The organism is Haloferula rosea, from assembly GCF_016595525.1.
GTDB lineage: Bacteria > Verrucomicrobiota > Verrucomicrobiia > Verrucomicrobiales > Akkermansiaceae > Haloferula > Haloferula rosea.
The window spans coordinates 457,128-514,798 of sequence record NZ_JAENII010000002.1; the positions used below are offsets into that span (position 1 = coordinate 457,128).

Annotated in this window: 45 protein-coding genes (1 of these 45 only partly in view); 26 read left to right on the plus strand and 19 right to left on the minus strand. The window is 59.9% G+C overall.

Translation table 11 applies throughout. The annotated features are described in order from the left end of the window. Both JIN81_RS19405 and JIN81_RS04020 read left to right on the plus strand, forming a co-directional pair. Nucleotides 1–888, plus strand: the 3' portion of a protein-coding gene (locus JIN81_RS19405) for a ShlB/FhaC/HecB family hemolysin secretion/activation protein (protein WP_325100842.1). Its footprint begins 519 nt before the window's first position; 888 of the gene's 1,407 nt are visible here — the last part of the coding sequence; its start codon lies off the left edge, out of view; it ends in the stop codon at nucleotides 886–888. A 55-nt stretch (nucleotides 889–943) separates the two neighbouring features. Beyond that, nucleotides 944–1,867, plus strand: a complete 924-nt coding sequence (locus JIN81_RS04020; RefSeq protein WP_200276628.1) for a DMT family transporter — start codon at nucleotides 944–946, stop codon at nucleotides 1,865–1,867. Here JIN81_RS04020 and ligA read toward each other — a convergent pair. From ligA to JIN81_RS04050, 6 genes are all read right to left on the minus strand, one after another. Continuing rightward, nucleotides 1,856–4,102 carry an NAD-dependent DNA ligase LigA gene (gene ligA, locus JIN81_RS04025; protein WP_200276631.1) on the minus strand — a complete coding sequence of 749 codons (2,247 nt, stop codon included), beginning with the start codon at nucleotides 4,100–4,102 and terminating at the stop codon, nucleotides 1,856–1,858. The genes JIN81_RS04020 and ligA overlap by 12 nt on opposite strands. 99 nt (nucleotides 4,103–4,201) lie before the next feature. Next, nucleotides 4,202–4,588: a VanZ family protein gene (locus JIN81_RS04030; protein ID WP_200276633.1), complete on the minus strand. Its 387-nt coding sequence runs from the start codon at nucleotides 4,586–4,588 to the stop codon at nucleotides 4,202–4,204. 11 nt (nucleotides 4,589–4,599) lie between these two features. Continuing rightward, nucleotides 4,600–4,884 carry a CopG family antitoxin gene (locus tag JIN81_RS04035; protein ID WP_234044446.1) on the minus strand — a complete coding sequence of 95 codons (285 nt, stop codon included), beginning with the start codon at nucleotides 4,882–4,884 and terminating at the stop codon, nucleotides 4,600–4,602. Next, complete coding sequence (locus JIN81_RS04040; RefSeq protein ID WP_200276636.1) at nucleotides 4,881–5,159, minus strand: BrnT family toxin; 279 nt, start codon at nucleotides 5,157–5,159, stop codon at nucleotides 4,881–4,883. The genes JIN81_RS04035 and JIN81_RS04040 overlap by 4 nt, the downstream gene beginning before the upstream one ends. Before the next feature lie 58 nt (nucleotides 5,160–5,217). Continuing rightward, nucleotides 5,218–6,051, minus strand: a complete 834-nt coding sequence (locus JIN81_RS04045; protein WP_200276638.1) for a FecR domain-containing protein — start codon at nucleotides 6,049–6,051, stop codon at nucleotides 5,218–5,220. Nucleotides 6,052–6,055: 4 nt separating this feature from the next. Next, nucleotides 6,056–6,991, minus strand: a complete 936-nt coding sequence (locus tag JIN81_RS04050) for a hypothetical protein (RefSeq protein ID WP_200276643.1) — start codon at nucleotides 6,989–6,991, stop codon at nucleotides 6,056–6,058. A gap of 50 nt (nucleotides 6,992–7,041) precedes the next feature. On the opposite strand from JIN81_RS04050, the gene JIN81_RS04055 reads away from it, so the two are divergent. Together JIN81_RS04055 and JIN81_RS04060 are read left to right on the plus strand one after the other, a co-directional pair. Continuing rightward, nucleotides 7,042–8,982, plus strand: coding sequence for an adenylate/guanylate cyclase domain-containing protein (locus tag JIN81_RS04055; protein ID WP_234044448.1), 1,941 nt, complete (start codon nucleotides 7,042–7,044; stop codon nucleotides 8,980–8,982). 73 nt (nucleotides 8,983–9,055) lie between these two features. Next, nucleotides 9,056–10,177, plus strand: a complete 1,122-nt coding sequence (locus tag JIN81_RS04060) for a lactonase family protein (protein ID WP_200276648.1) — start codon at nucleotides 9,056–9,058, stop codon at nucleotides 10,175–10,177. Between the two features lie 17 nt (nucleotides 10,178–10,194). On the opposite strand, the gene JIN81_RS04065 is transcribed toward JIN81_RS04060, so the two are convergent. Then, nucleotides 10,195–10,689, minus strand: coding sequence for a hypothetical protein (locus JIN81_RS04065; RefSeq protein ID WP_200276650.1), 495 nt, complete (start codon nucleotides 10,687–10,689; stop codon nucleotides 10,195–10,197). 51 nt (nucleotides 10,690–10,740) lie between these two features. On the opposite strand from JIN81_RS04065, the gene JIN81_RS04070 reads away from it, so the two are divergent. Further along, nucleotides 10,741–12,045 (plus strand): FtsW/RodA/SpoVE family cell cycle protein, encoded by a 1,305-nt coding sequence (locus JIN81_RS04070; protein ID WP_200276653.1) that lies wholly within the window; start codon nucleotides 10,741–10,743, stop codon nucleotides 12,043–12,045. Here JIN81_RS04070 and JIN81_RS04075 read toward each other — a convergent pair. Both JIN81_RS04075 and JIN81_RS04080 read right to left on the minus strand, forming a co-directional pair. Continuing rightward, nucleotides 12,006–12,275 carry a hypothetical protein gene (locus JIN81_RS04075; RefSeq protein ID WP_200276656.1) on the minus strand — a complete coding sequence of 90 codons (270 nt, stop codon included), beginning with the start codon at nucleotides 12,273–12,275 and terminating at the stop codon, nucleotides 12,006–12,008. The two genes, JIN81_RS04070 and JIN81_RS04075, sit on opposite strands and share 40 nt — an antisense overlap. Beyond that, nucleotides 12,272–13,201: an RluA family pseudouridine synthase gene (locus JIN81_RS04080; RefSeq protein ID WP_200276659.1), complete on the minus strand. Its 930-nt coding sequence runs from the start codon at nucleotides 13,199–13,201 to the stop codon at nucleotides 12,272–12,274. The genes JIN81_RS04075 and JIN81_RS04080 overlap by 4 nt, the downstream gene beginning before the upstream one ends. A gap of 172 nt (nucleotides 13,202–13,373) precedes the next feature. On the opposite strand from JIN81_RS04080, the gene JIN81_RS04085 reads away from it, so the two are divergent. Further along, nucleotides 13,374–15,743, plus strand: a complete 2,370-nt coding sequence (locus tag JIN81_RS04085; protein ID WP_200276662.1) for a serine/threonine-protein kinase — start codon at nucleotides 13,374–13,376, stop codon at nucleotides 15,741–15,743. A 76-nt stretch (nucleotides 15,744–15,819) separates the two neighbouring features. Then, nucleotides 15,820–17,676: a DNA topoisomerase IV subunit B gene (locus JIN81_RS04090; RefSeq protein ID WP_200276665.1), complete on the plus strand. Its 1,857-nt coding sequence runs from the start codon at nucleotides 15,820–15,822 to the stop codon at nucleotides 17,674–17,676. A 15-nt stretch (nucleotides 17,677–17,691) separates the two neighbouring features. Here the strand turns inward: JIN81_RS04090 and JIN81_RS04095 are convergent, their stop codons facing one another. Then, on the minus strand, nucleotides 17,692–18,486 hold the full coding sequence (locus JIN81_RS04095; protein WP_200276668.1) for a class I SAM-dependent methyltransferase: 795 nt from the start codon (nucleotides 18,484–18,486) through the stop codon (nucleotides 17,692–17,694). Between the two features lie 95 nt (nucleotides 18,487–18,581). Here JIN81_RS04095 and JIN81_RS04100 point away from each other — a divergent pair, with 95 nt between their 5' ends. After that, entirely contained in the window at nucleotides 18,582–19,196 is a 615-nt protein-coding gene (locus JIN81_RS04100; protein WP_200276671.1) for a hypothetical protein, read from the plus strand. A gap of 6 nt (nucleotides 19,197–19,202) precedes the next feature. Here the strand turns inward: JIN81_RS04100 and JIN81_RS04105 are convergent, their stop codons facing one another. From JIN81_RS04105 to JIN81_RS04115, 3 genes are read right to left on the minus strand one after another with little or no spacing between them, the layout of a single operon-like run. After that, nucleotides 19,203–19,865, minus strand: coding sequence for a hypothetical protein (locus JIN81_RS04105; RefSeq protein WP_200276674.1), 663 nt, complete (start codon nucleotides 19,863–19,865; stop codon nucleotides 19,203–19,205). A 16-nt stretch (nucleotides 19,866–19,881) separates the two neighbouring features. Further along, the gene (locus JIN81_RS04110; RefSeq protein ID WP_200276677.1) at nucleotides 19,882–21,894 is read right to left on the minus strand and encodes a BamA/OMP85 family outer membrane protein; all 2,013 of its coding nucleotides are present in this window, start codon (nucleotides 21,892–21,894) and stop codon (nucleotides 19,882–19,884) included. Further along, a complete protein-coding gene (locus tag JIN81_RS04115) occupies nucleotides 21,894–25,352 on the minus strand; it encodes a translocation/assembly module TamB domain-containing protein (RefSeq protein ID WP_200276697.1) in 3,459 nt (1,152 codons plus the stop codon). Before JIN81_RS04115 ends, JIN81_RS04110 begins: the two co-directional genes overlap by 1 nt. 109 nt (nucleotides 25,353–25,461) lie before the next feature. On the opposite strand from JIN81_RS04115, the gene JIN81_RS04120 reads away from it, so the two are divergent. From JIN81_RS04120 to JIN81_RS04145, 6 genes are all read left to right on the plus strand, one after another. Beyond that, the gene (locus JIN81_RS04120; RefSeq protein ID WP_200276700.1) at nucleotides 25,462–26,271 is read left to right on the plus strand and encodes an ion transporter; all 810 of its coding nucleotides are present in this window, start codon (nucleotides 25,462–25,464) and stop codon (nucleotides 26,269–26,271) included. 171 nt (nucleotides 26,272–26,442) lie between these two features. Next, nucleotides 26,443–28,101, plus strand: a complete 1,659-nt coding sequence (locus tag JIN81_RS04125) for a GspE/PulE family protein (RefSeq protein WP_200276703.1) — start codon at nucleotides 26,443–26,445, stop codon at nucleotides 28,099–28,101. A 32-nt stretch (nucleotides 28,102–28,133) separates the two neighbouring features. Then, nucleotides 28,134–29,807: a GspE/PulE family protein gene (locus tag JIN81_RS04130; protein WP_200276706.1), complete on the plus strand. Its 1,674-nt coding sequence runs from the start codon at nucleotides 28,134–28,136 to the stop codon at nucleotides 29,805–29,807. A gap of 85 nt (nucleotides 29,808–29,892) precedes the next feature. Continuing rightward, nucleotides 29,893–31,191: a type II secretion system F family protein gene (locus tag JIN81_RS04135; protein WP_200276709.1), complete on the plus strand. Its 1,299-nt coding sequence runs from the start codon at nucleotides 29,893–29,895 to the stop codon at nucleotides 31,189–31,191. A 28-nt stretch (nucleotides 31,192–31,219) separates the two neighbouring features. Next, a complete protein-coding gene (locus JIN81_RS04140) occupies nucleotides 31,220–31,777 on the plus strand; it encodes a prepilin-type N-terminal cleavage/methylation domain-containing protein (RefSeq protein WP_200276712.1) in 558 nt (185 codons plus the stop codon). A gap of 124 nt (nucleotides 31,778–31,901) precedes the next feature. Continuing rightward, the gene (locus JIN81_RS04145; RefSeq protein ID WP_200276715.1) at nucleotides 31,902–32,606 is read left to right on the plus strand and encodes a hypothetical protein; all 705 of its coding nucleotides are present in this window, start codon (nucleotides 31,902–31,904) and stop codon (nucleotides 32,604–32,606) included. Here the strand turns inward: JIN81_RS04145 and JIN81_RS04150 are convergent. Next, nucleotides 32,590–33,132, minus strand: a complete 543-nt coding sequence (locus tag JIN81_RS04150; RefSeq protein WP_200276717.1) for a hypothetical protein — start codon at nucleotides 33,130–33,132, stop codon at nucleotides 32,590–32,592. The genes JIN81_RS04145 and JIN81_RS04150 overlap by 17 nt on opposite strands. Nucleotides 33,133–33,229: 97 nt before the next feature. Between JIN81_RS04150 and JIN81_RS04155 the strand changes: the two genes are divergently transcribed. From JIN81_RS04155 to hemB, 3 genes are read left to right on the plus strand one after another with little or no spacing between them, the layout of a single operon-like run. Next, the gene (locus tag JIN81_RS04155) at nucleotides 33,230–33,412 is read left to right on the plus strand and encodes a hypothetical protein (RefSeq protein ID WP_200276720.1); all 183 of its coding nucleotides are present in this window, start codon (nucleotides 33,230–33,232) and stop codon (nucleotides 33,410–33,412) included. A 58-nt stretch (nucleotides 33,413–33,470) separates the two neighbouring features. Then, the gene (gene cysS, locus JIN81_RS04160) at nucleotides 33,471–34,859 is read left to right on the plus strand and encodes a cysteine--tRNA ligase (protein WP_200276723.1); all 1,389 of its coding nucleotides are present in this window, start codon (nucleotides 33,471–33,473) and stop codon (nucleotides 34,857–34,859) included. A gap of 4 nt (nucleotides 34,860–34,863) precedes the next feature. Beyond that, nucleotides 34,864–35,847: a porphobilinogen synthase gene (gene hemB / locus JIN81_RS04165; RefSeq protein ID WP_200276726.1), complete on the plus strand. Its 984-nt coding sequence runs from the start codon at nucleotides 34,864–34,866 to the stop codon at nucleotides 35,845–35,847. 22 nt (nucleotides 35,848–35,869) lie between these two features. Here the strand turns inward: hemB and JIN81_RS04170 are convergent, their stop codons facing one another. Together JIN81_RS04170 and tatC are read right to left on the minus strand one after the other, a co-directional pair. Then, a complete protein-coding gene (locus JIN81_RS04170; protein ID WP_200276729.1) occupies nucleotides 35,870–36,745 on the minus strand; it encodes a YicC/YloC family endoribonuclease in 876 nt (291 codons plus the stop codon). A gap of 60 nt (nucleotides 36,746–36,805) precedes the next feature. Continuing rightward, nucleotides 36,806–38,164 carry a twin-arginine translocase subunit TatC gene (gene tatC, locus JIN81_RS04175; RefSeq protein WP_200276732.1) on the minus strand — a complete coding sequence of 453 codons (1,359 nt, stop codon included), beginning with the start codon at nucleotides 38,162–38,164 and terminating at the stop codon, nucleotides 36,806–36,808. Between the two features lie 246 nt (nucleotides 38,165–38,410). Here tatC and JIN81_RS04180 point away from each other — a divergent pair, with 246 nt between their 5' ends. The 3 genes from JIN81_RS04180 to JIN81_RS04190 all read left to right on the plus strand — a co-directional run bounded on the left by JIN81_RS04180 (nucleotide 38,411) and on the right by JIN81_RS04190 (nucleotide 50,136). Then, nucleotides 38,411–38,971: an RNA polymerase sigma factor gene (locus JIN81_RS04180; RefSeq protein WP_200276734.1), complete on the plus strand. Its 561-nt coding sequence runs from the start codon at nucleotides 38,411–38,413 to the stop codon at nucleotides 38,969–38,971. A gap of 22 nt (nucleotides 38,972–38,993) precedes the next feature. Further along, nucleotides 38,994–43,121, plus strand: coding sequence for a YfbK domain-containing protein (locus tag JIN81_RS04185; protein WP_200276737.1), 4,128 nt, complete (start codon nucleotides 38,994–38,996; stop codon nucleotides 43,119–43,121). 166 nt (nucleotides 43,122–43,287) lie between these two features. After that, nucleotides 43,288–50,136 (plus strand): hypothetical protein, encoded by a 6,849-nt coding sequence (locus JIN81_RS04190; protein ID WP_234044449.1) that lies wholly within the window; start codon nucleotides 43,288–43,290, stop codon nucleotides 50,134–50,136. Between the two features lie 65 nt (nucleotides 50,137–50,201). Here the strand turns inward: JIN81_RS04190 and argH are convergent, their stop codons facing one another. The 3 genes from argH to JIN81_RS04205 are packed head-to-tail and all read right to left on the minus strand — an operon-like array spanning nucleotide 50,202 to nucleotide 52,413. Beyond that, the gene (argH, locus tag JIN81_RS04195; protein WP_200276742.1) at nucleotides 50,202–51,554 is read right to left on the minus strand and encodes an argininosuccinate lyase; all 1,353 of its coding nucleotides are present in this window, start codon (nucleotides 51,552–51,554) and stop codon (nucleotides 50,202–50,204) included. A gap of 59 nt (nucleotides 51,555–51,613) precedes the next feature. Next, nucleotides 51,614–51,877: a hypothetical protein gene (locus JIN81_RS04200; protein ID WP_200276745.1), complete on the minus strand. Its 264-nt coding sequence runs from the start codon at nucleotides 51,875–51,877 to the stop codon at nucleotides 51,614–51,616. 35 nt (nucleotides 51,878–51,912) lie between these two features. Continuing rightward, nucleotides 51,913–52,413, minus strand: coding sequence for a Fur family transcriptional regulator (locus tag JIN81_RS04205; RefSeq protein WP_200276748.1), 501 nt, complete (start codon nucleotides 52,411–52,413; stop codon nucleotides 51,913–51,915). A 184-nt stretch (nucleotides 52,414–52,597) separates the two neighbouring features. Here JIN81_RS04205 and JIN81_RS04210 point away from each other — a divergent pair, with 184 nt between their 5' ends. From JIN81_RS04210 to JIN81_RS04235, 6 genes are all read left to right on the plus strand, one after another. Then, on the plus strand, nucleotides 52,598–52,969 hold the full coding sequence (locus JIN81_RS04210; protein WP_234044450.1) for a hypothetical protein: 372 nt from the start codon (nucleotides 52,598–52,600) through the stop codon (nucleotides 52,967–52,969). Nucleotides 52,970–53,078: 109 nt separating this feature from the next. After that, nucleotides 53,079–53,603, plus strand: coding sequence for an STAS domain-containing protein (locus tag JIN81_RS04215; RefSeq protein ID WP_325100846.1), 525 nt, complete (start codon nucleotides 53,079–53,081; stop codon nucleotides 53,601–53,603). After that, a complete protein-coding gene (locus tag JIN81_RS04220; protein WP_200276757.1) occupies nucleotides 53,603–55,045 on the plus strand; it encodes a PP2C family protein-serine/threonine phosphatase in 1,443 nt (480 codons plus the stop codon). Before JIN81_RS04215 ends, JIN81_RS04220 begins: the two co-directional genes overlap by 1 nt. 78 nt (nucleotides 55,046–55,123) lie before the next feature. Next, nucleotides 55,124–55,750 (plus strand): nucleotide exchange factor GrpE, encoded by a 627-nt coding sequence (gene grpE, locus JIN81_RS04225; RefSeq protein ID WP_200276760.1) that lies wholly within the window; start codon nucleotides 55,124–55,126, stop codon nucleotides 55,748–55,750. A gap of 5 nt (nucleotides 55,751–55,755) precedes the next feature. Next, nucleotides 55,756–56,901 (plus strand): molecular chaperone DnaJ, encoded by a 1,146-nt coding sequence (gene dnaJ / locus JIN81_RS04230; protein ID WP_200276763.1) that lies wholly within the window; start codon nucleotides 55,756–55,758, stop codon nucleotides 56,899–56,901. A gap of 7 nt (nucleotides 56,902–56,908) precedes the next feature. Continuing rightward, nucleotides 56,909–57,619: an RsmE family RNA methyltransferase gene (locus JIN81_RS04235; protein ID WP_200276766.1), complete on the plus strand. Its 711-nt coding sequence runs from the start codon at nucleotides 56,909–56,911 to the stop codon at nucleotides 57,617–57,619. Nucleotides 57,620–57,671: the final 52 nt, after the last annotated feature.

Below are 57,671 nucleotides of genomic sequence, written 5' to 3' on the forward strand. Positions count from 1 at the left end.
TGGCAGACCGTCGTTGGGATGCCGGTGTCCTCACTGAGTGCCCACGCGTTGAGTTGGGAGATTCCGCTGCATCGCTATCACCAGACGATTCGCTTCGATGCGGCCTACGCGAGGGTGGATGATCGCTATTTGTCGAACGGACTTCCGCTCGACAACCAGGGAGCTTCCTGGGCGGTTTCGGGACTCCATCGATTCCAGTTGCCGTCATATCGCGGGTGGAGGCACAACGTGTTGTCAGGGTTCGAGGTGAAGGGGACAGATCAGTTCGTCCTGTTCGGATCGGGGAGGTTCGCACCCGGGGAAGTGCGGTTCGTGCATGCGAAGGTGGGCTACGACCTTCATCGTAGTTGGGAGAATGCCGGGGTCGGTCTGGATGCCTCGGTAGTGGCTTCTCCGGGAAACTTGATTTCCGGGAATGATGATATCGACTTCAAGGCATATGATTTTTCAGCTGACTCAAGCTATGTGATTGCCAGGGCAGCTGGACAGGGTTGGTGGTCACCGGGAGGAGATTGGCGGATCGGTCTACGGGGAGCCATCCAGTTGGCCGACTCAAGACTCCTTCCTTCGGAGCAATTCGCGGCTGGAGGGTATCAGACGGTAAGAGGTGTATCCGAGCGTGAGTACATTGCCGACCAAGGATGGCATTCGAGTCTTGAGGTGTTCACCCCGGCCTGGAGGCCGATCAACCGATGTCAGGTTCGTTTTCTCGGCTTCCTTGATCATGCGTCTTTGGGAAATCGCGGGGGTGCTTCGACTTCACTCACCGGCACCGGAGTCGGGTTGAGGTTGATGTTCGGCCGTTGGGTGGACCTTCGACTTGACCACGGTTGGCGGCTGGACGAGCCCGGCGGTCAAACGCACCTTGGGCTCCGTTTCACCTACTGAGATCCCGTTGCCGGTTCGGAGTTCCCGATTTGGAAATCTCGACTAGGCTTGCCTGGTGGAAGGTGATCATCGTTGGTTCAAGGTGTTCCCGCCGGTTTTGCTGTGCGCCGTGCTCTGGGGAAGTGCCTTTCCCGGGATCAAGACGGTATACCGCTTGTGGGACGAGGGTGGCGTGGACATCGGTTTACCGGAGATGTGGTGGTTCGCGGGAGTAAGATTCGTGATCGCAGGTTCGGCGTTGCTTCTCGTGGCTCGAGCTCCGCTGCAGGAATTGCGATCGGCCTCGAAGGCCGGGATCCTGCGGTTCTCGCTTTATCAAACCGCCGGCCAGTACCTATTCTTTTACTGGGGCGTCGCATTGGCCAGCGGGAGTTTGGCAGGCTTGCTGGTCTCGAGTGGTAGCTTCTGGTGGATGCTCCTTGCTCCGTTGTTGGCAGGGTCTCCGTGGCCAACACTGCGTCAGTGGGGTGCGGTGGGGATCGGTGCGATTGGACTGCTGGTGGCGACTGCGGACCCCGGCATGGGCGCGGGTCGTCCATGGTTGGGGGCGGCATTGCTCATCGCGGCCACGGGGTTGGGCGCTCTTGGGCTCATCGAGTTCGGCAAACTGCGCCCCGCAATCGGGGCTCGTGCCGCGACGGGCTACTCCCTCCTGTTTGGAGGGCTGATCCTCTTGGCTTTCGGGGGTCGCGCCTTTCTCGCTGCAGATGTCCTGATGAGTCCAGCGGTGATCGGTCTGACCCTGTGGCTGGCCTTTGTCTCGGCAGCCGCGTTCAGTCTGTGGAATCACCTGTCGACCCGCCATCCGATGCCACTGCTCGCAGGCTACCGGTTTCTGATCCCTCTGGCCGGCATGCTGGAGTCCCTCGCGTTCCTACCTGGAGAGTCGGCCGGGGTTGGACTTTGGGTCGGGGCGATCCTGATCGTTTCAGCGCTGATCCTTTCCCAACGCTGGAAAGCTGGACGACTACCGAAGTGAATCGAGGTCTTCCTCAGCGATGATCTTCACGCCCAGTTTCTCGGCTTTGTCACGCTTGGAACCTCCACCATCGCCCGCGAGCAGGTAGTCGGTGTTGCTTGAGATGGATCCGCTTACCTTTGCTCCAAGAGCTTCGAGTCGCTTCTTCATTTCGCCCCGACTTACGCTCAGCGTTCCAGTCAATACGATGGTCAGACCGGTAAACGGGAGGTTGCTTGAGTCGATCTCTGCGGGTTTCGGAAGATACGCCTCGGGTGTCGGATTGATGCCGATTTCCTGAAGCCGCTCAATCACGTGGAGACCTGCCTTCGACTCGAAGAAGGTCAGCACGCTTTCGGCAACCACAACGCCCACATCCGGGCTGACCTCAAACGGCTGAAGCTGAGCCCGGATCTCGGCTATGTGCGCCTTGAGTTGTTCGTGGAGGGTGCTTCGTCGTTCCTTTTCCCCAGCGTCGGCAGGTGGGTTGTCCTTGTTCCGCGGGGAGATTCGCTTGCGTTCCGTTTCGAGGGCTGCAGCATCGATGATCTGCCGGAGCACGGGACTGTTCGCAAGAGTAAGCAAGTCAGCGTGGAGTCGGGCGAGCTCACGGGCTGCAGACTCTCCGACCTGACGAATTCCCATGGCGAACAACCAGCGGTCGAGGGGGCGGCTCTTTGCTTCCTCGAGTGCCGAAAGAACCTTGTTTCCATTTTTTTCGCCAAATCTCCTCGGATCGTCCTCCGTGCCCAGGTTGAGGTCGGCCAGTTGTTCCAGCGTGAGATTGAAGAGATCGAGGGGAGTGCTGCACAGGCCAGACCGGACCAAAGCTTCTGCCACGGTTTCGCCTACGCCATCGATATCGAGGGCCTTGCGTGAGGTGAACTGCTTGATCTTCGAGACGGCCTGCGCGGGGCATTCGAAATTGCTGCATCGCCATGCAACAAATCCTTCCTCCCTGGCGATGGGGCCTCCGCAGGAAGGACATGCATTTCCGACATGCTCAGGAAGCGAGAAAGCGGTGGTGTTGGCGGGGCGCTTGTCGGTGATGACCTTGGCAATGGCCGGGATGATCTCTCCAGCCTTTTCGATGAGGACCCTGTCGCCAATGCGGATGTCCTTCCTATGGATCTCCTCTTCATTGTGAAGGGTTGCCCGTGAAACGGTCGTGCCTGACACGAAGACCGGTTCAAGCTCGGCGACGGGGGTGAGCACGCCGGTCCTCCCCACCTGGATGGTGATCGACTTGAGGATCGTTTCCTTCTGCTCCGGCCTGAACTTGTATGCCGCAGCCCACCTCGGTGCACGGGACCTGAAGCCCAGTGTACGACGTTCCCCGTAGTCGCGGACCTTGATGACGGCTCCATCGGTCGCATAGGGTAGCGAGTGGCGTTCATTGTCAATGCGCCCGACCGCTTCCAGCAGCTCCTCGAGGGTTGATGCCTCGAACAGGGGTTGGTTTCGAGGGAGTCCCAGCTTTCCGATGAGCCCCGTGAAGTCATCTTCATTGGAAAGTGCAGGGCCATCGTATTCTCCAAGGCCATGGGCGAGAAACTCGAGAGGGCGGCTGGCAGCGATTCGGGGATCGAGTTGTTTGAGCGTCCCTGCGGTGGCATTGCGTGGGTTGACGAAGGTGGCCTCACCCTGCTCATCCCGCTCTTCGTTCATCTTGGCGAAGGCTTCGTTCGGCATGAAGATCTCGCCGCGGACCTCGATGAGCTGGGGCGCTGGTGACGGAAGGTTCAGCGGAATGCTGCGGATCGTGCGTGCATTGTGCGTGATGTCATCGCCCGTCCTGCCATCGCCGCGGGTTGCGGCGTAACTCAAGCTTCCATTGCGATAGACGAGGGTGACGGCAACGCCATCGATCTTCGGTTCCACTGTGACCTTGACTTCGTTTCTCTGGAGGTTTTTCTGCAACCTCTCGTAGAATGCGATGAGTTCTGCCTCCGGGACATCATGGGTCTCGGCATCGAGTTCGAACACGTCATCGATCGAGAGCATCGGGACGAGGTGTTGGACCTGCTTGAATCCTTCGATGGGTTCACCTCCAACACGCTGAGTCGGTGAATTCGAATCAGCGAATTCCGGATGTTTCTTCTCCAAATCCTCGAGTTCTCGGAAGAGCGCATCGTAGTCGGCATCGCTGATTTCCGGGGAGGCGTCGGTGTAGTAGAGTCGGTTGTGGTGTTCGAGTTGAGCGCGAAGCTCTGAAACTCGTTGGGCCGGGTCCTCTTGCTCGAAAAGATCGTCCATCTCGAAGCCATTCTGGTCCGGATTGCGCAGGGGTGAATCCCAAAGTCGTGGTGAACCGGATGAAGTGCCCGATTCGGTGGAATCGTTTGGGCGGTCGGATCAATCCGCAAGCATCCTCCGGAAGGGGAGGAAGAGAATTGCCCCGGTCAATGCGCCGAGGAAATCGGCTGTCAGATCATAGATGTCGTTGCCGTGGCGCCCGGGTACGAGTGATTGGTGGTATTCGTCGAGGACGCCGACGAGGGTCACAATGACTGTCACGAGCACCACACGTTTCCAGGGGTGATCAAGTGGCCTCCAGCGGAACATGGCCGCGGAGAGGAGTCCTGCCCCTCCAAAGAAGTAGCCAAAGTGCAGCACCTTGTCGGATGCCTGGAAGGTCAGCGGCGGAGGCACGTGGTGGACCCGGGAAGAGAGCCACCATAGCGCACAGAACCACAGGGTGAATCCGGCGAACCAAATTCCCGCATGCCGGGGCAGTCGCATTCCGGTCAGCACTACTGCTTGCGCAGTTCGTCCTCGAGGCGCTCCGCCAGCCACTGCTTCATCATCGACTGGTAGTTGAGGAAGCGGGTGCGTGCGATCCGCTTGATGCGGGAAAGCATGCGCGGGTCGAAGCGCAGAGTGATGGTCGTGGACTCGCGCGAGTCCGGCTGGTGAATCGATCCGGCCATGAGGCGCCCATCGAGTTCATGATCCATCCAGAACTTGGCTTCCTCCTCTTCGCCGTCGAAATCCGGGATTTCTTCCCACTGCTTGATGGTTTCCATGTCGGCGCTCATTTGAATTCAGCGTATTTGCGTTCGTAAAACCGGGCTTCTCCTTCGCTCATGTCCCGTGCCGCGATGACACGAGCGGTTTTCCCATTGGTCCAGAAGCAAAGAAACAGGAGTCGATCACCGATGCTCCTGCCGAGTGCGTAGAAGCGGGTTTCACCATCGGAGCGGTCGGTATCGGGAAGGAATTTGATGGCGAAGGGGTCCTCCATCGCCTCCTCGATCTCCCGAGGCTTGATGTCCTTGATGTCGAAATGGACGTTGATGAGGTCGAGTTCCATGTGTGCCCCGAGAGAGAAACCTGAATATCTGCCGGGGGGAAGAGGAAATAACGTGGGATCAATTGGGAGCCTGGGTTCCAGTCTCTCCCGGGAACGTGGGATTGGTCGGCGGCTCCGGTTCGATTCCGCCATGTCTCTCTGGTTCGACCGCCGGTCGCTGTGGCTGGCGTGCGTCCGTGAGGCTGCGGCTCCCGCGCGATCCTGGGCCGGAGATGACCCGGCGCGTGGGCGTCAGGTTGCCATTCCGCTTTGCGTCCTTCTGCTGATCGACGGTCTGGGCGATTGCCTCGTTCGCAGAAGTGGGCAGCGGGCCAAAGACGCTTCCACCTGCCAAAGCCGATGTGGCCAAGAGTTTGGCAACATCGATCGTAATCGGTGCAGGGATGGCCCTCGCATTCGGATGCATCACGATCATTTGCCCGGCGGGGACGAGCACAGGCTCCTTCTGACCCTTCAGATAGAGCTTCTGGGTGCCCTCAAGAGTCAGGAGTTTGACCCATTGCCCGGGGCTGTATTCGAACATCGATGTGGTGCCGGTGATGGCTGCGGTGACCGTGGCGGTACGAATCGTGGCACCTCCCGCGTTCTTGGGGACTTGAAGAAGCACCGAGCCTTGCTTGAGTTCGACTTCCCGGCCGCCAGAGCGAAAGCTGAAGATCGAATTCTGACCAAGGCGGGTCACAGTGTCGTCCTGAAAGGCGAGTTCGGCGCGCGACTTCCGGCCGGTCTGCAGTGAAGTGGAGCCACTGATGGTTTCGCCGATTTGGGCAGCCCGGGGGCTGGCGGATTTTGCCAGAACGCGCACGTCATTGACCGCTTGGGTGACCTTTGCGGACTGGAGTGGCTCACCGAATGCGGTGAGCGTCAGGAGGGGAAAGAGGAGAAGTTTCACGGTTTTAGAAGCTGAAGATGAGACCGAGGCCGACACCTGCCTGCCAGGCTGAGAAGTCATTCACCCCGAGTGGGGAGTTGGAGTCGTTGTCGCTGTAAAACACGCTGGTGTAGGCCGAAGCGTGCGGATGAAAGTTCCACGCCAGCTCGACACCAAGCGTGTGATTCCAATCCTCACGTCCTCCATTGTCGAAATCCCAGAATGCTCCACGCCACGACATCGTCGTGCGGAGGTCGTTGAGGATCCAGTAGGTGTAGCTGAGGTCCGCCGCATATTCCTGCCGTTCAAGGCGCTCCGGATTGGCATCGATATCGAATGCCGCGCTGACTCCTGCCGCCAGGTGATGCCTTGAGCGAACGAAGAGGTCCTTCTGAAGCCCGGTGCGGATTCGCTGGGCGGAGTAGTTGCCTCGTGACCAGCTTCCTGTTGTAAGGCGTTGGTACTCATAGCGTGCGTAGAAGACAGTGTCGTCCAGATCCACAAGGGTCTTCACGACACCGAGGTGACCGCGGAAGTTCTCGAAGTCGAGCGCATTGGATGACTCGAACTGGTAAAACTCCTGGATCAAGCCGAAATCTGCGAACCAACCCGCGGCAATCTTCGGCTGCCATGCCATCCCGACGAGGGCGGAGGCATACCAGGATTCATCTTCGAGTGCTCGGAACTGGGCCGGGGCGTTGTCCGTGTAGGCAAAGTCGAGATTGGCAAACACATGGACGGGGGGAGGTCCGTCGTAGGGACTGAGCACCTGCTGGACTCCGAAATCTGAGTCACCCGGAGAGAAGGGGGCTTGAATGGGTTCTTCGGCCGCACGATCCGGATCGAAATCACGGGCGTCGTAAACCGGGGAATCGGAGCCGGCAAATGTGCCGAATTCCGAGAGAATGTCGCCTTGCAAGGCAAATGGGACACTGAGGAGGAGTAAGCACGGGGCTTTCATCGGCTTTAATCTATGTTAGACGGTTAGCAGGTTATGGGAGGTGGAACGACATGACAAGAAGTACCTCGGCAGAAGGGCACGGTTGGCGACGAACGTTGCTTGTTGCGATCTGTGCTGTCGTGGCGGTCTGGCTGGTGGTGGATCGGTTGCCAGCTGGACGAAGGATCGTGGATCGGGTGGACCGGGTGCTGCTCGATGAGCTGCTTCGGTATGGCGAGGGTGCCTCGGTGAGGGATGATTTCGTTTTGTTGGGTATCGACGATGCGAGTCTCGGGAATTTCGGAGCCGGGGAGGACGAGGTGGCGTCCAATCCCGTGCTGAAGATGATGACATCCCGCTTTCCATGGGATCGGAGGGTGTGGGCTAGCGTGATTGATCGGCTCGCTGATGCAGGAGCTCGATGTATCGTGGTCGACCTCATTCTTGATGCTCCCAGCGACCCTGTCGCGGATCAGGCTCTTGCCGAGGCGATCGGGCGTCACAAGGATCGTGTGATTCTGGCGTCATCCCTCGCGCCCACAGCCCAGTCCGGGGGGGACTCATTCGCCAATCTCGAACCCTATGATCCCTTTCTCGGGTTCAACTATGATACGCGGGTCGGATTCGCGAATTTTCAGGTCGACCCGGTGGATGGTGTGGTCCGGGAGGCCCGCTACCGGACGACTCTGGGTCGGGAGAACGGTCGCGAGTTGATGGGCGAGGAGGAACTCATGTCCCTCGCGGGCAGGGTCATCGAGATGATGGGTGGAGAGGTTCCGGAAGGAGAGCGGATGTTGAGGTTCGCGCACGGGGGTGAGTTGGGTGCGACAGAAGTTTATGCACCGGTGAGTCTTGCGGAGGTGTTCATGGAGGCGACTTGGAAGGGGAATTTCCAATCAGGTGATTTTTTCCGGGATAAGGTGGTGATCATCGGGCCGGTTGCACCGAGATTTCAAGACATCCACGCCACGCCGGTTGGTCCCCTAACAGGACCTCAGTTGCACTTGCAGGCAGCCACCTGCGGTCTTGAAGGGGCGTTCGTTCGCGAAAGCTCGAGGCCAACCACGGTTTTTTGGCTCGGTGCGCTTGCTTCCGTCGCGTTTCTTCCATGGTTTCGTCGGCCGGTTCCTGCTGCCATGGCCGCCTTGGGGGTGGTGGCAGCGGTGATGATCGTCGCCTTTTCCTGTGTGCAGTACGGGGCGCTGTGGGTGCCGGTGGTTTCCGGGGTGGTGGTGGTGGTGGTGAGTTTTGTCGCGACCCAGGTTGACCGTCTTTTGCGCGAGCAGTTCGAGCGGAGACGGCTGCGCCATGCATTCCGGCGTCTGGTGTCGAGGGATGTGGCCGATCGTTTGGTGGATGATCCCACGAAGTATCGTGAGATGGCGGCGGGGCGGGTGAGGGAGGTGGTCGTGCTGTTTTCGGACGTGCGTGGCTTCACCGCGCGATCCGAGCGCCAAAGTCCGCAGGAAACCGTCCAGCAGTTGAATGAGTATCTGAGCGCGATGGTGAAAGTGGTTTTCCGACATGGTGGGACGCTCGACAAGTTCATCGGCGATGCGGTCATGGCGCATTGGGGTGCGCTGGACGACGGGCATGAGGGCGATCACACGATGTCCGCGCTCGTGACTGCCCGCGAGATGCAGAAGGAACTGAGGAACCTGAATGATGTGTGGATGGCTCAGGGAAGCGAGCCGCTCGAGATCGGGATCGGCTTGCATCGTGGCGAGGTGATTGCCGGAGAGATTGGCTCAGAGGAACGGAGTGAGTTCGGAGTGATTGGTGATGCGGTGAACCTGAGTTCCCGCCTGGAGGGCCTATGCAAGCCGTTCGGGGCAGAGATCATCTACTCGGAGCTGATTTCGGAGGGTGAGTCGGCGGTCGATCTGGGACGGGTTCGGGTCAAAGGGAGACACGAATCGGTCCGCCTGTTTGCCGAGGGGGACACCCGCCGAATACGAGCCAGGCTCGAAGCAATCCAGCCAGAGGGTGACGGCGTCCGGGATCTCTCCTGAGTCTTCTGGATCCGCTTCGTGTCATCACCGTGTTAATTCGTAGGAATTTCGAGTCTCGGAACGTTCTTCCTTCATGCACAATTTTTTATCCCATCCGTTGGTGGTCTTCACTGGGCTGGTTCTTGGCACGGCATCCGCCGAGTCCGTCCGGGTTTACTTTGGCACGGGAGGCAATGAGGGCATTCACTCTGCCCTTCTCGACGAGGAAACCGGCGAATTACGTGGGATGAAGATGGCGGTCGAAGCTTCTGGTGCAGGGTTTCTCGCACTCAGCAAGGATGGCCGGTCACTGTATTCGACCGCCTCGGGCAAGGATCGACAGGGAGCAGTCAACTCGTATGAAATCAGCCCGGAGGGTGCGCTCGAGTTGCGAAACAGCCAGCCATCGATGGGTCGTGGTGCCTGCTTCGTCGGCCTGGATCAAACGAACCAGATGGTGATGGTGGCGAACTACGGCAGTGGTAGTGTAGCGGCACTCGGCATCGGTGATGATGGTTCCCTTGAGAAGTCGGTGTCATTCTTTGAGCACGAGGGGTCGAGCGTGAATGCGAAGCGGCAGCAAGAACCCCATGCGCATTCCATCTACGCGGGGCCCGATAATCAATTCGCGTATGCGCCGGACCTCGGAACCGACGAGGTCGTGATCTATCGGATGGAACCAGCCGAGGCGAAGCTCATGAAGGCGGGGGCCGCGAAAATGCCGCCGGGATCAGGTCCGCGGCACATGAAGTTCTCAACCGACGGCAAGCTGGCCTACGTGCTCAGCGAGCTGACCCTCACGGTGGTGGCCTTCTCACGTGATCCGGAATCCGGCCAGTTGTCACAGAAACAAGTGGTGAGTGTGCTGCCTGATGGCGAATCGACGGATGGCATGACCTGCTCCGAAATCCTCGTGAGTTCGGACGGCAGATTCGTTTACACCGCGAACCGGGACACAGCCGGGAAGGGGAGGGACAGCTTGTCGGTTTTGAAGGTCCTGGACGGAGGTGGGCTTGAACGCATCCAGACCATCGGCGCTGAGGTCAGCATCCCCCGCAACATCAATCTCAGTCCCAGTGGCAAGTGGCTTCTGGTGGCAGGTCAGAAGGCAGGGGGCATCCCGGTCTTTTCCGTGGGTGAGAATGGAATGCTCGCCTTCTCGGATCAGCGCGTGGATTTGAATTCAGCCATGTGTGTGGTCTTCCATACGAAGTAGGGAAAGGAGAGGGCCGGCTAGCGCTGCGATTCCGTCCAGCGGATGTTGGTCAGGAGCCAGGTGCCGTCGACCTTTTCCCAGTCGCTGGTCACGTTGAGGATCCCATCCACCGGACGCCTCGTCGGCAGGTCGACGATGGCGTCGACCCGGAAGCTGACGGTAGCGGTGTCTCCGTCGTGCAGAACCTCATCGAACGAGAGGTCGGCGAAGGTGATCTCCTTGCAGTAAGATGCTGCCCCTGAGTAGAGCGCCGAAGCGGTATCCCGCGCGACGGAGCGTGTCACCGGGGCGTCGAAGCTTTCCGGAGGGTCAAGAGCCACCTGTCTGGCAAGGTATTTGGCCAGATGGGCGCCACGTGCCTTCCGGCCCGGGTCGCTCATGCCGGGTGGAACACTCGCGGTGTCGAGAAGAGAACCGACCCTGCGCTGAAGAACCTGGGTCGGAGAGAACCACCAGGCAACGAAAGCGCCCGCAACCACCACGGCAAGAAGCACCATCAGGATCCGTTTCATGTATGGAACCCTGACCTCGATCTCCGCGGTCTCAAGCTGGAATCCTTGAAGGTGGCTTTGATTTCGATCGTTCCGGAGGATTCCGTCTTGCGCTGGCCGGTCGATCTGGTCGAGCGTTCGGCGTCGATGACCCCATTCCTGCAAAAGCTACTTCGGATCAACTGGTGGTTGGTCGCGCCCATGTATGGGCTGCTGGTCTTCGGGGTCTTCGCCATCGAAAGTGCGGCGCGACATCTTCCGGGTGGGGGTGAGTCATTTGCCAGTGCGCAGAAGCGGTGGATCCTCATTGGGTCCGCGGTCTTCGTGGCGACTTCCCTGATCGACTACCGCTGGTTCCGTTGGCTGGGAATTCCGATGTATGCGGTGGGTGTGGGCTTGTGCGCCGCCATCATGAATTCCGACAGCGAGGTGCACCAATTCACGATTGGAGGGCTGAGTTTCCAGCCTGCGCAGCTGGCGATCGCATCGGGCATCCTCATGCTCTCGTGGCTGCTTCAGGATCTACCCCGATTGGGATCGAAAATTCCCAAGGTGGGCTGGTTGCTCAAGGAGCCGGTAGTGAAGATCGGGATCATTGGGTTGCTTGCCGGCATCCCGTTTCTCGTGGTGGTGAAAATGGGCGACATGGGCTCCGCGCTGGTGTGGATTCCCGTGGCTCTGGTGGCCCTGATTGTGAGCGGTGTGCCGTTCCGGTATCTGACCTGCATGGCGTCCGTTGGGCTTGCCGTCCTGCCGCTCCTGTACTTCGTGGTGTTGCCGAAAGCCTCTGAGCGCGGAATGGCGCGGATCGAGTTGTTCCTCGACATGCTTCAGGACAAGCAGGTGGATGTGAGTGGCGATGCGTGGGCACCTTACAACATCGCGATTGCGGTTGGTCATGCCGGCTGGTCGGGCACCGGATGGATGTCCACCGCCGATCAGGGGTCGATGCACGACAGGCGGCTGATTCCATTCCACACCGCGCACAACGATTTCATCTTTCCCGTGATCGCCGAGGAGCAGGGGTTTCGTGGAGGAATGCTGCTCATCGCAGGCTTTGCCCTGCTTCTTGTCGTCTGTCTGTTCATTGCGACGGCGGCACGGGATCCGATGGGGCGATTGCTCGTCTGTGGCGTGGTGGCGCTGTTCTTCGCGCACATTTTCGAGAATATCGGCATGTGCATCCAACTGATGCCGATCACGGGCATCCCGCTGCCTCTGATCAGTTACTCGGGAACCTTCGCCGTCATGTGCATGTTCCTCCTCGGGCTCGTGCAGAGCGTGTGGATCCACCGCAAGCCAATCCGTGCCTATGAGCCGGTGGCCAAGGAGGAGACTCAGGACCCTGGATTGATCCTCTCCAACGAGATCCGATAGGCGTCGGCATCAAATGGTCGTCCGCTGCGGACCACCTGGTCGGTGATCTCGGCAAGGCATCGTGCGATTGCTTCGCGGGCCTCACCCTCGTCCAGTCCGGCTGTCAGGAGCCGCTTGAATGTCTTGGAGACGTAGGGGGTGTCCGGAGATTGGAGTTGCTGGTCAACGGCGGCCAGGAGTTCGTCGAAGAAGGCGTCGGCGGCTTCGTCACCATCGAAAGGGATCTTCATTCGGTGGGCAGGGGTGAGTTCATGAGGGTGAGCCAGGGATCAAACTCGGAAGGGATCGGCGCCTCAATCGAGAGGCGGCGACCATCATCAGGATGGTCGATTGCCAAGCGCCAGGCGTGGAGCATCAGGCGCCCGGGCTTGGCCTTTTGTCGAGCAGGCTTGGCGTAGATGGGGTCGCCAAGGAGGGGGCAGCCGACGTGGAGCATGTGGACGCGGATCTGGTGGGTGCGACCGGTGTGGAGATGGCACAGGACGAGTGACGAGCCGGACTCTGGATCGTGAGCGAGCTTCTCGTAGTCGGTGATCGAAGGCTTGCCTCCAGGTGGATTGACGACCGCCATCTTGAGGCGATTGACCGGATGTCGACCGATATGGGTGAAGACAGTGTCCCGTTCCCTGCCAGGCGAACCTTGTACGACGGCTAGGTAGCGCTTGTCGGTGGTGCGATCTGCAAACTGCGCCACGAGGGATTGGTGGGCGGCATCGGTCTTGGCGACCACGAGGCAGCCCGAGGTGTCCTTGTCCAGTCGGTGGACGATTCCGGGTCGTTCGGAGCCGCCAATGGTCGAAAGTTTGCCATCACAGTGATGCAGCAGTGCATTCACCAAGGTGCCCGTCGGGTTGCCGGCTGCCGGGTGGACGACCATTCCCGCGTCCTTGTTGAGGACGAGAAGGGCATCGTCCTCATGGAGGATGCGCAGAGGAATGTTCTCCGCCAGAGCTTCGTCCGGCACCTCCTCCGGGATATCGACCTGGATGGTGTCGCCCATGGACAGACTATCACGGGGTTTGGCCTTCTTGCCGTTGAGGAGAATGTATTGCTCACGAATCAACGTCTGAATGCGTGAGCGTGAGAGATCGTTCAGTCGCCCTGCGAGGTAGGCATCCATGCGGGGCCCCTCTTTGCTGTCGACGACGATTTCCATGACGGGGTGAACATCGGTGGGCAAGCTCCCGGCTGTCAATCGTCCGGGCGAAAGCCGGGGCATGTATGGCAAATATTTCGAATCTTTGAAGTTTTCTCAGCCCGGCTGGGTATCTAAGGTCTGCGAAATGTCGTCGGAAGGGATCGCATATTGCCACGCATGTGGTGGGCCGATGGATGTATCCAAGGTGGAGCCGTTCACCAATGTCGCGTGCCCTGAATGTGGGAAACACACCCGGGTGAAGCGTGAGTTTGGCCCCTACACGCTCAGTCGGCGACATGCGATTGGCGGCATGAGTCTGGTCTTCGTGGCCCAGGACAACACGCTGGGTCGCGAGGTGATCGTCAAGATCCTCAACGAGGAGTATTCGGCCGACGAGAAGCGCATTTCCGCCTTCGAGGAGGAGGCTCGCATCACCGCTTCGATCAGTCACCCCAATGTGGTCCGGGTATTCACCACCGGGCGTGCCTTCGATCGATTCTATATCGCGATGGAGTTCGTGACCGGTGGTCATTTCGAGCACCACATCTCAGAGCGGGGGACGATTCCCGAGGCCGAGGCCCTGCCACTGGCGGTTCACGTGGCTTCGGGCCTCAAGGCAGCGAAGGCATGTGGGCTGATCCACCGGGATGTGAAACCGGGCAACATCCTCCTCGATAGCAATGGCAGCGCGAAGCTGGTTGATTTCGGATTGGCTCTCGTCACGAAGGGAGGGAAGGCCACCGCCAGCGAAATATGGGCCACGCCGTACTACGTTCCTCCCGAGACCATCGAGGGCGCCGAGGAGGACTTCAGGTCGGACATCTATGCCTTCGGTGCCACGATGTATCACGCGCTGGCAGGTAAGCCCCCGTGCAACGAGGAGTCGATGGATACCAAGCGGCTTCGCGAGGCGAAGCAGCAGATCCTGCCGCTGCAGAAGGCGGCGAGGTGGCTTCATCCAGAGACATGCGCAATCATTGATCGGTGCATGGCTTATGCGCCGGATGATCGATTCCGGTCCTACGACGATTTGATTGCGGCGCTGAAGTCGGCGGAGCAGGGACTTGGGACCGATATCCCGAAGCCCGCGAAGACAGCGGTGCCGGCTCCATCCAGCGGACGTCGACGGGGGGGGACACCACTTGGCCAGAAGGTTGCGTTGGCTTCCGCGGTCCTCGTCGTTCTGGTCGCGATTGCTTTCAGCGCTAAAATGGTCCTCGGGACCGACGGCCCTGGAAACGGGTCGGTCAAACCGCCAATTGCGGGGGGTGATCCAGGCAAACAGCCGGGGAACGAAGGGTCCGGGTCAACGCCCGGGGAACGGGATGGAGCGACCAGTCTGGCCGTGGCCAAACAGTATGTGGCAGCCGGCGAAGCATTGCAGAACGGCACCTACTCTGAAGCCGCCAATCTCTTCGGTGTCGTGCGGGATCACCCGAATGTGTTGGAGCCGACCGGCACCTGGGCGGCTTCAGAGTCCATCATCGCATCGTATCTGGATGGTGATTCCGCCGCCGCCAAGTCAGGCATCAAGAAGGCGCTCAGCCACCTGCAGGACGCCAAGGGGGTGAACGGTCGCGTTCGGAGCCGCCTCCAGGGAATCTTCAGGGATCTTGGCAAGGTCAGCCCGATCAAAGCGGAGGAGAGCAAGGTTGCGGGAGGCAATGAGGATGCGCTGGTCTGGATGCTTTGCGGTTTGAAGAACTGGGATCAGGGGATGATCGAGGAAGCACTTCCCTTCTTTCAGCAGGTAAGCTCCCTCAAGGTGAAGCGGGATCAGGCATGGGTGGAGCCCTACAAGGCGCTCGCTGATGCCTACCTGGAGGATGCAAAACGGCTTCGTCGCGCGGAGCCGAGGACCTTCCGAGTGGCAGGCAACGAGGCACGCACGATGGCGGATGAATTGCACGGAGTCATTGGGCAACTGCAGACCAAGGGGCGTGCCCGGTTCAACGTGCGGTGCTGGCAGCTTGAGCTTGAGCGTTTGGCTCGGAAGTCGGGTGGTCCGCCCGTCGGAAACCCTGATCCGGTGGTTCGTGTGGCGCGTGATCCTGAAGGGCTTGATCGACTCTTGAAGGCCTGCAAATTCGCGGATGCGGAGAAACTGGTTCGGCAGTGGAAGCCCGCTGACCAAGAGTCGCGAAAGCGGCGGTCTGCCTACCTGCAACTGGTTCAGGCCTCGCGCTCGTTCCTCGCGGAGTTGGGCGAGGCATCGGAGGCGCGGGAGACCAGCCTGAAGATGGTGGCTCGGGACGGTAGGGAGTTCAGCAAGGTTGTGGGTGGCGGTGCGCATCGACTGATCCTCGTCGGAGAGGATGGCGCCGAAGTCAGCCTGTCATGGCCGAAGATCGAACCAGACAGCCTGATCGAACTCCACCGGGAATTGGTCAAAGGCGGGGGCTCCGACCTGGAGAGTATTCGCCGTCACGAGAGGGCGGTAGCCTTTGATTTCGTGGCAGGAGATCGTGACCGCGCCCGCGAGGCGGCAGGACGTCTTTCCGAGGTGTCCGATCTGTTCCAGCGTCGATGGAGTGAGGTCTCGTTGGCCATCAAGGACTGAGCCGATTTCGCGAGCAAGCGATGGAGGCTTGCGTCCGGGCTGACTCGGCGGTTAACTTTTCTTAAGTAATTACCCCATGGCTGCAGAATACACCGAAGCCGACATCAAGTCGCTGGATTGGAGAGAGCACATCCGCCTCAGGCCGGGGATGTACATCGGCAAGCTTGGCGACGGCACCTCAGCGGACGACGGCATTTACGTTCTTCTGAAGGAGGCTTTGGACAACTCGATTGACGAGCACATCATGGGCTACGGCAAGGAGATCCACATCAATATCGATGAGGTCGGCCGGGTGGAAGTGCGGGACTTCGGGCGCGGGATCCCCTTGGGTAAACTCTACGACTGTGCGGCTCAGATCAATACCGGTGCCAAGTATGACAGCGAGGCATTCAAGAAGTCGGTGGGTCTGAATGGTGTCGGGATCAAGGCGGTGAATGCCTTGTCGGAGTTCTTCGAGATCCAAGCGTGGCGCGAATCCAAAACGAAGGCCATCGAGTTCTCGAAGGGCACGGTCGTGGAGGAGATGAAACGTCCCAAGGCGGATGATTCGGACACTGGCACCCGGCTCGCCTTCGAGGTCGATCGATCGATTTTTCCGAAGCGGACCAATTTCAAGCATGCGTATGTCGAACGCATGTGCCGCTACTACAGTTACTTGAATCCGGGACTGTCACTGGTTTTCAACGGCAAGCGCTTCCGCTCGAAGAATGGCCTGATGGATCTCCTCGCGGAGGAGATGGAAAGTGAACCGCTTTACGGGCCGGTGCATTTGAAGGGGAAGGATATCGAGATTGCCTTCACACACACGCCGGACAGCGGTGAGGAATACTACAGTTTCGTCAATGGTCAGAACACCACCCAAGGCGGCACGCACCTCGCGGCCTTCCGTGAAGCGCTGGTGCAGGTGGTGCGCGGCTTCTACAACAAACAGTATGACCCGAGTGATATCCGCGCGGGGATCGAGGCGGCCATTTGCGTGAGGATCGAGGAGCCCGTCTTTGAATCCCAGACGAAGACCAAGCTCGGTTCTGCCACGGTATCGCCCGATGGTGAAACACTCCGGACCTTCATTGGAAACTTCCTCAAGGAGCACCTCGACAACTATCTCCACAAGAACTCCCAAGCGGCCGAAGCCTTGCAGAAGCGGATTCTCGCTGCGGAGAAGGAGCGCAAGGAACTGAAGGGAGTGAAGAAGCTCGCTCGCGAGAGGGCCCGCCAGTCGAAGGTCCACAACAAGAAGTTGCGTGACTGTCGGGCCCACCTGAACAGCAAGCACAAGCTGCGTGAAGAGAGCACCTTGTTCATCACCGAGGGGGATTCGGCATCGGGTTCCATTACCAAAAGCCGCAACGTGGAAACCCAGGCGGTGTTCTCACTCCGGGGCAAGCCACTCAATACTTTCGGACTCGGAAAGAAGGTTGTTTATGAGAACGAGGAGTTCGCCCTGTTGCAGGCGGCCCTTGGGATCGAGGACGGCATCGAGAAACTTCGCTACAACCGGGTGGTGGTGGCAACGGATGCCGATGTGGACGGAATGCACATCCGGTTGCTGCTGCTGACCTTCTTCCTGCAGTTCTTCCCGGAAATCATCCGCGAAGGGCACCTGCATATCCTGCAAACCCCGTTGTTCCGGGTGAGGAACAAGAAGGAAACCATCTACTGCTATGATGAGGAAGCGAAGGACAAGGCCCTCGCCAAACTTGGCAAGGCAGCCGAGATCACGCGCTTCAAGGGACTCGGCGAGATTTCTCCTGATGAATTCAAATTCATGATTGGCCCGGACATGCGCCTCGATCCCGTGGAGTTTGAAGAAGGGAAAGGGGTGAAGGAACTGCTCGCCTTCTACATGGGCAAGAACACTCCGGACCGTCAGGAATACATCATCAACAACTTGAGGGAGGATGTAGACCGCCAGGTCGGCGATGCCGCTTGATCCTGACCTGATCCATCAGGGCTTCTGAAAGACGAGGAAGTGCTGCCAAGGCAGGAAGTCGTGATTGACCACGAACTTCAGGCCGACGACTTCCATCTCACGAATCACCTGATCCTCGCTCATCTTGTGGAGGGGCTTGATGGGAACGTCGGGGTCTTCGGCGCGATATTCGAGAAGGATGACCCTTCCTCCCGGACGGAGCGCTTCGACGATGGATTCCATCATCTCGAAAGGATGGGAAAACTCGTGGTAAGCATCGACCATCAGGGCGGCATCGATCGTCTCAGGTTCCAAACCGACGTCCTCGATGCTGCCGAGTTGCGTCGTGACGTTGCCGATTCCGTCCGCCTCGGCCCGGGCCTCGATGTGGGCGATCATTTCGGGTTGGATGTCGACTGCAACCACTCGTCCCTCGGGCACCATTGAAGCCATCCGGAAGGTGTAATATCCGGAGCCCGCGCCGATATCGGCCACGGTGGCATCGGGGGCGAAATCAAGTGCCGCGACCGCCCGGCTCGGCGCTTCCTCACTTTCTCTGGAATCCCTTTCCAGCCATTGGAGTCCCTGATGACCCATGACCCTGGCGATTTCCCGGTTCAGGTAGAACTTGCCGATCCCGTCGACGCTGGCATCACCCTCGGTATATCCCGGATGGGTGGAAACCAGAGGCTTGGGCACCGGCGCAGCTTTACCCAGTTTCGGAAGATTCAGACCTGATTCCGGGGGTGGCCCATCTCCGCGCCATGGGTGCCAGACCAGCAGGCCGATCAGTAGCGCGAACGCGAGCGGAAAAATGAGAGCCTTCTTCATCCCTGAGAATGGCGGAATGTATCATGGATCCCCTCAGGGGCGAGCCTCGAATCCGGGATTGTCGGCGGAGCGGAATTCTGACAGCGTCCCGCCTGATGGCGAAATTCCCTCGATTCCTGATCCCTGGCCTCGCCCTGCAGCTTCTGGCTTCGTGTGGCAGCAGCGGGCCTGTCGAGGTCCCCGACGAAGGGACGCCCCAGCAGGTGGCCCGGGTGAAGAGCGGAGAGATGTTCGACGACGACTCGGAGAAGATTCTCGGTCGCTATGGAGCGATGAACCCGGTGCTTGCGGGGCAGAGCGGAGGAACTGCAGCGGAAGCGTCAACGGTGAACCAACAGTTCAATCAGGGCTACAACAAGAAGGCTTTTGAAGGGAAGAGCTACGAGCGGAAGGCCTTCTGGGGACAGAAGGACTACAGCAAGCAGGTCTTTCAGGGCGATTCAGGGAACAAGAATTTCAACAAGGGGGCCCGTGAGGGCAGCCAGTGGGCTTCGGAGGGGGCCCTCGTGTCCGGAGAATCCGGTCGCTCCTTCGATAAGGGGCGCGACTTCGGAGGAAGCGCCCGTGAAGGCTCACAGCGTCGACTTGATCGTCCCTCGGATGCTGAGGTCGATGTGCGGCGCGCGGTCTACAAGCAGCCCGAGGTCGAGGATGTGCAGCGCAAGCGCGCACTCACGGTCGATGATACCCGCTCGCTTCTCGGGCGCTGAACTCGATCAGTCGCGCGGGATCGCGTCGATGATGATTTTCTTGAGTTTCATCCACGGGATCGGTTTTCCCTCGAGGAAGGCGGACTGCGCCACGGTCAAACGGATGGACCCAAGCTCCGGATAAAGATCCCTCAGGTAAGAGGAGAGACAGCGGCTGGGCGGTGCGGTCTGTTCGATGGAAAAGTCGGGGAGCTGGGTGAGGAGGTTCTTTTTCCAAGCCGCCACACAGTCTCCCTCGATGGCACGTCGCGAATCGAACTCAAACAGGACTCGGCCCGGCTCCAGATCGACAGAGGTATCGACTGACAGGTGAATGGTTTTTTCCTGTCTCTTCAGAGATGCCTCGATGCGTGACTGAAGGTTCTCCAGAAAGGAAAGTTTGCTCCGTCGGTCGAGCTTCTCGCGCTGGTCATCGGTCAGGCCTTTGGCGAACGCACTCCACCTGGCCTCGTCTTCGGGGTGCTTGTTGAGATCAATCAGCAGACGGGTAACGTCCGAATGGAGGAGCGGAGCATGGAGCTTCATCGCAATCCCCTGCGCAAGGTTCAGTGCGCCGGGAGACCATCCGGTGGAGGAAGTGAGTTGGTCTTCCTTTCCCTTGAAGGTGATCCGGTGCCACTCAGGAACCGTGGAGACCGCGGTCTCACATGTGGGGATGTAGGTGATCATGGGAAAATGTCGCTCTTCAGAAAGTGGCACCAATGGCGAAATGCCAGGTTCCACTCGGGTCCCGGCCATCACGGGTGAGGTTGTGACCATACTCGAGCCGTGCCGGCCCGATGGGTAGGTTGATGCGGAGTCCTAGTCCAACGGCAATTTCAGGATCCGACATTCCGAAGTCCTCCCAATTCGTGGTCAGGCCGCCGGCATCAACGAAGGCGACTGCGCGAAGTGGTCCGGCGACGGCCCGGATGTACTCGAAATTGGTCACCCAGTAGGCTTCCCCGCCCGTCGGGTAACCCGTGATCGACCATGGCCCCAACTCCCGCTCGCGGAAGCTACGCACCGAGTTGGCCCCGCCGAGGAAGAACCTTTGATCGATCGGCAGATTGTTGGTTCCACCGTCAGAGATCAGAAGACCTCCCCGTGCACCGACCGAGAACTGGGAGCTCTCCGACAACTTGTAGTGCCACGAACCCTCGAGCTGGAGTCGAGCGAACAGACTTGAATTGTCGGTGAGGACGGCTCCGATTTCGACTGGGGCGGCGACATGCCAACCGCTGGTAGGGAGGGCCGCATTGTCACGGTAGTCCAGCATCTGGTTGAATCTCAGTGCCGCATAAATGTAGTCATCGTCGCCTAGATCGGGGAGGGGCAGGCCGTCCGCGGTGTTCACAATATAGGCCAAGGCTCCGCCATATTCGGTCGAGTAATGCTCGGTGACCTTGTGATTGATCCGTGCGCCTAGACCACTCCGCAAACTCTTGAAGCCCTCGTAGTCCTTCGACAGCGCGAACAGTCGGACGGTGCCCTGCAGATCCGTTCCCCAAAGCCATGGATCCGTCAGGGAAATGTCACCTAACAGGGAACGTTGGGTGATCTCGAATCCGGCGCTGAAGTTCCACAGCTTCCCGCGGAAGTTCCGGTCGTAGTAGGAGGCTCCCAAGATCATGCCCTCGAAGGTGTCGTAACCGACGGTGGTCGAAATGCCCCGCGCCTTGCCCTCCTTGAAATGCAGTGTGACATCGACGACGTTGCCGGAGGACTTGTCGAATTCCGTTCTGACGCTTTCGAAGGCACCGGTGGAAACGATCTCTCCGATGCGCTTTTGGGCGAGTGGGCCGTCAAGGATCCCGCCCTTGAGCGGTTCGAGGCGGGCGGCAATTCTGGAGGGATCGGTCTTTTCCAGTCCTTTGAGGGTGATGCTCCCCAGTTCGAACCTCCGGCCTTCAGTGATGATGAAGCGGGGTCTCACCTTGAGCGTTTCAAATTCCAGCTTCATCCGGATCTTCGCATTCAGGAAGCCGGCCTTGCTGAACTGCTCGACCACCCGTGCCCGGATGCTGTTGAGATTCGGTCCCGTCGCAGGCAGACCGACAAGGTCGGCAACGGCGTCCTTCAGGCCAGGGGTTGTCTGCCCTTCAAAGATGGGTGCGCCGATCATGGAGATGCCGCCGGCATCGACATTGAAGACAAAATCCACCTTGCCGGTTTCCGGGTTGTCGGTGCGTGACTTCAGGGTGATGTCCGCGTCGTAGAACCCGATGCTTTGCATCTGTTGCTCCATCAGGGCAATGCCCGCATCCACGTCCTCGTCCCTGAGTGGATAGTTGTCCAAGGAAAGCCCGGTCGCCCTTTTTTGCGGGGTCAGCTTGAAGAGCCCCACGAGGGCTTCGTTCAGCTTTGGGTTCGGCACGTCTTCCACCGTGATGCTGCCGAGCACGTCCCTAGGCCCTTCGATGACGCGAAGTCGGATGGTCCGGTTGTTGACCAGCTTCCACTTGACCAAGGCATCATTGAAGCCGGCAAGCTGAAGGTCCTGCTCCACCAGGAATGCGGCGTCTGCGGCCCGCCAACGTGTGGCCTCGTGCAGAAGAATGTGGTCGAGCCGCCCGCCCAGTTTGCTCAAAATCTCTGCCTCGGACAGGGTCGAGGACCCAATGATGCGGATTTCTGTCTTCTGCTTGTCCGCGGCCGACACCGCGGTGACGAGCATGGTCGACCAAAGGAAGAGAGCAATCAGAGGGTTGCGGGACATCAGCGGAAACGAAGGAGGTAGGTAACTTTGGCGCGTGAATAGCCTTCCTCAGAAATGCCTGCGGTCAGCAACCAGTTCTCGTCGAGGTTGAAGGTCACGGAGTTGAATGTCCGACTGCTGTAAGCCTCCTGCTCGCCGACCTGGAAGTCGACATTGTCCAGGAGCTTGAAGAGCGGGCGCAGGGTCTTCACCGCGCCGATGCGACCCCGTCGCATCTCTTCAATCACGAGTTGGGCGGCTCGCGCGGATGCCGCACTTGGATCGGCCAGTCCCTCGGTCGTGGTGCCGGTGGCAATGAGGGTGAGGATCTCGGCTTCCGGGAGAGGGGGGTTCGAGGTGGGTTGGATCACCGGATTCGAAACACTTCCGTAGATGTAGATGTCAATCTGGTAGGGGCGGACCGTGGATTCGCCCTTGATGTTCAGACGCGGATTGAATGGCTGGTCGGGGTTGAATGTGACCGTGCCGGATTGGATCGTCAGAGCACTGAATGGAAGCTGTGCCACGACTTCCCGCAGCTTGGCTCCACCGCTTGGACGGGGTGCCCCGACCGTGCCTCCGATGCGGGCATCGAGATAAATCTCGCCGCCCGCCAGATTTCCTCGGATCAGGAAGGGCGTGGAGGTGGCGAGACCGAGATCCAGCTTCCAGTTTTTGAATGGCTCCGGAATGGCGGCCAGCATTTCTGCCGGAGTATCGCTGTCGATGGATGGCAGAGAAGGTTCGGCAGTCGGACTGATCGGACTTCCAATGGGAAGAATCTCGAAATCCTTGTAGATCAGGCTGTCCACAATCTTGATCGAGCCCCCGAGCGTGGCGGATTCCCATGGCCCGCTGAGTTTCAGGTCGGTGGACGCCCTGACGATCATCGAGTCGTTCCGCAGCACGGGAAGTGCCCGACCCGTTACCGTGAGGTCGAACCCGGCGGGCTTGAAGGCGTCCAAATCGACTTTGCCGGACATGTCAATGGTGCCTGAAGCGAGGTTGGCAGTGAAGTTCTGTATGACGGCCGCTTCTTCGGTCACTTCGATACTCAATTCGGCCTTGTTGAGGTCAGGCTTCGACGCCTGGTGCCAGTCCAGACTTCCGCCCTCGAGGGAGATGGTCGCCTTCGGTTTGGGTTCTCCTACGGTTCCAGTAACCAGAGCGACGAGGTTCACCATACCCGAGGCCTTCCTGACGCCGGGAATCTGGGCTCCAAATGGTTCAAGGTTGAAGTTGGAGACCCGGAGTTCTGCATCCAGAGGGGCCTGGGTCGCGGTTTCGGGATCGTTGGCCCATTGCTTCGGTTCCCACGAGGTCACTGCATTGATCGTGGCCTTCGGATAGTCTGGAACCATGATCTCGCCGTCGAGCTTCAGCGTCTTCTCCTTCGCGCTGGCCACGAACTTGAGATCGGCAGGTGGGATTTCACTCTGGGAAATCAACCCGACATTGGTGGCACTGAGGGTTGCGTCGAGAATGGGATCCGCGGGGGTGCCCGTGAGATCGATCTGCAAGGTGCCCCGGCTGTCGTCCGGGAAGCGGACCGTTTCAGGAAGAAACCGATGCAGCGTGCTCAAGGCGAGATCCGGAGTGTCGAGGTCGACCTTGATGGGTCGCTCGAGTTTGAGCAACGCCTTCCAATCGGCAGGATTTTCGGGCAGGGGGATCTCGGCGGTGCCGGAGGCAAGTGGGGTTTCACCCTCCTTCCAGACCAGTTCCTCGACTCGGAGAGTCTGGTTGGCCAGTTCGGCCTTGGCGACGAAGGTCTGATCGCCGGTCTCGAGTCTGAGGGTTTCCAACTCCAGTGACTCCGGCCAAGTGTAGGTCGCCTTGCCGACGACTTCGATCAGAGGGTTGACCTCTGGATCACCGTTCTGCCATTCGAAGTTCTCGATCTCAAGGTCGCCGCGGTGAACGACTTCACGAACCTCACCGCTACCCGACCAGGCGAGGGTGCCCTGCATGCCGGTGGGTAGTCTGATTCCGAAGGGAAGCAACCAAGGTTCCAGAGAAGTGGGGGAGAAGGCATCCAGAGCCGCGGTGCCCTCATACGCCACCTTCTTGGGATCGAAGCCTCCGTCGAATTTCAAGCCTGGCAATGTCAAGGATCCGGCGATGGGGACATCCGGGCTCCAATTCGCCTTCAATTGGATGGGCGGAGCTTCTTCGTTGGGGACGATGCTGACGGTCGCCACGGCATCCTCCGGCATCGCATCCGCGAAATCGGTCGTTGCGGAAATCCTGATGAGCCCGTTTGGGGGCATGGGACGATCTTCTCCGGGAGTAAAGCGATCCCGGACCTCGGTCAGGATCGATCGGATCTCTGACAACGAGACTTCGGCTGCGGCACGGAGGGGAAGGAAGTTGTTGGATCGGTCGATATCGGCGGTGGCATCGAGGACAAGTGGCGAGCCCTCGGGGGCAAGTGTCACCTTCGCCTCGACCCTGTCTTCAGCAAGGGTGGCCTTCAGGGTGATTTCCTCGCTACTCCATCCATCGTAGTCAAAGTCACTCACGCCCAGCTCAATCACCGCATCAAGGGTCTCGATGCCGCCGGTGAAATCGGTGACAGTGGCATCGAGTGCGGTCAGGGTGGCATCGACCGGGATCTCGATCTTGGCAATCCGCTCGACCTCCGCAACTGGCAATGGCGGGCCTTTCATCACCAGATCGATGGATGTCAGATCGGTGGTCAGATCGATTCTGGTCTCGCCGATGAAGAGCGAGCCCGAATAGTCAGCTGGTTGACCGATGGTGGCGGACACCTCGGCGAGTGAGACACCCTCAAGCAGCCACAACTCATCGACATCAATCCGGCTGGGCTCCCAGGTGATCGTGGGCGTCTGGGCCGGGATGCGCCGATCCTGAGGCAAGGTCATTTCCCCGAGTTCGGCCCGGAAATCAGAGCTGCCGGGAGCATGATGCAAATTGGTGGGCTCGAGGGCATACACCAGTTCTTCGCCCCGGCGGATCGTCACGGACAAATTCTCAATCGACACATCCACTGGAAGCAGTCGACCCCGGATGTCGGCGAGGGTTTTCTCGAGGTCGAGTGGTTCCTTCTCTTCCTCGGGTTCCTCCTCCTTGGGGGCGGCATCGAGGTCCACCTCAACGTGCAGTCCATTGACTTCGATGGCTTCAACCTGGCCCTTGATGGCATCCAGCAGTGAATAGCGGACCTCAAGGCCATCGATGCTGGCCTGGTGGACGACAGTGTCGCTACTGAGCTCGAGGCCGACGACTCGAATGGGACCCGAGGTCAGCCTGCCCTCCAATTGGAACTCGGCCTTGTATCCCAGATCCGGGAGGTAGGCCTGAGCGACGCGTTGTCCCAACCAGCGCCAACCTGGTCCATCGAGCCACACGAGCACGGCAATGAGGACGAAGAGAGTCCACCATCGCTTCTTTTTCCACCTGGGTCGCTTCGAGCGCGCGCTTGGAGTGGGGGGCTTTTCGGTTTCCTCCTCGCTCATTCGGGCTCATCTTGGACCCGACGGAGGAGATCGGCAACCTCTCGATCAATCATTGTGGCAATTGTTTCGAGGGCTTGCGGGATGATCCTGGCCTTGGCACGTTAGGCACATGGTCGATGAGGTGGGAGCCAAGGAAAAGTGGCGGAAGATCATTTTCGAAGCCGAGACGCCCTCGGGCCGGCTCTTTGATGTCATCATTCTTTGGCTGATCGTGATCAGCGTGGTGGTGGTGATGCTGGAAACGGTGGATCCGATCGAGGCGAAAGTGGGGAACACCTTCTACATTCTGGAGTGGATCTTCACCGGGGTGTTCACCTTCGAATACATCGGCCGATTGATGACTTCGAGGCATCCGACAAAATACGCGAAGTCGTTCTTCGGGATCGTCGATCTGTTGTCGATCCTGCCGAGTTACATCGGGTTGTTCATACCGGGTGGGCAGGCGCTGATGGTGGTCCGGGTGCTGAGGCTCCTCCGGGTGTTCCGGGTGCTGAAGATGGTCCGCCACATCCGAGGATCGACCATCCTGATGCGGGCTCTTTTCCAGAGCAGGGCGAAGATCACGGTCTTCTTTGTCACACTGCTCCTGATCACGCTGATCGCCGGTACACTGATGTATCTGGTCGAGGGAGATAGTAGCGGATTCACGAGCATTCCGACCTCTGTTTACTGGGCAGTGGTGACCGTGACCACGCTGGGCTACGGAGACCTGGCCCCGATCACACCCGCGGGGAAGCTGCTGACATCCCTTCTGGTGCTGACAGGATACGCAATTCTTGCGGTTCCAACCGGGATCGTGACCGCCGAGATCGCCAAGGCGGATTCCAATGAAACTTCGGTAGCCTGCCCGTCATGCGGGGTGCATGGGCACCTCCCGGATGCGAAGTTCTGCAGGCGATGTTCGGCTGAGCTCCATTGATGGGAGACGCATCGTGAATACCCTGTTCCTACCTGAGCGAGAGAAGATCGACCCTGCCCGTGCGGCTTGTTGACAAAGGGGGAGGGGCTTGACCAATGTCTCACAAGCAGCGGGCCGTCGATTGTCCAGCAATCACCCGCAGCCAAGGATCCAAGGCCCACCCAAGAACCCGTGTTTTCTAACGAAGATTATCTGGCTGACCTGCTCGTTGAAGCAGGCAGCGTTACCCAAGAACAGGTCGATGCCGCTCGAGGCAGCGGCAATTCCATCATTGAGTCGCTGCTCGATTCCACTGAACTCACCGAATCGACGATTGCTTCAGTACTCGCTGCCAATGCGGGGATTGAAGCCATTGACCTGGATGGTCTGACGGTCAGCCCGGAGGTCAGCGATGCGATCAGCAATGAAATGGCATGCCGGTTCAAGGTCATCCCGGTCGCTGATGATGGGATTTACCTGACGGTGGCCGTGGCCGATCCATTCGATTTCGAAACGATGGACAGCCTGCCTCAGGTCCTCGGTCGCGAGTTGAGTTTCGTGTGTGCGCCCTACTCCGCGCTCCAGAATTTCCTCAAGCAGTTCTACGGTGCTGAGGATGAAATGGCGATGGGCATGGACGTCGCCGGGGGTGCCGAAGGGGCCGAAGCCGACGACAGCGATGCGCCCATCATTCGCCTCGTGCAGGGCATGCTGGCGGATGCGATGAAGATGGGCTGCTCGGACATTCACATCGAACCCCTGGAGACGTCGGTGCGGATTCGTTACCGGATCGATGGTCGCCTCGTGGAGGTCGACAATCACCCGAAGAAACTTCTTCCCGCGATCATCGCCCGTCTGAAGGTGATGAGTGGCTCCATGTCGATCGCGGAAAAACGACTACCACAGGACGGTCGGATCCAGCTGAAGGCCGGGGACAAGGAGATCGACCTCCGGGTTTCATCCGTGCCATCGAACCACGGCGAGTCGATCGTCATGCGTATTCTCGACAAGTCGGCCCTTGTGCTCGGTTTGCCTGAATTGGGATTCTTTTCGGATGACCAGAGCACCTTCGAAGAGCTGATCGGCCTGCCGGACGGCATTATCCTCGTCACCGGACCGACGGGTTCAGGTAAAACGACCACGCTGTATACCTGCTTGAACGTGATCAACCGGCCGGACCGGAAGATCATCACGGTTGAAGACCCGGTCGAATACGAGCTTCCGGGGATCAATCAGGTGATGGTCAAGGCCGACGTCGGCATGACCTTTGCCGCAGCCCTCCGCTCCATGCTTCGTCAGGCTCCGAACATCATCATGATTGGTGAGATTCGGGATGCCGAGACCGCGAACATCGCGATCAACGCGGCGCTGACCGGTCACTTGGTGCTTTCGACGCTCCACACCAACGACGCGCCATCGGCAGTGGCTCGTCTTGCCGATATCGGGATCAAGCGCTTCCTCATCGCTTCGGCGGTTCGGGCGGTGCTTGCCCAGCGCTTGGTCCGCAAGCTGTGCCCGGTGTGCAAACAGCCCGCCACGCTCAATGAAAAGCAACTGCGGGCGCTCAATCTCGATGCCAGCCGCCTGGCTGAGAGCACCATCATGGGCCCCAGCGGTTGCGAGAAGTGCCGCGGAGGCGGTTATAAGGGCCGGATGGGCATTTTTGAGCTGTTCCAGATCGATGACGAAGTCCGCCACATGGTGAACGAAAACCTGACCACTTCCCAACTCCGCAAGCGTGCCCGCGAGCTGGGCATGCGCTCCATGCGGGAAGATGGCATCCGCAAGGTCCAGGCAGGCGTAACCTCGGCGGAGGAAGTGCTTCATGTGACCATGTCCGACGCCGACTGAAGACCCAAGACCATTTCAAAAGACCCTTTTCCATGGATAGCAACCAGCTAGTAGAACTCTTCACCAGTCGGGGAATGATCGACCGTTCCCTCGGTCAGGAAATCCTCAACGAGGTGGAGAACAGCGGCAAGGAGGCAGCCGAAGTGCTCGCCGATTTCCAAGTCATTCAAAACAAGGCCGATGTCTGGCCGGTGATCGCTTCCGAGCTCGGAGCCGAGTTGGTCGAGCTCTCGGATTGGACTCCACCTGAAGAAGTCCTCGCGCTGATGCCGTCGGGGACAGCGCGGCTTCATGGCGCACTTCCGGTGAGCTTCAGCGATGAAGGCCTGCACGTCGTACTCGTGGACCCCATGAATCCACAGACCCTCGAGGATCTCAGGTTTACCCTGGGACGGGAGTTGGTGCTCATGGTGGCCCCGGACTACCAGGTGGAGGAGAAGATCAATGACTGCTATGGCGGCGATGGTCAGGGGATGGATGCCATCCTTGAACAACTTGAATTTGGCGGCGAAGGGGAATTGAACCCCGCTGAGCTCGAGAACGAGGCGAATTCAGCTCCGATCATCCGCTACGTGGATCTGGTCCTTTATCAGGCGATCAAGGAGCGTGCATCCGACATCCACTTCGAGCCCTTCGAGAAGGACTTCAAGATCCGCTACCGGGTGGATGGGTCGCTCTATGAAATGGCTCCTCCGCCGGTTCACCTCGCGCTGCCGATCATTTCGCGGGTGAAGGTGATGGCGAACATGAACATCGCCGAGCGACGCGTCCCTCAAGACGGCCGGATCGTGAAGCAGGTGGGCGACCGCCAGGTGGACATGCGGGTTTCCTCACTGCCGACCCACCATGGCGAGTCCGTCGTGTTGCGGGTTTTGGACCGGTCATCGGTCAATCTCTCCCTCGAGGCTCTCGGCCTGCCCGACCACATCTTCGAATACATCGGTGAGACGATCGAGAAACCGAACGGGATCTTCATTGTCACCGGGCCGACGGGTGCGGGCAAGACAACCACACTTTATGCGGGACTGCGGCGGATCAACACGATCGATCATAAACTACTGACCGCAGAGGATCCGGTCGAATATGACATCGATGGAATCATTCAGATTCCCGTGAACGAGGCGATCGGGCTCGACTTCCCGCGGGTGCTGCGGGCCTTCCTTCGTCAGGACCCCGACCGGATCATGGTGGGGGAGATGCGCGACTTGGAAACGGCGCAGATCGCCATTCAGGCATCGCTGACGGGTCACTTGGTGCTTTCCACGTTGCACACGAATGATGCGCCGGGTGCGGTGACTCGTTTGGTCGACATGGGATGCGAACCGTTCCTGGTTGCAGCTTCTCTTGAAGGGGTGCTGGCTCAGCGATTGGTCCGGACGATCTGTGCGGACTGCAAGGCTCCGTATGAGCCGAACGAGGCCATTCTTACTCAGCTGGGCATTGCTCCCCACGAGTTGGGCGACAAGGACTTCTTCACCGGCAAGGGCTGCGATACCTGTGGTGACAGCGGCTATAAGGGCCGTGCCGGCCTCTATGAGTTGCTCGACATCACGGATCCGGTCCGGGAGCTGATCACCGACCGGGCTCCGACGGTGGTCATCAAGCAGAAGGCCATGGAACATGGCATGACCACGCTCCGCGAAGATGGTCTTCGCAACATCTACCTTGGCAGGACGACGATTGAGGAAGTGCTTAAGTATACTTAATCTTACGACCCTGATTTTCCAGTCGCCACCGGCCCCATCTCTGATCCAAGATCACTCATCCTTTTCCTAAAAAAACTCCAATTCCATGCCACAGTTTGAATTCACCGCTGCTGACGCAAAAGGAGAGCAATTGACCGGCTCGGTCGATGCTCCGAACGAAGCCGAAGCCATCAGCCAATTGCGCACCCAGGGATACTATCCGCTGCAGGTGGTCGAAGCCGGCAAGGGCACGCTTGCTCCGCAGAAGAAAAAGGCAGCCAAGAAGAAGGCGAAGCCGAGCAAGAAGGGCACCGCACCCAAGGGGAAGGCGACCACAGGCGGCCGCATCAAGCCAAAGGTGCTGATGATTTTCACCCGCCAGCTCGCGACCCTGATCGATTCGGGTCTGCCATTGCTTCGCGGTCTGACCGTGCTCGGCAAGCAGGAGCCAAGCCCAGTGCTCAGGGGAACCCTTGGCGCACTCGCGGACTCGGTGCAATCGGGTTCGACCTTCTCCGAGGCGCTCGCGCAGCACCCGAAGATCTTCAACAAGCTCTACGTCAACATGGTGAAAGCCGGTGAGCTTGGTGGTGTGCTCGAAGTCGTTCTCCTCCGTCTTGCGGAATATCAGGAGAAGGCGGCGAAGCTGAAGAACAAGATTGTCTCCGCGATGGTCTATCCGGTGATCGTGATGTTCATCGCCGTCGCGATCCTCATCTTCCTGATGCTGGTGATCGTGCCCAAGTTCGAGGCCATGTTTGCCGAGATGGAAGGCACCGAATTGCCCATGATCTCCAAAGTGGTCTTCGGAACTTCCCAATTCTTCCTCAGTGCCAGCGTCGGCATCATTCCAAACGTGGTGTGGTTCATCCTCGCCGCCGTCGGCATCGGTATTGGATTCAGCGCCTGGGGTAAAACCAAGGGCGGGCGTAATGCCATCGACAAGCTCAAGCTGAAGGCCCCGATTTTCGGTGATATCCAGCGGAAGAGCGCCGTCGCGCGGTTCTCGCGGACTCTCGGAACGCTCGTCACTTCGGGTGTGCCGATTCTTCAAGCCCTCAACATCACCCGGGACACGGCCGGCAACGTGGTGATTTCCAAGGCGATCGAAGAGGTGCACACGGCGGTCAAGGAGGGTGAATCAATTGTTTCGCCGCTCCAGGCTTCCGGAGTCTTCCCCGGGATGGTGATTTCGATGGTCGACGTGGGTGAGGAAACCGGTCAGCTGCCCGAGATGCTACTGAAGGTCGCCGATGTCTATGACGACGAAGTGGACAACGCAGTGACCGCCCTGACATCGATTCTCGAGCCCATCATGATCGTGATTCTCGCTCTCGTTGTGGGATCGGTTGTGTTTGCACTCTTCCTGCCTTTGATTAAGGTGATTCAAGAGGTGGGTCAGTAATTGGCCTGCTCAAACCCATTCAATCGACATGAAACATCAATCGCGCCCACAAACCCATCGCGCCGGTTTCACCCTGATGGAACTGCTGGTGGTCATCAGCATCATCGTCATCCTCTCCGGATTGACCGTCGGTGGCTTTGCCTTCGTGAATCAGAAACAGGCAAAGAGTCAGGCCGAGATCCAGATCGGTCTGCTTCAGCTCGCTCTAGAGGACTACAAGTCCGACAACGGCGAGTATCCGGTCGGGCGGTCATCCACGGGAACCGGGCAGACCGGAAACATCTACGACGCCTTGTTCCCCTCGAATTCGAACGAGAAGGTGTATCTTCCCGAGCTCGACCCCAAAAATGACAGCCAAGGTTGGCTTGGTGGCCAAACTTCCGGCACGCGGCTGACGATTTACGACCCATGGGGCACCGAGTATTATTACCGCTGCAACGATCCGGCTCGTCCGACCCGGAGCTACTCGGCAAATCCCGACTTCGACTTGTGGTCTGCAGGCCCGGACGGGAAAACGAATGCTGGAAGTCGGGGGTCGTATGACCCCGAACACCCGGACAACCTCGACGACATCCGAGGTTGGTGATTCTTCTTCAAAGCCCGCGTCACCGCGGGCTTTGTTGCGTCTGCTCAGCGCGACAGAAGAGAATTGTCGTTCGTGGTGCAAATGCTCTCGACGGCGGCAACTTATGGCGTCTTGCTCTGTGCCGATGACTGACGAGACCCCAGAGGTTCCCGAAGAGAAGGCCGCCAAGAAGGCGACCAAGAAGAAGGTGGCCCGGAAACGTGCTGCGAAACCCAAGGTCGAGGAGACCGCGAACGTCGAGGAGCCCAAGGCTTCTCCTTCGCCCACCGAAGATCAACCCAAGAAAGATGCTCCCACCGCCAAGGTGGAGGGCAAGACCAGCGACGAGTCGACCAACGAGTCTGCCAGGCCCAAGTCCGAGGCGAGGGCTGAACAAGCCCGCTCCACGGATGCTTCGAGCGATGACTCCGCCGAACCGGAGGTGCGCCGCATTTCGAAGAAGCCGGGCGAAACCCCGGTCGAAACCGTTCGCTCCCGCGGAGGTGGCAAACCTCGGAAGGTCGAACCGAGCGATGACGCTTCCTCAGATGCACCTGACGGCCCGCCTGTGATCAGTGAACCTCCGTCCAATGAAGAAGGAGGGGGGAACAAGCGTCGCCGCCGTCGCCGTCGCAAGGGGGGGCAGGGCGATGACGCCGAAGAACAGAGCCAGGCCCCACGCCCGAAACTCGATGCCGAGCAGGTGGCCAAGAAGGCGTGGAAGATCTATTTGGCGGAAGTGAGCGAGGAAGGACTTGCTCTGATTTCCGATCAGGATGCGCGTGAGCTGAGCCGTCGGAGTTTCCGCCTCGCGGAAGTCTTCCTCGAAGAGGCTACGAAGCATCGTTGAGTCGTTCGCGCAGCCGGTTGGCAAGATCTGTCTTGCCGGTCGCTTGCGCCAACTCGATTCGCAGTTGAATGACCTGGGGGGATTCCCTCAGGTCATTGGTCATGCTGGCGAGCAGGTCAACGGCTGCATCGTGATCACCGATCGCGAGGGCGCCTTCCAACTGGGTCAGCTCATCCGGAACCTCGGCAGGCAGCGGAGGGCTCGTGTAGATGGCATCACGTGCCTGCTCCGGCAGTGTTTCCCGCTCCGGACCGTCCACGCTTTCGAGATACACGCATTCTTCGCCCTCTCGATGTCGCCTCCAGGCGTTCAGTGTGTTCACCACGAAGAAGCCGAGCAGCACGAAGCAGACCGGCATCAGGAACGGGCTGGTGGCGACTCCCACGATCATTCCGAACCACTCTCCGACCATGCCCGGGATGTGGCGTCCGAACCAACAGAGGATGAGGAACAGCCCGACGGCTGCGATGACCAAGGAGCCCAGCACGATCTGGCGCCCGCGGCTCTCCGTTTGTTCGACCTTCATGCGACGGAAAGATGCACGATGAGCGGTCGGACGCGAGGGAAGAGAATGTTTTTAAAATAGCTTGAATATTTATAAAAACTAAAGTTTTCTTCCCAGCGTGCGGCTGATCGTAGTTTCCGGAGTATTTGTGTTCCTGCTGATGGGGGCGATGCACGTGCTATCGAGTCAGCAAGGGGAAGATGCGGTAGCTTTGCCGCTCGAGGTTGGCATTCGCGTGCCGGTGGAGATTCTGAGGGATGGCGAGATGCCTGCGATTCAGGAGGTGATCGTTTCCCCGTAGAGGTTTTTCCAGACCCCGCAGTTGCTTCGATGCAGGTCGGGCGCTAGGACACACGGCGATGCGACTTTACGACACCATGTCGAGGGAGGAACGGGAGCTGCGTCCTCTCGATGGCAAGACCTTCCGTTTTTACTGCTGTGGACCGACCGTTTACGGTCCGGCTCACATTGGAAACTTCCGGACCTTCGTGATTCAGGATGTCCTCAGACGGGTTCTTGAAACCGGTGGGATGCGCACGCTTCATGTGCGCAACATCACCGATGTCGACGACAAGACGATCCGGGATTCCCAGGCAGCGGGCAAGAGCCTGAAGGACTTCACGAATCAGTGGCTTGAGCGGTTTCACGACGACTGCAAGGCACTGCAGTGTCTGCCACCCCACATCGAGCCCAGTGCGGTGGAACATTTGCCCCAGCAGGTCGCCATGATCGAGAAACTGGTGGAGAAGGGGCATGCCTATGCCGCCGATGATGGCTCGGTTTATTTCAAGATTTCGTCGTTTCCGGAATACGGCCGATTGAGCCATCTCGACACGCGGGAACTCGCCTTGGGCAAGACCCAGGAGTCGCGGGCGAACGCCGATGAGTATGAGAAGGACAGTCTCGCCGATTTCGTGCTTTGGAAGGCCCGACGACCGGAAGATGGGGAGAACTTCTGGTCGTCCCCATGGGGTGAGGGCCGCCCGGGTTGGCACCTCGAGTGTTCAGCGATGATCGAGGAATACCTTGGTGAATCCTTCGATCTCCACGGTGGCGGCGAGGACCTGGTGTTTCCCCACCATGAGAACGAGATCGCTCAAAGTCAGTGTGCCTGCGGGGGCGGTTTCGCTGCCCACTGGTTTCACTCGACCCACCTGTTGGTGGATGGCGGCAAGATGTCGAAGTCGATCGGCAATCTATACACCATGGAGGATCTCGCCGCGAAGGGCTTCAGCGCCGCGGAAGTCCGTTACGTGCTGATCGGTGCCCATTACCGCAAGCAGTTGAATTTCACCCTCGATTCGCTCAGTGCCGCGCGCGAAGCGCTCGCCAAAATGGCGAAGGGGGCGCGTGCTCTTGCTGAGCGTGCCGGCAAGGGTCACGTCCTGACCGACGTGGATTTCGGGCCGTTCAAGTCTGCGTGGGAGGCGCTCACCGACGACCTTAACACACCCGGCGCGCTGGGTGGGATTTTCACAGGTCTGAAGGAATCCAACTCGCTGGAAGGTGAAGCTGCCGCGAAGGCGCTGGCCGGCCTGAATCGGGTTCTGCGAGCCCTCGGTATCGAGCTTCCCGAGGAAGCGCCCCAAACGGAGGTGCCTGACGCCATTCGGGAGCTGGCAGAAGCCCGATGGGCCGCGAAGTCCGCCAAGGATTGGGCGAAGTCCGACACCCTTCGTGATGAGCTTGCCGCCCAGGGATGGGTGATGAAGGATGGACGCGACGGCTACGAACTCGAGCCCGCCTGAAGACATGCACCTTCGCCCCCGACGCAACCGGAAGTCCGCCGCAGTCCGCTCGCTGGTCCGTGAGACCCGCCTGTCAGCCTCCGACTTTGTGTACCCCTTGTTCATTCACGAGAAGGAGGTGGATGAGGAGATTGAATCCATGCCGGGATGCAAGCGATGGTCTCTCGATGGTCTCGTTGCCGAAGCCCGCTCCGCCCATGAATTGGGAGTGCCCGCCGTCGTGCTTTTTCCGGCCATCGCCGACGAACTGAAAACACCCGGAGCAGAGGAAGCATGGAATCCGGATGGTCTGGTGCAACGAGCGGTGCGCCGCCTCAAGGAGGCTATCCCGTCACTGTGCGTGATCACGGACGTGGCGCTGGATCCCTACAACTCGGATGGGCATGACGGATTGGTGGCCCGAGATGGTGAGGGGACGATCCATGTGCTGAATGACGAGACGGTCGAGTGTCTCTGTCGCCAGGCATTGAGTCACGCTGAAGCCGGTGCGGACATCGTTTCGCCGAGTGACATGATGGATGGCCGGGTCGCGATGATCCGCCACGAATTGGACTGCGAGGACTTTCTGGAGGTTTCGATTCTCAGCTACTCGGCCAAATATGCCTCGGCCTACTACGGCCCTTTTCGAGGAGCCCTGGAGTCCGCCCCGAAGGATGGTGACAAGAAGACCTATCAGATGGATCCCGGGAATGCGCGCGAGGCCATCCGCGAGGTTGGCCTGGACGAAGCCGAGGGAGCAGACATGGTCATGGTCAAACCGGCCGGGCCCTATCTCGACATCATCGCCAGGGTGAGGGAAGCGACGGTGTTGCCGGTTGCAGCCTATCAGGTCAGTGGAGAGTATCTCATGATCGAGAGTGCCGGGGCAGCGGGATGGGTGGATACCAAGGCGGTGGCCCTCGAGTCGCTCACGGGGATCAAGCGCGCGGGCGCCGACATCATTCTGACCTACTACGCCAAACGTGCGGCACAGTGGTTGAAGGACTGAGCGGGCCGAGTCTGGCGACTGCTTATTCGACGTTCTGAACCTGCTCGCGGATCTTTTCGAGCTCGGTCTTTGCGCTGACGACCTTCTGCGCAATCGCAGCGTCGGAGGCTTTGGATCCGATTGTGTTGAATTCCCGATTCAGTTCCTGACAGAGGAAATCCAGCGGTCTGCCCACGGCGTCGTTACTATCGAAGAAGTCGGAGAAGGCGACGAAGTGGGCATCCAGTCGGGTCAGTTCCTCGCTGATGTCACAGCGGTCGGCAAAGAGACCAATCTCCCGTTGGACCCGGTCATCTGCGAGGTCGAGGTCGAGACCGGCATCGGCAAGGCGCTTGAGCAGCATCTCCCGATAGCGCTGAGGGCGCTCAGGGGCTTGGATTCCGATGTCGTGGCGGATCGATTTGAGCGTCTCGATCCGTTCCCGGAGGTCGACCGCGAGTTGTTCACCTTCGCGGGCGCGCATGTCGGAGAACTGGTTCAATGCCTCTTCCAACGCTGGCGCGACCAACTCCCAGACATGGTCAGGGGAAAGGCCCTGATCTTCCATGCGAATCACCCCGGGAGCTTTGAGGAAGTCGCTCGCGGTGGGTCGGACCTGGCGGCCGATCTGTTCGGAGAGATCGGCGAAAACGGCCTCCATTTGTCTGGCGAGGTGCGCGTCGAGGACCATGCCCTCGCCGCTGCCGCCAACCGGTGTGATTTGAACGCTGAGCTGAAGACGTCCGCGTGAAATGCGGGAGGAAGCCAGCTTGCGGATTCGGGCTTCGACTTCCGGAAGGTCGCGAATCCCCTGAATCACCACCTCCGCTTGCTTGCGGTTGACCCCGGCGATTTCGATGTTCGCGCTGCCGTGTTCGTTCGTCGCGGAGCCGCGACCGAATCCCGTCATTGAATGCATGGGGGAAGTAGATGGGATTCTCCTGAATTCGACAAGCCCGGTGGGCGGGCCATTGCGATCTCAGTCACCTTTCCGCGGTTCGTCCTCGGCGTCCTTTTCCGGGTCGTTGGATGATTCATCGGAATCATCCTCCGCGGTCAGATCCTCATCCGTGGCTTCGTCCTCGTAGTGCGGCTCGATGTAGTGCTCGTCACCGTAGTCTTCGTCGCTGTAATCCTCCTCCTCACCGGATTCATCGGCGTCCATGGAGGGTTCATCGAAGCTCTTCTCGTCGAGCACCGACTCATTATCCAGCGAAGGCTCGTCGAGCAGACGCTCCATCCTCTCGGAGTCCTCTTCCTCGGCCTCTTCCCGCTTCTTCTTGTTGTCGAACCAGGCAAGCCAGATGCAGGCCTCGTAGAGGATATACATCGGCACCGCCATCATCGAAAGGGTCAGGACATCGCCCGTCGGGGTGATGACCGCGGCAAGAACGACGATGGCGAGGATGGCGTAGCGTCGCGTTCTGGACATGGTTTCGAAGCTCAACAGGCCGAGTTTCACCAGTGCCATGATGACGACGGGAAGCTCGAACGAGAGGCCGAAAACCAAGGTGAACTGGGTGGCAAACCCGATGTACCAACCGATCCGCCATTCCGAGGCGACTCCCAGTCCCTGGTCCCAGGTGAAGAAGAAGGCAAGGGCCCTCGGGAGGACGATGAAGTAGGCGAAGAGGACACCCACAAGGAACAGGCCGAATCCGATCGCCATGGACGGCCAAAGGATTCCCTTCTCGTTCTGGTGGAGGCCCGGCAGGACGAACTGCAGCACGAAAAACAGGAGGAAGGGGAAAGACACCACGATGCCGGCGAAGAACGCCAGTTTCATCGACAGCATGAAGGTCTCCGTCGGTTTGAGGGATGACATCATGGTCAGGTCCGCTCCAGGCACACTGTCGGGCTCGGCTTCGAGCTTGATCAGCTCGTCGAGCAAGTCGGTGGGTCCGCGGCCGCTTTCCGCCGCTTCCTTCAGAAAGGCGGCCTGCTGGTCCTCGGGCAGCGGTTTGCTGAGGCGCAGCGTCCGGATGACCTCGATGAGTTCCTGGGTTTCCTCGTCGAATCGGCCGAGGTAGGCATCCACTTCGCTCGGTTTGGCATAGATGGAACGATCGAGGATTTCCTTCGCCTTCTCCCATGTTGCCACCTCGAGCTCTTTGGGCATGGTCGCCTTCACGGTCTCGGCCCAGACATTCTCCACCGGTTTGCGGAGGATATCCATGACCTGAGCCTGGAAGACAAAACAGCCGATGGTGGAAACCAGAAGCGTCAGCACAATCTGGGTGATCATCACCCGGAGATCCTCGAGGTGCTCGAGAAACGGCTTCTCCATGTCGGGATTTGCGTCGTCCCGGAGTTTGAAAACCTTTTGCAGCAAGATCATGGAGTGCGGGCGGATACTTGGCGGGGATGGCGATCTTTCGCAAGTCTCGATCCACGAATGCGGGAGAGGGTGCCGCCAGCGACGTCGACAGGGCGGATTTGGCCTGAAATTTCTGTCACAATCCGCTCGCCGGTGGGCAATCTCTTACAGCATGGATCGAGATTTTCGGGGAAACGGTCAAAAAAGTTCCAAGGATTTCGGCTGTTCCGTGTCGTTAGAATAGTAACGCGATGTATTCCGCCCGCCATGAAACCTGCTCCAGCCGCCAGTGATGTCGGCGAGGTGCTGCCCTTCGGCCCGATGAATCAGGAGAAACCGACGCTCCGTGAGATCTTCGAGACCGAGGAAAGCCCACTTTTGCGCTTTGCCTATGGGATTCTCGGGCGGCGTGAGGTGGCCGAGGATCTGGTGCAGGAAGCATTTCTCCGGCTTCACGCGAACTGGGGGGAAGTGAGGAACCCGAAGGCCTGGCTCTATCGTTCGGTGCGGAACCTGGCGCTCAACCATCTGCGGGATCACAAGAAGGAGTGCGCCACCGAGGAAAGCCAGGAATGGGCGGTGGAGAAGGGGCCAAGAGAGGCGTTGGCGCGCATGGAGGCGGCGGGTGCGGTGCAGATGCTGGTGGCCGAATTGCCGGAGAAAGAGGCCGCACTCATCCATCTGAAATATCACGAGGGACTGCGCTATGAGCAGATCAGCGAACGCACGGGCCTGTCGGTCGGGAACGTAGGCTACAAGCTCCATCATCTTTTGAAGGGCCTTTCCGCATCCTTGCGGCGGATGGGAGTGGACAGCGCCGAGGGCTAGAGAAACCAGCGACACCAATGCCATGAAAAACGATTCAGACCAACCACTCACGTCCGTGGAAGACGACGCTTTCGAGGCCCGGCTCGTGGCCTGGGTGCTCGGGGAAGCTTCCGCATTCGAGCAGGCGGAGCTGGAGACACTCTACCGCAGTGACCGGGAAGTCGCACTCTTCGTGGATCGCCTGCGGTTGCTCGATGGACTGATCAAGGAGGAAGGGGAGGAGGTTTGGAGGCTTTCGGATGAAAGGAGAGCGAAAGTTCTGGCCTTGATGGGCGACAAACCTCCGGTGGTGGTCCGTCGTATCAACCGTCAGTGGTGGAGCGTGGCGGCGGCAGCCGTGGTGATGGTCGTCGCAATCGGTGGAGCCCTGTCCACGATGGGGGTGAGACGCAGTGTGAAGAGTGAGAAGTCGGCTCCGGTCATCGTCAGTTACTCAGCACCTGCCGCGTCTCCCTCGGCGGCATCGGCCGATTCGCGGGAGTTTGCATTTCTTTCGGAGTATGAGCCGCCGGAACTTCCGAATGGCCTCGCGAACGCGTCACATGCGATCGACGAAGAAGTTCAAGAACGGGCGCTCGCAGTCAATGAGTCCAATCGTAAGCTTCCCAATGCGATTGGCGGTGGGTTTCCGGTCACCCCGGCCACACCCACCGACTTCGATGCCGACGCGTGGGGTGGGTCGACCAGTCGGTCCGGGGCCGACGAGCTGGGTCTGGAGCAGTTGGCCGATTCAGCACAGAGCGCTGAGTCTCAGGGTGAGGTGATCGCAGGTCACCTTGGAGATCGGAATTCGGTGCTTCGGAGTGAGATTCCGGCCAAGCTTTCCTCGAGCATGGCGAAGGTGATTGGGAGCAACTCGGCATCCCCCGCCGAGATCCCGGTTCCCGAGACCACCGTCCCAGACCCGTCCACCTCCTTTGGAGATGGCGATGACTTCGGCGTTGGCTGGGGAGGCGCGATTGGTGGCGGTAGCGGCGGTGGTGGTTTCACCGGGCATATTGAACCGACCGAACCGAGTGGCGTTCCAACAGTCGGTGATCTTCCTGGCGTGGGCAGTCTTTTTCAACGTGCGGGGGAGGTTGCTGATTCACCAGAGGAGCCGACTTCCGATCCTTTCGCGGCTGCACCACCAAGGCTTGAGGCTCCCGTCGAAGAAGAGTCATTTGGTCGCTCGGTTGTGGATGCGAAGGAGCGAACTTCGGGCGCGGTTGCAGGAGGTGCAAAGGCGGAGGCTCAGAACATCGACGCGATCGGGGGCAACGATGGGAATGGTTTTGGCGGGATCGATGGGTCAGCCGTGGTGACAGGGGGAATGAATCGGGATCTCAGTGCATTGGAGGGCCGACCTGCTGGATCCACAGGAGACGGGCTTGAGAATCGCCATCGCTTTGGAATGGATATCGATGGTCGCGTGTCGGGGTGGGATAGCCGGAGCAAGCAGTCCGGCTTGCCGAACGAAGCGCTTGCGGAGCGTGAGGCATTGCAGCGGCAAGATGGGCTTTCCGAGTCTGATCGCCTGCTTCGGGAAGCTCGGAATAGCTATTCGGAAGGGGAGTATGATGAGGCCCTTGATCTTTATGCTGAGGGATTGGAGCGACTCCCGGATACTCCGGCTGCGGAGAGCCGACGCCTGTTCTTCAATGATTCGCTCGCTGATGCGGAGATCGCGGTGGCTGAGGAAGCAATTCGTGTCGGCCAGTATGACAAGGCGAAGGACCTGCTGAAAGACGCTGCCGGAAGAGCTTCCGATTCGCGGCTGGCCGAGCAGAAATTGGAGGATCTCACGGACCCGATCCGGACTTCGCCCGCGCTTAGCGAGGAGCACAACCGCAAGGTCGATGACGTTCGCCGGGGTCTCTATCAGGGTGAAGGTCACTACAACCTCGGTCAGTATGACGAGGCCCAGAAGCAATACGAAGGGGTCCTGAAAACCGATCCAGAAAATCGCGCGGCCCGTCGTGGGATGGAACGCATCGCTGCCGCCAAGGAATCCTATTACAAGGCGGCTTACGACGAGACCCGTGCCGAGTTGCTGTCCGAGGTGGATTCCGCGTGGGAGATGCAATCCGAGGTGGGCGATTCATCGGGATCGAGTGGGCTAAAGCCCTCGGTCACCAGTACCCTGAACTCCATCATCATTCCAGAGGTGGACTTCAAGGACGTCAGCTTGGAAGAAGCCGTCGATTTTCTCCGTGCCAAAGCGGTGGAAGGGGACGTCAATGAACTGGATCCTGCGAAGAAAGGTCTTGGCTTGCGAGTTGAGATGCCCCGCCAGGCTTGGTTCAATGACGGGCTCGATGCGGGCGCCAACGATCCCGGCGGTCAGGTGAGGATCCCTGAACTTAGATTGAGGAATGTGCCTCTGGGAGAGGCGTTGAACTATGTCGCGGAAGCCACGCGGATGCGCTGGAAGGTCGAGGACGATGGGATTGTCATTCAGCCGGCCACGGAGGTTGGTGAGGACTTGTTCACGCGCACCTACCGGGTGTCTCCCGATTTTGCCAGTCGTCTGATGCCGGATCAGGGATCCGAGATGGACGAGGATCCGTTCGCGTCATCCGACGACGAGCAGCCCCTGATGCCGGATCAGGGATCCGAGATGGACGAGGATCCGTTCGCGTCATCCGACGACGAGCAGCCCCTGATGACGCGCATGAGCATGGAAGACCTCCTCCGTTTCAACGGAGTCAGGTTTGCACCCGAGGCTCAGGCACAATTCTTTCCTGAGAACTCGACGCTTTTGGTACGAAACACGCCGTCGAACCTGGATCTCGTCGAACAGTTGGTGAAGGAGCTGGCCTCGGAAGCCTCGGCAGAGGCGCCCTTGACGAGAATGGAGGAAGTGTCGGCGTCCGATGATCCGTATTCGACGTTCTCACTTCACGTCAGCGACTCATCCTTCAAGCTCGCTGCGGCGGCCATGGAGCGCGGTGAGATTCCGGATGCTGAAGGGATCCGGCCGGAGGAATTCTACAACGCATTCGATTACGGCGATCCATCGCCAGCGGTGAATGAGCCGGTGGCTTGTGTGGTCGAGCAATCGGCACACCCGGCTTTCCCGCAGCGGAACCTGATGCGGGTGGCGGTGAGAACCGGCTCAGCCGGTCGGGCGCAGACGACGCCGCTCAACTTGACGCTGCTGCTCGACAACTCGGGCTCGATGGAGCGTGAAGACCGGGCGGAGGGGGTCGGTCAGGCGGTGGAACAGTTGGCGTCCTTGTTGCAACCGGGTGACAAGGTGACGGTGGCAGGGTTTTCCAGACAGCCCCGGCTTCTTGTCGATCGTCTCGATGGCGGACAGGCCGAGCAACTCAATGGCCTCGTCGCCCAGCTCCCTTCGGAAGGGGGAACGAACCTGGAAGAAGCGCTGGTGCTTGGTGAGGAGTTGGCCAAGCGGCAGTACGTCGAGGGGGCTCAGAATCGTGTGGTCCTGTTCACCGATGGTGCGGCCAATCTTGGCGATGCGGATCCGGACAGTCTGAATGGGAGGGTCGAGGCGCTTCGCCAGAATGGCATCTCGTTTGATGCCGCAGGCTTCGGTGCGGATGGTCTCAATGACCGCTTGTTGGAACGACTGACCCGCAACGGGAATGGTCGCTACTACGTGGTCGATGACGCGGTCGAGGCCGGTGAGGGCTTTGCCGACAAGTTGGCGGGCGCGTTCCGCCCACAGGCCGAGAACGTCAAGGTGCAGATTGTTTTCAACCCAGCCCGGGTCGGGAACTACAAGTTGATTGGATTCGAGAAGCATCGACTGAAGAAGGAGGACTTCCGCAATGACGCGGTGGACGCTGCGGAAATGGCATCGGAAGAGGCCGGAGTGGCTCTCTATCAGTTCGAGGTCCTGCCGGAGGGCGAAGGTGAGATCGGCGAGGTGAGCGTTAGATTCCGGGATGTCGGAAGCGGTGAGATGGTCGAGAGAACGTGGACGATTCCCTATGATCCATCGGCGCCGGCATTCGACCAGGCAGCGGAGAGCCTTCAACTGGCCGCGCTTGCCGCCTTTGCCGCCGAGAAACTTCGATCCGCACCGATGTCCGAGGTTGTGGATCTGGCAAAACTTTCCCCGGTCCTTGCGCGAGTCGCGGCCCGCTACCCCGAGGCACCACGGATCGAGCAATTGCGTCGCATGATCGAGCAACTGCGATGATTTACCCAACCTTTACCAAGTTGCCGTCCAGCGGTGGCGTTATCCCATAGTGAACCCGAACGGAATGATGAAAACAGTAGTGAGAAATGTTGATCTGGTAGGCGCCGTCCAAAGACGGCGGTGGTTCCGATTCGGGCAGTGGATGTTGGCGGCGTGCACGATGGTCATGCCGATGGGCGCCCAGGGCCTGGGCGACGGAATGGCTGTGGTTCCGGTGGACAAGGTGAAGCAGAAAGCTCCGTTGTTCTATTCGGTCGACGCATCCACCACCGTGGCGGTGAGCGACACCGAGGCCTTGTCCGTGATGACGGTCCAGGTGAAAGTTCATCAAGGGCGGGCGGAGAAGCTCACGCTTGAGTTATCCGGCAGCGGTGAGATTCAATCGGTGGCTGGTGCGGAGTTGGATTCTTGGGCGGTTCGCAGGGAGTCCGACGGAAGTCGTTTCCTTGATCTCTATCCCAAATTGCCAGCAGCGACTCCGCAGCCATGGCAACCCTTCAACGAGTGGAACCCCTTCGCCAGCCCGCCATTTCGCCCGCAGCCGGCGAATCCGCCGACGGTGGATGGGCCGAAGGAATTCAAGTTCACCATTCAAGGAATCCATGAGGTGGAGTCCCGTCAGGTCTTTCCGGTGCTCCTCCCGGGACCGGGGGAGGCCGTCGGTTTCTCTTCCACGGTGACCATGCAGGAAGTCTCGGGGACACGGATCAAGGAGCATGCGATTCGTGATCTTGGGCAGGACGATGAGGTTCCCGAGGGGAGCGTCGCGAAGTATCGGAGTCATGGACTCACTGCACCTGAACTGCGGATCGAATCGCTCCCTGTCGGGGTGGTCGGCGGTCCGATTGAATTGAACAATCCACGCCTAGAGGGGCGTCTATCAGACGATGGGACGAGCCTGTCGTTCGTCCTGCGTGGGCAGGTGAATGTCCGTGAGAAGGACGCCTCGATCGAGCTCTTCGAAGGTGTGGCGATCACGGATGGCATCTCGGGAGCCAACTGGCGGATCCGGGTCGTCCAACGCGGCAACAGGTGGGTCCATGAACTGGTCGGCACCGAATCCGTCCCAGCGAAAGCTCCGATCCAAGTGGCCTTTGAGGTGGCGGTCAACGAATCGGACGACTGGCGCTCGGCGGGCTTTCGACTCCCAGCGGGCGTGATGGTTCCAGTGCGGCTCAAGGGGCTCGGTGAGAACGTGACTTTCGACAAGGGTCAGGCGCTGCAACCCCATGCGGCGGGCAAGGATTGGTTGGGATACCTGAACCCCGCCGGTCAAGGTTCCATGCGTTGGAAGTCGATTGGCAAGGAGACCGATGGGGCGCTGTTTTTCTCATCCAGCGAGATCACCGAGGTTCGCGTGGGTGCCGGTTTGATGCGGCAGGCTTCCCAGATGGAGGTTCGAGTGCTGCAGGGGAAGCTAGAAGCGCTGCGTATTCAGTTGGACGGCCCTGGCGAGGTGCTCGCTGTCGAAGGGGCACCGGTACTTGGATGGAGTGTGAGTGAGGGAGATGGGTCGAGATTCCTGGATGTGAAGTTGAGCCGTCCGATCGAAGGGCGCGAGAGTCTGGCGATTCAGACTCAATCCGCATTGGGAACCTTTCCGGTCAAGGCCGAGCCAATGCGCCTGATGCCGGTGGGGGCACTCCGCCACAGCGGCCATCTGCGGATCGCCAATGAGGGCGCCGTGCGGCTCGAGGTGGTCGATTCCAAGGGAGTGATGCAACTCGCTCCGGGGCAATTTCCCGGCGAGGCCGCGCCAGAGGGATTGCGGCAGGTATTCGTCTATCGTTTCCCGTCGGCTGAGTATGAGTATGCGGTGGCGGCCGATCAGGTGTTGCCTGAGGTCAGCGTATCTGAAGTGACGATCCACGAGATGGGCGAAACGGATCGCAGGATCCTCGTTGATCTCGAACTGGATATCCGGGAGGCCCCCATCCGCGAGTGGACGGTCGGCATCCCGGATGGTTTCGCGGTGGCCGAACTCAGCGGAGCGAGTGTGGCGGACTACAATGTGGCGAGCGAAGGCAAGGGTGGGGTGCGTCCGCTCAAGATCCTGTTCGGCTCAGCCGTGGCGGGTCGTCAGTTGGTGACTATGAAGCTTGAACGGAACCAGAGTGCTGCAGTCGGTGACTGGGCTCTGCCAAGACTCCGGCATGAGGGAGCGAAATCGACGCGAGGGTTCATCGGCGTGGCATCGGCTCCCGGATACCGGGTGGTCGCCGGCCCCATGAAGGGACTCGTCGAGAACCCGGTGGATTACTTCCCGAAGAAGATGAGTCGTTTGCAACAGGCATTCCGCATGCGCGATGAAGCCTGGTCGCTGACGATGAAGGTGGAAGCGCTCGGGCAGAGCGTGCAAGCCGACGTTTTCCACCTCTATTCCCTCAAAGAGGGAGTCGCTTACGGGAGCGTGTTGCTGAACTATTTCGTGGTCGGTGCTCCTGCCACTGAGTGGAGGATCCAGGTGCCCGAGGGCGTGGGGAACATCGATGTCACCGGACAAGGTGTCGGGCGGGACTGGCGGCGCGATGGGGAGACGCTTATCGTGCCGCTGGCTCGGCCCGCATTGGGACTGTCCAACCTTCTGGTAACCTTTGAGCAGCCGATGAGTGCCCGCGGCGGCGCATTGAGGCCCGGGGAGATCCGTCCCCTCGATGTGCAGTCGGAGCGGGGATATGTCCAGGTGACGAGCCCGCTTCAGGTGAATTACGAGGTCACTCGTAGTGAGGGTTCTGTTTTGAGGATCGATGCCAGTGAACTCCCGGCGGAGTATCGCTTGTTGACCAGTGCGCCGACCCTCGGAGCCTGGCAGTATACCGCTGGCGACGTCGGTCTGGAGATGAATGTGAAGTGGTATGAGAGCGGCGAAGCCATTGGTGAGGTCATCGATTTCGCGTCGCTCGAGAGTCACGTTTCCCGCGATAACCAGGTGGTGACCACCGCGAGTCTTTTTGCCAAGACCAAGGGGGCGGCAACCCTGGAGATCGAGCTTCCTGAGGACGCCGAGTTGTGGGAAGCGACCGTCGACGGGGCTCGCGTCAATGCGCGCAAGGCCGGGGCGGTCACAAGAGTTCCGCTTCCCCGCGGTGGGGATTCGAACGAGGCGATCAAGGTGGAGCTGCGCTACGGCCAACGCCTGTCAGGCGGCAATCTGAGGCTGGATGCGCCGAAGGTCGGCACCGCCACCGCCATCGCCAATTGGGTCATCAAGGGGGATGAGGGCCGACGGCTCCTGCCCGGGAAGAGCGGAGCTCAGTTGGTTCGGCCAGTCATGACCGAAACCGGAGCCGAATGGGTCGCTTCGACGGGTCGTGCGCTCACACCGGTGCTGCTAGTCGTCGCCGGTGTCGGCTTCCTGCTCTGCCGGATGAGGCGTCTGAAGTGGGTCGGTGTGCTGATCCTGCTCGCTGCGGCGATCGGAAGTTTCATGATGTCGGTACAGGCTGGCAGTGATCGCAGGGTCTCGCTTGGCATTCTCGAATACGCGGCGCCGGCGGTGCTCGATGGTGACTCGATGTTTGTCGAGTTTGAGAATGCCGATGCGTGGGCAGCCAACGTGAATGGGCTTGGGGTGTTTACCGCGCTGATCGGTGTCGCCCTGCTTGGGTGGGCTTTGCTGCGCGCAGTCGGCCGGGATCCCTACGTGCTCGGTATCACGGTGCTTGGCGTGGGTCTGATCTGCTGGGGAATCCTCGCGCAGCATGGGGGGGCGATTGCGTTCTTCGGATTGCTCGGACTTCTCCTGTGTGGAGCGGCATTCGTTTCCATCATGTCGGGAAGGACGAAGCCGAAGGGTGATGGACCCGGGAAGAAAGAAACGACTGACAAGCGTCCCAGTGGACCCGCGGCCGCTGCTACGGCTTCAGTCGTAGCCTTGTTGCTCACCGGATTCTCGGATGCGAAGGCGGCGGAACCTGCGGAGAGTGTGATTCAGAGTTGGCAACTCGAGGAGAAGGTGGTGCGGGGCACTCTGGAGATCCAGGTGCAGGCGAGTGAGGATGGTCAGAGGTTCCTGATGCTCTCAAGGGGAGCGATTCTGCGTGAGTTCAAGGGAGCGGGGCTCAAGGTGATGAAGGAGGGTGCGGACTACTACGTCGTTGCCAGTGGAGAGGGACCGAAGTCAGCTCAGGCTGAATTCGAATTCCGGATCGCGAACCTCCAGGAGGGGTGGATGTTGCCCACGGGGCCTGCCGCGATCCAGACGGTGTTTGCCCGCTCGGGCAAGGAGGGCTGGGATTTTCATGCGTCAGGGGCGGCCAGCATCCGCAGTGGCGTCACCCGGCCGGGCGCTGAGGGGAAATGGACGGAGATTCATCTGACACCCGCGGGCCCGGCGAAGTTCTCGGTGCAGCCCGAACAGCGGGATGCAAGTCGTGAGGAAACCCGATTCTTTACCGAGGTCTTTGACTTGTATCTCCCCGGCCCCGGCGTGGTGAGCGGAAGGCACCGGGTCGTCGTGCGACCCGCTCAAGGGGTGGTGCGTGAAGTGATTCTCAAAGTTCCGGATGGATTCACGGTCGGCGAGGTCGACGGTGGTCCGGTCGGTCGATGGAGATTCAATCCTGAGAGCCGTGAGCTCACGGTCGCGATCGAGCCCGCGAAGCAGGCCGCATTCGGCTTCAATGTCTTCACCCAGCAGGCGACTTCCGTGCTCCCGGTCGATCTGAAGCTTGCTCCCATGAGGGTGCTCGGAGGTGCAGGGTCGGTTGGCATGCTGGGCTTGGCGTTTGGAAATGACGCGCAACCCGAGGCGGTGAAGGAAGAGGGGATGAGCCCGGTGAACCTTGATGACTTCCCCAACAATCTGCGCCCGGCCGAGGGGCAGGGGCTTCTGCAGCGTGCCTACCGCTATGGCGCCGACGCTGCGAGCCTGTCGCTACGGGTTGCCCCGGTTTCCCCGGAAGTCCGGATCGAGACAAAGCAGACCCTGTCGCTGGGTGATGACCGGATGGTGATGGCCATTGATCTCATGGCGAGGATCACCCGTGCGGGTGTGTTCCGGTTGGTCATGGAATTGCCGGACGGGTTGGAGGTCGAATCCGTCACGGGTGGTGCACTGAGTCATTGGACGGAGAGCAAGGCGGACAAGGTCCGGTTGCTCACCCTGAACCTGAATGGTCGCACCATGGGAGAGCAGGCATTCACCATCACCCTGGCTGGAGCCTCCCCCGGAAGTCAGGAGTCATGGAAGATCCCGCGTCTGGTGGTGCGGGATGCCACCCGCCAGCGGGGCTCACTCGTGGTCGTTCCCGGACGTGGCCTGCAGGTGCGGGCGGTGGAGCGCAGTCAGGTCTCCCAGCTCGATCCGGGTGACGTCGGCGTGCCCCGGCCCGGTGCGTTGGCATTCCGTCTATTGCAGTCCGATTGGTCACTCGCGTTGGCGGTGCAGGAACTCGACCCATGGGTGACGGCTCAAGTGATGCATCACGTGACCTTGCGGGAAGGACAGATGCTGACGCGTGCGCGCTTGATCTATCGGATCGAGAATGCGGCAAGAAAACAACTCCGCGTCCGACTGCCGGGTCTCGATGAGCAGGCTGCAGGCACCGTGCGGGCCACAGGGCCGGCCGTGGGTGATTTTGTCCCTGTTGAGGGCGAGGAAGGAGTCTGGGAGATTCGCTTTCAACGTGGAGTGGCCGGGACGACCACCGTCGACATCGAGTTCCAGCGCCAAAGCGGCGGCGAGGGTATATCGATCGAGGTGATGGAGATGCTCGACGTACGTCAGACCTCGTATTTCGTGGGCATTACGGCCGGTGGAAGACTCGACGCGGAGATCGCGGGGGGCGTGCGTGGCTGGCAGAAGCTGGACTGGAGTGGCGTTCCTGCTCCGCTGCGGGAAGACGCGGGTTCTGAGATTCCCGACTTCATCTTCCGTGTCGCGGAACCGGAGGGCGCGATGAACCTGCGTGTGGATCGCCATGACCTCGCGGATTCCGAACCACTCCGTGGCCGGGAGGGTCAGTTGAGAACCCTCGTTTCACCTACTGGATCGGCGATCACCTCGGTCGACCTGAAGATCGATGTGAGCGAGAAATCCACCCTGCGCCTGACGCTTCCCGGTGGAGTCTCACCCTTCAATCTGCTGGTGAATGGTGAGGGTGTGCCCCTCGTGCAGGACGGCGGCGCTTGGTTGTTCTATGTTGTTCCATCGCCCCTCGGTGATGGGCCCGCGCAAGTGAAATTCACCTACGCGACCCGGTCGGAAGACGCGGGCTGGCTTGAGGCTCCGGCGCTTGATGTCCCGCTCGAGAACCTGACGTGGGACGTCTACTTGCCGGAAGGATGGGAGCTGGCGGACAGCGAGGGCTCGTTTCAACTGGTCAAGACGCAGGCACTGGGAGGCATGGGGCTCTCGTCCTACATGTCTCTGAGCACGGCGATGAACCAGAAGGGGAAGGCGGAAGCTCTTGCCGAATCCAAGAAGGGCTACGAATGGCTGGCGTCGGGTGATCAGGAGAAGGCGAGCAAGCTGCTCGGGAAGGCCGCTCGCAATGGCTTCCTCGATGAAGCTGCGAAGGAAGATGCCCGAGTGCAGTATCGCAACCTGAAGATGCAGCAGGCCGTGCTGGGATTGAACACCCGGAGACAGCGGAACTACCTTGATAACCGTTTCAACAACAACGACGCACCGAACCAGCAACTTGAGCAGGCAGCGGAGGAGAATCCGATCCTTCAGGGTCAGTATAACTTCGACCCCCAGCAATTTGATCGGCTCATGGTCGGAAACTCGGCGGAGGAAACGAGTGCCTTGAAGGCGATCGCCGGCCAGATCGTCGAACAACAGATGGAAGTCGTCGGGGCTCCCGAATCACTCGACATCGAACTGATGGGGCAAGGTCGCCTGTTCCGTTTCACCCGCAGTCTGCAGGTGAAGGGCGGGGAACCGATGACACTGCAACTGAATCTGACGCAAGAGCGGCCCAGTGGCTGGCTCTATGCGGGGATGATCGGGCTGCTTGCTTCCGTGATCGTCGTTTTCGGTTTCAAGACCGGACGGAAGGACGCGGCATAAGCAAAACGGATCGTGTCAGGGCTGCATGACGGCCCTGATGCCAAGTCCGCGAGGGGCGGCTTCCATCAGAGCAGCGCCTTCCAACGGGCGATCTCCGAGCGCACGTTGTCGATCGATGGAGCGCCGGGATTGGTTCGTGCGGCGAGCGCGGTTTCCAGTGAGAAGACGCTGCCTGCTTCGGTGGTGTAGGCTTCGTCGATGTGGGTCAGGTCGAGTTGGTCCAGCGGAGTGCCGGAGCTGACTGATTCGGCGACGGCCTTTCCGACAAGCTCGTGTGCGTGACGGAACGGGACACCTTGTTTGACCAGCCAGTCGGCCAGATCGGTGGCGAGGAGGAGTGGATCGCTTGCCGCTTCCCGACAGTTGTCCTCGCGAATCTCCATCGCGGAGATCATCTCGGCATTCACTGCGAGAGTGAGACGCAAGGTGTCGATGGAATCGAAAAGCGGCTCCTTGTCTTCCTGCAGGTCACGGTTGTAGGTGAGCGGGAGTCCCTTCACGGCGGTGAGCAGGCTGACGAGGTTGCCCAGCAGGCGTCCGGTCTTGCCACGGGTGATCTCGCAGACATCCGGATTCTTCTTCTGCGGCATCAGGGAGGAGCCGGTGGTATGGGCGTCGGACAAGGAGACGAAACCGAACTCGGCGGAGCACCAAAGGATGAGATCCTCCGAGAGGCGAGACAGGTGGACGCCACAGAGAGACATGGCGAAGAGGAACTCCGCGATGTAGTCACGATCCGAGACCGCATCCATCGAGTTGCGGCTGACTTCGTCAAAGCCGAGCTCATCGGCAATCTGCTGACGGTCCAGATTGATGGTGGAGCCGGCCAGGGCGCCTGATCCGAGTGGGGAAACATTCAGTCGCTTCCTGCAGTCGGCGAGACGACCGAGATCGCGCTGAAGCATTTCGACGTAGGCGAGGAGGTGATGTCCAACCGTGACCGGTTGACCACGCTGGAGGTGGGTGTAGGCAGGGAGGACGGTGCCTGCATAGGCCTCGGCCCGGTCGAGAAGCGCCCGCTGCAGGTCCTGGATGCCGGCAGAGATCACGTCGATCTCCGCACGGCAGTAGAGGCGGGTATCAGTGGCGACCTGGTCGTTGCGGGAACGCGCCGTGTGGAGCTTTGCTCCGGCGGCTCCAATCCGCTTGGTCAGCTCGGCCTCGATATTCATGTGAATGTCCTCAAGGCTGGTCTTGAACTCGAAATTTCCGGCCGTGATGTCGGCTTCGATCTCACGCAGTCCCTGATCGACCTGCTGGAACTCTTCTGCGCTGAGGAGCCCGGCCTTCACCTGGGCACGGGCATGGGCGATCGAGCCGGCAACGTCGTGCTGATAGAGCCGCCAGTCGTAGCTGATGGATTCTCCGAATTGCTGAACGAGCTCAGCGGTTTCCTGGGCGAAGCGACCTTTCCACATGGGCGGTAGTGGACTAGGGGACCGGCCGCCTGCCAAGTGCCAAGTGCAGCCGGGCTGCTTCAGGTGGAGGAGGAGCCGGCCTGCCGATACCAGACCGTCACGTAGGTGGCATTCACGGTGTCGCCACTGGCGGCGGATGCGGGGACGATGGAGACGACCTCGATGCCGCTTTGCTGGCGGAGCCAGTCGCGTGCTTGCTGGTGACAGCTTTCGATTCGTTCGATGATGACCTTCGGTCCAGCAAGGGTGATTCCCCGCCCGCTGGTGCCGTAGAAGATGCGGTAGTCCAGACTCCGGTAGGCGGGAATGGGAGGTGGCTTCATGGAGAATGGGGGTGGATGGACCAAGCGTCCACGGATCAGCGCTTTCTCGCCGGGATGCGCTTGCTGGTGAGGCGTGCCTGCAACAGGTTCGGGCAGCTCCCCTTGAGCCGGAGCTGCTCGCAACAGGCTTCCAACTTGATCGTCTGACGGACCGGGCGGAACCCGAGTCGTCGGGTCATGCAGTTGTTGAGCAGGTCGACATGATCATCCTCGAACTCGATCACCTTGCCGCAGTCGATGCAGACCAGGTGATTGTGGCTGGGTTTTTCGAGGTAGTTCGGGTCGTAGGTCTTGAGGTCACCACCCAGGTCGATTTCCTGGATGAGTCCGGCTTCGACGAGGAGGGCGATGGTCCGGTAAACCGTGGCGCGTGAGGCGTTCAGGTTGTGCTTCCTGACCCGATCAAAAAGCTCCTCCGAGGTGAAATGGTCGTCCGAGGCGAAGGCGAGACGGACGATGGCATCCCGCTGGGGCGTACGGCGGAGCCCCTTCTGCCGAATGAAGGCATCGAGTTTGGCTACGGCGGCATCGTCCATGGCTGGAATCTATCCGACCCGGGGGTCGCACGGGAAGCATTTCCGCGATTCGGGGTGTTTCCGATTGGCAAGCGTTGCGGAGTCGGTTGAATTGTCGCTGATGACGATTCGGCGAACCGCATGGCTTCTGATGGCGTTGGTGATGGCTTCCTGCAGCAGTCCCAACACTCTGGACGTTCGTCCGATGCACCTTCGGAACCGGGAGATCGCGGATGAGGAGGAGCCGATGATCCGCGGCGAACAACGGAGGCTTTTCCATGGGGCGATCGGTGTCCGTGAGCAGGAGCAGTGTCTGGGTCACTATTATACCGTGCTGTGGCGCAATGACGAGGTGGGTGAACCGGTTGAGGTGCGGTTCGAGTATCAGCAGGGAGAGTCGGGCAGCAGGGTGCTGACGAAAACCCAGACCTTTGATGGCTCAATGGAGAAGGGCCGTGCCGAGTTTCGGATCATTGGCGATGAATACCTGAAGAAGGGACGTGTTCTCGCCTGGCGATGCAGTCTGTGGCGTGGGGGTCGGGAGATCGAGCACAGGCAGTCGTATCTGTGGGAATAGAGGCGCAAAAACCGTAGCGAAATCGGGCGATGGACGATTGACCGACCGTGGTTTGCGAGCCTATCTTCCGCCGCGTTGCGAACAAGGTTTCGCACTTCTTTCCGTGAGTGTGGAAAATGGCATTTATTTCGGAGCTTTCGACGGGTTCACCTGGATCCGTTGCGAAGGGAAGGGCTCATTCATGCAGAGTCCAGCGCTCAAGGATTGTACCCAAGCGCGGCAGGAAGACGGTGAGACGCTTTTCGTGATCGATCTCCAGGCCTGCACGGGCATGGATTCGACCTTCATGGGGTTCCTGGCCGGGCTCGCGGCAAGGGTCGGTCGAGTCGGTGGCCAAGTGCAGATCGCGGCACCGGGTGAACGCAATCGCCAGTCGCTGGAAGATCTGGGATTGGATTGCCTGCTGCATATTTCCCCGCCGGAGGCGGTGTGGCGGGGTCATGCGGACGAGATCCGATCAAAACTCGAACCTTACAGCTCCAAGCGACTGCCTGGAGTCAAGGAGCGCGCAAAGCACGTCCTTGAAGCTCACCGCACTCTGGCCAGCACCAGTGAAGAGAACGCCGAGCGCTTTGCCGGCGTGCTTGAGGTCTTCGAAAAACAGGCGTCCGATGATTCGGAAGCCGAGAGCTGATGGAACGACTTCTGCCCTATCTGCTGCTGCTGATGGTGGTGGTGGTCTTCCTCCTCCTGTTTGGTCGTCTTCGCAGGCGTTTCCACCGGAAGAAGGACCTTCTGCGCGACATCGAGACCGAGGAAGTCCGCATGTTTGAGTTCCTGCACCGTCTGGGTGCGGCAATCGGTTCGGAGACCAGTCAGGAGCAACTTTACCGGATCATCGTCGAGGGTATCGATGAAGTGGTCACGGCCGAAGGAGGCGCCATTTACCTGCTCGACGCGAGTGGGGAACTCCTTGTGCCGAAATATCTGTCCTCCAACTGCCCGCCTCTCATCGGGGTGCCGATGGAGGTCCGGAAGAAAGCTGAGCGCGATGCCCGCGCGATGTCCAGCTACCTGCATCTGACCCAAGTGCCCGTGGAGCATGGAATCTTCGGCGAAGCGCTGGCGAGTGGTCGGCCGATCCACGTTCCCAGCTTGAGAACCCACGAGTCCTTCCGCGATGCATTCCACGGGTATGGCGGGGGTGAGGACATTGCGGTCCAAGTGGCTCCCTTGCGGCATGGTGGCAAGGATCTCGGAGTTCTGGCCGTGGCGCGGCGACTGAGTGACCGGCCATTCTCAACCAATGACATCTCGGTGTTCCGCACGGCGGCCGAGCAGTCCGCGTTCGCGCTCGGCAATGCGTTGATCTACCGGGAGGCCGATGAGAAGCGACAGATCGAGGGGGACCTGCGCAATGCGAGCGAGGTTCAGCGGGTGTTGCTTCCGCAGGAGTCGCCGGTCATCCCGGGATACCGCGTTCACGGCACGAACATCCCGGCCCGGATCATTAGTGGCGATTACTATGACCACCTTGAACTTGGAGACGGGCACCACGGGATCGTCATTGCCGATGTGTCGGGCAAGGGGGTTGCGGCAGGCTTGCTGATGGCGATGTGCCGGAGCGTGCTCCGAGCCAAGGCTGGCGACAGCATGGATCCAGGCGAGGTCTTGGCCCGGGTGAACGAGCTGCTTTTCCCGGATATCCGGGAGGACATGTTCGTCAGCTTGTTCTACGGCGTGATCGTCGGCGAAACGGGGACGGTGCGGCTGGCCAGGGCGGGGCACGATGCGGCCCTGCTTTTCCGCTCCGAAACGGGGACCATCGAGATGGTGAAACCTCCGGGACTCGCGATCGGGGTGGACGGGGGAGAGGTTTTTGAACGGATCACCCGCACGGTCGAGATCGACCTGAAGCACGGTGACTGCCTGTTGTTTTATACCGATGGCATCCAGGAGGCGATCGATGAGTCCGGCAAGGAGTTCGGGATCGAGCGGCTGCGAGAGGTCTTCCTCGGCAGTGCCGGTCTGGGCGCTGAGGCCGCGGTAGCCGCTGTCCAGCGCGAGGTGGCGAAGTTCACCGGCCAAGGGAGGCAGATGGACGACATCACGATGCTTGCGGTCGAACGACGATGACGTGCTCGGCACCCAGGAGGAACCGGTTGGAGAAGGCTCGGGGTTGACGAGGAGGGCAGGGCGTGACAGGTAGCGGCCATGCATTCAAGCGATCCTGAACTCGAGAAGGAGGAGCCTGTGGACGAGCCAGCGATGGAAGCGGCTGCTGAGGGGCAAGCTGACGCCCAATCGGCGGCAGAAGACTCTGAATTCCCTGAGTCTCCTGAAGCGGAAGGGGCGGGCGAGGAAGCCGACGAAGTCGATCCAATGACCGCCCTGGAGCAAGACGTCATGAAATGGCGTGAACTGGCGATGCGCACCGCGGCTGACATGGAGAACTTCCGCAAACGCGCGACCCGCGAGCGTGAGGACTCCATGCGCTACGCCAATCAGTCGCTGCTGGAGGAACTGCTGCCCATCCTCGACAACTTCGAAATGGGGATGCAGGCCGCCGGCCAGGAGAAGGACTCGATGATCTACATCGGCATGGACATGGTCCGCAAGCAGCTCAATGAATTCCTGAGCAACAATGGGGTCGAGGAGATCCCCGCCGAGGGCAAGGAATTCGATCCGAACCTGCATGAAGCGGTTTCGCAGGAAGAGACAACGGATGCGGCCGAGGGGACCATCCTCAGTGTGATCCGACGCGGCTACAATTTGCGCGATCGTCTGCTTCGTCCAGCGACCGTGGTGGTGGCGAAGGCTCCTGAAACCTCGGAAGGCTGATCATCATGGCAGAGCGCGACTTTTACGAAGTGCTGGGTGTATCGAAGGACGCCAGCGCGAGCGAAATCAAGAAGGCCTATCGGAAGTTGGCGGTGAAATTTCACCCCGACAAGAATCCAGGCGACCACGAAGCGGAGGAGCGATTCAAGGAACTCGGTCAGGCCTACGAGGTCCTCAGTGATGAGGACAAGCGTGCGGCCTACGATCGCTACGGCCACCAGGCGTTCACCAGTGGAGGTGGCGGTGGCTTTGGCGGTGGTGGCTTCGGTGGCTTCCATGACCCGATGGACCTGTTCTCACAGGTCTTCGGTGGTGCGTTCGGCGGTGGGTTTGAGGAGTTCTTTGGTGGCGGGCGCCGTCAACGTTCCGGTAAGCAACGTGGTAGCGACCTACGCTACGACCTCGAAATCTCGCTCGAAGAAGCCGCGTCAGGTGCCGTCAAGGAGCTTGAGATCGAGCACAACTGCGCGTGCGAAAAGTGCAACTCGACCGGTTCGAAGAGCGGGAGCGGTTCGCAGACCTGCTCGACCTGTGGGGGACGCGGCGTGGTGGCACGTCAGGCTGGGATTTTCATCCAGCAAACCACCTGCCCGGATTGCCGGGGTACGGGAGCCAGCATCGCGGATCCGTGCAGTGACTGTGGCGGCGAAGGGCGGACCCAGCGTCCGAGCCGGATCAAGATCCGGATCCCCGCCGGCGTGGAGGATGGCACCCGCCTTCGTTCCTCCGGAAACGGCGATGCCGGCGTTCGAGGCGGTGGCTCCGGCGACCTCTATGTCTTCCTGCATGTGAAGGAACACGACGTGTTCGAGCGTGACGGAAGTGACCTCTACTGCCGGATGCCGCTGCCATTCAGTACGGCGGCACTGGGAGGCGAACTCGAGGTACCGACCCTTGATGGCAAGGCTTCGATCAAGATCCCAGCCGGAACTCAAGGCGGAACCCTGTTCCGGGTGCGTGGACGTGGCATGCCGGTTCTTTCCAGCACGCACAAGGGCGACCTTCACGTGGAAATTCAGGTTGAGGTTCCGACCCGTCTGAATTCGGAACAGCAGGAGAAACTCCAAGAATTCTCGGAATCCATCGGCGATCACAACTCGCCGATGCAGGAATCTTTCCTCGAGAAGGCCAAGCGGTTCTTCGGATCCTGATACCGTCATGGCCCGCTTCTTCCTTGAACCGGAATCGTGGGGCGATCACGCGGAACTGGTTGGCGACGAGGCGGTCCACTGTTCCCGCGTCCTGAGGGCGAAGGAAGGGGATGTCATCGAGGTCTTCGATGGAGCGGGGCGATGGGCCCGAGCCGAGATTACGTCGGTGGACCGTAACCGGGTCAGCCTCCGTTTGAGTAATCAGGAGTCGTGCCCGAAGCCAGCGGTTCATGTTGTGCTGGCCCAGGCGATCCTGAAAGGGAAAGCCATGGACTGGTTGATCCAGAAGTCGGTCGAATTGGGAGTCAGCTCCATCCAACCCCTGATCACGGAACACACCGTGGTTCGACCTGCTGAGGCAAAAGCGGAGAAGTGGCGACGCACCGCGTTGGAAGCCTGCAAGCAATCCGGACAGCGATTTCTGCCGGAAATCGGAGAGCCCACGACGCTGAAGGCGTTTCTCGAAAACAACCACCCGGGACTGAGCATGGTTGCGGCGTTGGCTGAACCCCGGAAGCTGCTGCGGGAGGTCGTCGCGGGTGGCGGTGCCGTCGATCATGTCACCTTTGTCGTCGGCCCGGAGGGGGATTTTTCGGCGAGCGAACTCGACGCTCTGGTGAGTCATGGCTTTGAGCCGGCAAGCCTCGGAAATCAGGTGCTCCGCAGCGAAACTGCAGCCCTGTTCGGCCTCGCTGCGATCGCCTACGTGTTCGCGTAGGTTCATAAGTTTTTAAATTTAAGGGACTTGAACTAAATGGAAATCTAAGATA

Bases quoted from the DNA above. Each gene is read 5' to 3' on its own strand.
- JIN81_RS04190 (WP_234044449.1), top strand. From the start codon at position 43,288: ATGCCGATGGGCGCCCAGGGCCTGGGCGACGGAATGGCTGTGGTTCCG.
- grpE (WP_200276760.1), top strand. From the start codon at position 55,124: ATGCATTCAAGCGATCCTGAACTCGAGAAGGAGGAGCCTGTGGACGAG.
- JIN81_RS04115 (WP_200276697.1), bottom strand. From the start codon at position 25,352: ATGAGCGAGGAGGAAACCGAAAAGCCCCCCACTCCAAGCGCGCGCTCG.
- JIN81_RS04055 (WP_234044448.1), top strand. From the start codon at position 7,042: ATGACAAGAAGTACCTCGGCAGAAGGGCACGGTTGGCGACGAACGTTG.
- dnaJ (WP_200276763.1), top strand. From the start codon at position 55,756: ATGGCAGAGCGCGACTTTTACGAAGTGCTGGGTGTATCGAAGGACGCC.
- JIN81_RS04100 (WP_200276671.1), top strand. From the start codon at position 18,582: ATGGCGAAATTCCCTCGATTCCTGATCCCTGGCCTCGCCCTGCAGCTT.
- JIN81_RS04075 (WP_200276656.1), bottom strand. From the start codon at position 12,275: ATGAAGATCCCTTTCGATGGTGACGAAGCCGCCGACGCCTTCTTCGAC.
- JIN81_RS04170 (WP_200276729.1), bottom strand. From the start codon at position 36,745: ATGCATTCAATGACGGGATTCGGTCGCGGCTCCGCGACGAACGAACAC.
- JIN81_RS04050 (WP_200276643.1), bottom strand. From the start codon at position 6,991: ATGAAAGCCCCGTGCTTACTCCTCCTCAGTGTCCCATTTGCCTTGCAA.
- cysS (WP_200276723.1), top strand. From the start codon at position 33,471: ATGCGACTTTACGACACCATGTCGAGGGAGGAACGGGAGCTGCGTCCT.
- hemB (WP_200276726.1), top strand. From the start codon at position 34,864: ATGCACCTTCGCCCCCGACGCAACCGGAAGTCCGCCGCAGTCCGCTCG.
- JIN81_RS04145 (WP_200276715.1), top strand. From the start codon at position 31,902: ATGACTGACGAGACCCCAGAGGTTCCCGAAGAGAAGGCCGCCAAGAAG.
- JIN81_RS04105 (WP_200276674.1), bottom strand. From the start codon at position 19,865: ATGATCACCTACATCCCCACATGTGAGACCGCGGTCTCCACGGTTCCT.
- JIN81_RS04220 (WP_200276757.1), top strand. From the start codon at position 53,603: ATGGAACGACTTCTGCCCTATCTGCTGCTGCTGATGGTGGTGGTGGTC.
- JIN81_RS04110 (WP_200276677.1), bottom strand. From the start codon at position 21,894: ATGTCCCGCAACCCTCTGATTGCTCTCTTCCTTTGGTCGACCATGCTC.
- argH (WP_200276742.1), bottom strand. From the start codon at position 51,554: ATGTGGAAAGGTCGCTTCGCCCAGGAAACCGCTGAGCTCGTTCAGCAA.
- ligA (WP_200276631.1), bottom strand. From the start codon at position 4,102: ATGGACGATCTTTTCGAGCAAGAGGACCCGGCCCAACGAGTTTCAGAG.
- JIN81_RS04035 (WP_234044446.1), bottom strand. From the start codon at position 4,884: ATGAGCGCCGACATGGAAACCATCAAGCAGTGGGAAGAAATCCCGGAT.
- JIN81_RS04150 (WP_200276717.1), bottom strand. From the start codon at position 33,132: ATGAAGGTCGAACAAACGGAGAGCCGCGGGCGCCAGATCGTGCTGGGC.
- JIN81_RS04210 (WP_234044450.1), top strand. From the start codon at position 52,598: ATGCACCTTCGGAACCGGGAGATCGCGGATGAGGAGGAGCCGATGATC.
- JIN81_RS04205 (WP_200276748.1), bottom strand. From the start codon at position 52,413: ATGGACGATGCCGCCGTAGCCAAACTCGATGCCTTCATTCGGCAGAAG.
- JIN81_RS04180 (WP_200276734.1), top strand. From the start codon at position 38,411: ATGAAACCTGCTCCAGCCGCCAGTGATGTCGGCGAGGTGCTGCCCTTC.
- tatC (WP_200276732.1), bottom strand. From the start codon at position 38,164: ATGATCTTGCTGCAAAAGGTTTTCAAACTCCGGGACGACGCAAATCCC.
- JIN81_RS04090 (WP_200276665.1), top strand. From the start codon at position 15,820: ATGGCTGCAGAATACACCGAAGCCGACATCAAGTCGCTGGATTGGAGA.
- JIN81_RS04200 (WP_200276745.1), bottom strand. From the start codon at position 51,877: ATGAAGCCACCTCCCATTCCCGCCTACCGGAGTCTGGACTACCGCATC.
- JIN81_RS04140 (WP_200276712.1), top strand. From the start codon at position 31,220: ATGAAACATCAATCGCGCCCACAAACCCATCGCGCCGGTTTCACCCTG.
- JIN81_RS04130 (WP_200276706.1), top strand. From the start codon at position 28,134: ATGGATAGCAACCAGCTAGTAGAACTCTTCACCAGTCGGGGAATGATC.
- JIN81_RS04065 (WP_200276650.1), bottom strand. From the start codon at position 10,689: ATGAAACGGATCCTGATGGTGCTTCTTGCCGTGGTGGTTGCGGGCGCT.
- JIN81_RS04095 (WP_200276668.1), bottom strand. From the start codon at position 18,486: ATGAAGAAGGCTCTCATTTTTCCGCTCGCGTTCGCGCTACTGATCGGC.
- JIN81_RS04135 (WP_200276709.1), top strand. From the start codon at position 29,893: ATGCCACAGTTTGAATTCACCGCTGCTGACGCAAAAGGAGAGCAATTG.
- JIN81_RS04120 (WP_200276700.1), top strand. From the start codon at position 25,462: ATGGTCGATGAGGTGGGAGCCAAGGAAAAGTGGCGGAAGATCATTTTC.
- JIN81_RS04030 (WP_200276633.1), bottom strand. From the start codon at position 4,588: ATGCGACTGCCCCGGCATGCGGGAATTTGGTTCGCCGGATTCACCCTG.
- JIN81_RS04060 (WP_200276648.1), top strand. From the start codon at position 9,056: ATGCACAATTTTTTATCCCATCCGTTGGTGGTCTTCACTGGGCTGGTT.
- JIN81_RS04040 (WP_200276636.1), bottom strand. From the start codon at position 5,159: ATGGAACTCGACCTCATCAACGTCCATTTCGACATCAAGGACATCAAG.
- JIN81_RS04085 (WP_200276662.1), top strand. From the start codon at position 13,374: ATGGATGTATCCAAGGTGGAGCCGTTCACCAATGTCGCGTGCCCTGAA.
- JIN81_RS04080 (WP_200276659.1), bottom strand. From the start codon at position 13,201: ATGGAAATCGTCGTCGACAGCAAAGAGGGGCCCCGCATGGATGCCTAC.
- JIN81_RS04185 (WP_200276737.1), top strand. From the start codon at position 38,994: ATGAAAAACGATTCAGACCAACCACTCACGTCCGTGGAAGACGACGCT.
- JIN81_RS04235 (WP_200276766.1), top strand. From the start codon at position 56,909: ATGGCCCGCTTCTTCCTTGAACCGGAATCGTGGGGCGATCACGCGGAA.